Consider the following 57,671-nt stretch of genomic DNA (forward strand, 5'->3'; position numbering starts at 1 on the left):
ATATTGCTGCTGTTCTTTCAATTCGGGTTCCAATATCTTTTCCCATGCAATGATACTGTCTACCGGAACTTCTGTGCTGAATGGCGTATTGTGGTCGAATAGTGACTGTAATAAAGACAAGCGTTCAGTATTGGTGTGCGCCGCATATAAGGTTGTCGATATTAATGTCGTTACAACTATTGCAATAATGATATGGTATTTGTGTGTATTCAATTAATTTTTAGCTGTTTGTTTGTACGTTCGTTTGCAAAAGAAATAAAAAGAGCGAAGATTACAAAACAATCTTCGCTCTTTTTATCTTTTTATTTTCTTTTCAGAATCTCACGAGCTCCGGGACCTTCGTGATTTGGATAGCCGGGAGTGTGGTTTCTGCACCGCGGGTCAGCGTCTACTTTCAGGCTACGATAATCGTCTTTTGTCCGGTTGATGTAGTCGTCGAGCATTGCACGGTGTTCTGCGAGAACCTTGGAATATTTGGGGTTTTTGGCAAGATTCTTACGTTCTCCCGGGTCTTTCTTCATGTCGTAGAGTTCTTCTCCGTTACCTTCCAGGTAGTGGGTATATTTGTATCTTGGACCACGCACCATACGTCCTGGGGTCGTTATGTATTCATATTCACTATGCCATTCGGAAACGGCATATGGGTGGGTTTTCGTTTGTTTCTCTCCTTTTAATGTAGGGGCAAGGCTGATTCCTTCTTTCTCTGCCGGAACAGCAATGCCTGCCAGGTCGCAAAGAGTAGGCAAAAGGTCTAGCGTGGGTTGTGTGAGCAGATGATCTACCGGCTTTTTCTGTTGTTTGATGCCGGGGCCTGCAAAGATAAACGGAACGTTCGTCATTTCATCGTAGAAGCTGATATGCTTGGTTACCATGCGGTGTGAAGCCATTCCGTCACCGTGGTCGGCTAAGATGACTACGATGGTATTTTTTCCGGCGGGTGTGGAGTAGAGTGCTTTCAATACGCTGTCCACTTGTTTGGATACCATTTTAGTATAGTGTTGGAAGGCGGCAATGTAGTGGCGGTAGTTTTCCTCGCTCCAATGGGAAGCCTGTGTCATGCGGCGGTGGCTGCAACAGATATACTGTACGGGAGTAGGGATACTGCTCCAGTCTTCCACGTCGAAGTTAGCAGGTAATTCGGGAAGAGTACCGCTGATCGGGCGGTCTGTATGTACACCTTCGTTTGCTCCTACGAATCCGCAGATGTTATGCGGGTTTTGAAAATCGGCAATACAGATGAAAGGCTCCTCTGGCGGATTGCTCAGATAGGCTACTGCGTCTTCGCAAGTTCCTACGTCCAGGAAACTGTCATTGTTGACAGGAAATTCAGGGTCGGTAAATGGTTTGGCTACCGGTTCTTTATGTTTGAATCCTCTTAACGATCCCATGTCATGAGTCTTTCCGAAGTGTACGGCTTCGTAACCGTTCTCGGAGAAAAGGCTTCCTAATGTCGGAACGTTTTCCGGTATACTTGTGTTGATGGGTTCACTGGAATTGGAACGTACATTGGTTTGATGAGGCATCATGCCGCTCCATAAAGCTGCACGTGAAGGTTGGCTGAGGGGACAGCCTACATAAGCGTTGGAGAAGATAACTCCCCTTGAAGCGACTTCGTCCATAGGAAGGGTGCAACCTTGTGTATGTCCGTAAGCACCTACGACACGTTGCGTTAAATGGTCGCATTGGATAATCAGGAAATTCGGCTTTTCTTGTGCCTGGGCTGCTATGCCGCATAGGGCTAAACCCATGAAAGGATAAATCGTTTTCATTCTTGGTTAGAATTTAAGTAATTTGATTTTGGAAACAAAAATAGGAAAAAAGGAAATGTAAAGAAGGGCAGGGGAGTAGTTTTGGACGCAATTGACAGTAATTTGTACAAAAATGAAATGTTGAAAAAGAGAATGGTGGTCAAACTGCGATTATCTCACAGTGTGACCACCATTCATTATTGATTGTTTTCCGTTAATTAGCTGTTCATGCTCATCAGGAATTCGTCGTTATCTCTGGTTTTCTCCAAACGGTCTTTTACGAAATCCATTGCTTCAATCGGATTCATATCGGCAAGGTATTTGCGTAATATCCACATGCGGTCGAGAGTTGTCTTGTCAAGCAGCAGGTCGTCGCGACGAGTGCTGGATGCAGTGATGTTGACTGCCGGGAAGATACGCTTGTTGGACAGGTTGCGGTCGAGCTGCAACTCCATGTTACCCGTACCCTTGAATTCTTCGAAGATAACTTCATCCATCTTGGAGCCGGTATCAATCAGGGCGGTAGCGATGATAGTCAGTGAACCGCCATTCTCGATGTTACGTGCGGCACCGAAGAAGCGTTTGGGCTTATGCAGTGCGTTAGCGTCGACACCACCGGAAAGTACTTTACCGGATGCCGGAGAAACAGTATTGTATGCACGTGCCAGGCGAGTGATAGAATCCAGGAAGATAACCACGTCGTGACCACATTCTACCAGGCGTTTTGCTTTTTCTAATACGATACCTGCGATTTTCACGTGGCGTTCTGCCGGTTCGTCAAAAGTAGAAGCGATAACTTCTGCATTGACGCTGCGCGCCATGTCGGTTACTTCTTCAGGACGTTCGTCGATCAGCAACATAATCATATACACTTCCGGGTGATTGGCTGCAATAGCGTTTGCAATATCTTTCATCAAGATAGTTTTACCGGTCTTTGGCTGGGCAACGATCAGTGCACGTTGTCCTTTACCAATCGGAGCGAAAAGGTCTACAACACGGGCAGACATAGAGTCTGAATAGCCGCCTTTGCAAAGTTTGAACTTTTCATCCGGAAAGAGAGGGGTCAGATGCTCGAAAGGAACGCGGTCGCGAACGAAAGCGGCGTCACGTCCATTGATTTTCGATACCTTAACCAGTGGGAAATATTTTTCGCCTTCCTTTGGAGGACGGATAACACCTTCTACTACGTCACCGGTTTTCAGACCGAACAGTTTGATTTGTGACTGTGATACGTAGATATCGTCCGGAGAAGAAAGATAATTGTAATCGGAAGAACGGAGAAATCCGTATCCATCCTGCATGATTTCCAAAACACCTACTCCGTTGAGAATATCGTCAAATTCGTAAGGCTTTTCGCGCTCGATAACTTTGCGCTCCTGTGGTTGCTGTGCCGGAAGATTTTCATTAGCATTATTCTGCTGATTGGCACGCGGCATAGGCAGGCGCTGTTGGTTCTGATTTTGGTTTTGAGCCTGATTTTGGTTATTGTTGCGCTGGAAATTATTATTGTTGTTATTATTGTTACCAGCGTTATTATTGTTGTTGTTACCAGCGTTGTTGTTATTGTTATTATTGTCACGTGGACGAACAATGCGCGGACGTTGCTGTTGCGCTTGCTGCTGTTGTTGAGATTGTTGTTGCTGTGGGTGAGAGGCTTGTTCAGGTGCCGTTTGCGCCGGTTCTGCTTTTGTAGCCTCGAACTTACCGAACAGTTCGGTAGGAAGCTCTATCTTTTCAGAAGGCAGGTCTTCGATTGGGATGAAATCATCATCGTCGGCATTGGACAGGATATTGCTTTCTTCATCAATAACAGGTGCAGACTTTTTTTGTGGCTTTGCTATTACTTTCTTTTCAGCAGCAGGTTTGTTGGCTTCTGCGGCAGGCTTGTTTGCTTCCGCAACAGGTCTGTTTGTTTCAGTAGCAGGTTTATTCTCTTTTTCTTTCTTTTCGGCAGGTTGTTGCACCGGAGCGGCTTTCTTTGCAGTTTCAGCAGGCTTTTCTGCTACAACTGCCGGTTTTGCTTCCGCTTCTTTGGTAGCTACCGGTTTTGCATTTTCTACTTCTTTTTTCTCAGCAGCATCAGCACCCTTGCGTGGACGGCCTACTTTACGTTTAGGAGCAGCAGTGTTTTCTGCTTTGACTTCAACGGCAGGAGTTTCTTTTTCTTTGTTTGCACTTGCCTCTTTGGAAGGTTGTTGTGTTTTGGCAGGAGCAGCTTCTTTGTTTTTTGCAACTTCTCCACTCTTTGTTGCGGAAACTACCTTGCCTTCTTTCTTGGCAGGAGTTACGCGTGAACGCTTGTTCTTTTCTTCTTTGCGTTCTTCTTTTAGTTTGTCTGCGGCAACCTTCTTAGTAGCTCCTACAATAGCTTGTTCATCGAGTATTTTATAAACAAGGTCTTCTTTTTTGAATGAGTCTGCTTTTTTTATGCCTAACTCTTTGGCAATAATTTGAAGCTCCGACAGATCTTTGTCGTTTAATTGGATAATGTTATACATATAGTATGGTAAGTTATTAATATTTCTTTTAGCTGAATTATGGACAGCATTACTACAGCTTATAGCCACAGATATGCAAGCATACGTTTTGTTTTTTATTATGAATTAGGGATGTATGTGTTGAATCGTAGAATGTTTCAACGGGGCAAAGATAATAATTTTTTTTGGTTTCATGAACAATCAAACATTTTTTTCCACGTAAAAGTGTATCTTTGCTACATAAAAGAAAATAGTATGACAGTAAATGAAGCTTATTTAATTTATTTTTCGCCTACACACACATCAAAACAAATAGCGGAGGCGATTGTTCACGGAACGGGCATAAAAAATATTCTTCCTATAAATGTCACTCAACAGAGTGCTGAGGAAATTGTAATTCCCACATCCGCATTGGCTGTTGTTGTAGTTCCTGTATATGGAGGACATGTTGCTCCTTTGGCAATGGAACGTTTGCAGAGTATTCGCGGCCTGGATACTCCTACTGTTTTAGTTGTGGTTTATGGAAACCGCGCTTATGAAAAAGCTTTAATGGAGTTGGACGCTTTTGCTATTCCTCACGGATTGAAAGTGATTGCCGGGGCAACTTTTATTGGAGAGCACTCGTACAGTACCGAAAAACATCCGGTTGCTGCCGGACGTCCTAATGACACCGACTTGGCTTTCGCCAGGGACTTTGGAGAAAAAATAATAAAAAAAATACAGACAGCCGATACTATGGATACTCTTTATCCGGTAGATGTACGTGCTATCAAACGTCCGAGCCAACCTTTCTTCCCTTTATTTCGTTTTTTGAGAAAGGTAATAAAGCTGCGCAAGAGTGGCACGCCACTTCCCCGTACTCCTTGGGTGGAGGATGAAAGTGTATGTACTCATTGCGGATTGTGTGTGGTGCATTGTCCGGTAGGAGCCATTACGAAAGGGAATGAATTGCATACGGATGAAACCAAATGTATCAAATGTTGTGCCTGCGTGAAAGTCTGCGCTAAAAAGGCAAGAGTATATGATACTCCTTTTGCTGCGTTACTGTCTGATTGCTTCAAGAAACAGAAACTACCTCAAACTATTGTATAGATAACGACACGTTTGGTTGTTTCATCAATACGAAAGCGGTTGTCTGTCCGTTCGCCTATCAACCACGCAATGCGTTCTCCGCAACAGAGTACCCACTGACGTTCTTTTTGGCTGATAGAAAATTTGCGGTCGATCAGATAATCGCTTACTTTTTTCTTTCCTTTCATTCCGAAAGGGATAAACGTATCGCCAGTCCGCCATTTCCGATAAGAGATTGCTCCGTCCAGCTTGTCTGCGTCGAAACAGGCAATTCCCTTTTCTCGTGGAATCTGAAATTCTGAAGTATATTCTTTTTCTTCTTTGATGATTTGAAAAGGAAGTTCTTCTTTATCTTCTGACTGAATATTTTCTAATAAAAGAAACTCCCTGTCTTTAATCACTCTCCATTCTTTACTGCTGAACTGCTTTCCCGGTTGACCGTGAAGTGAATTGGCTATATCCTTGATTTGCGTGGAGTTGAAGCCTAAAGGATGCAGTATCTCAAATAAAAGAGCTTCGGGTGCCGGTTCCTTTACTAATTCGCAGATTCGGATACCTTCTGCCGTGACTATTCTTTCTTTGACTTCTTTCGTGTACTTATTATATATAGTAGCTACATCACTCAGATAATTGCTGGTTTCTATCAGACTGTTTTTTACAGATGGATTAATGGTCTGCATAAGCGGAAGAATGTTGAGCCGGATTTTATTACGGGTGTATTCGTCTTCCAAATTTGTGCTGTCTGTCACATAATCTTGTCCGATGCTTTGCAGATAGCGTATGATTTCTTCCCTGTTGATACAAAGTAACGGGCGTACGATGCCTTCATTGCGGGGGCGGATTCCCAATAATCCGGTGATACCTGTTCCACGGATTAGATTCAGTAATATTGTCTCTACGCTATCATCCTGATGATGGGCAACTGCTACAACATCGGCCTGACATTGATTTCTTATTTCTTCAAACCAGTTGTATCTTAGTTCCCGGGCTGCCATTTCAATGGAAATATGTTTTTCGGCGGCATATCGGGTAGTATCAAAATCAATTGTATGCAGGCGGATTCCATATCTTTTGCATAGCTGGCGGACAAATTGCTCGTCGCGGTTTGATTCTTCGCCGCGCAGATGGAAATTGCAATGCGCAGCTTCGCAGTGATAGCCTGCTGCATGCAGGATGCATAACAGTGCCACTGAGTCGGCTCCACCGCTCAATGCGACTAGGATTTTACTGTCGGAAGAAAATAAATCCTCTTTTTCTATATACTGTGTAATCCGTTGTTGTATCATATTCTGCAAAGATAATAGTTTATTAAAGTATCTCAAGTGAATGACCGTTGTTTTTAGTTGCAGGCAGTGTTTTGGAATACGAAAAAGCTTGTTATTTAAAAACAATCTAAATAATTTGCATGCTCCGAAGTTATGAATTATCTTTGCCAAAAATTTTGAGAGTTATGCGTTTGTCCGAATTAAAAACAGGCGAAAAAGGTGTCATCGTTAAGGTATTGGGGCACGGTGGTTTTCGTAAACGTATTGTGGAGATGGGTTTTATCAAAGGTAAAACCGTTGAAGTGCTATTGAACGCTCCACTGAAAGATCCCATTAAATATAAAGTCCTGGGTTATGAAATATCACTTCGTCGTCAGGAAGCAGAGATGATTGAAGTGGTCAGTGAAGAAGAAGCTAAAAAACTGGCTGAAGAGGCTATTTATCATGAAGGACTGCCTGAAGATATATCTGTAAAAGAAGAAGAAATGAAACGGTTGGCGTTAGGTAAACGTCGCACCATCAATGTTGCCTTGGTCGGAAACCCGAACAGTGGCAAAACTTCTTTGTTTAACTTGGCTTCCGGTGCTCACGAGCATGTCGGGAATTATAGCGGTGTGACCGTAGATGCCAAAGAAGGTTATTTTGACTTCGAAGGTTATCATTTCCGTATTGTCGATTTGCCGGGAACATATTCTTTGTCCGCATATACGCCGGAAGAAATTTATGTCCGCCGTCATATTATCGACGAAACTCCGGATGTGATTATAAATGTGGTTGACTCCTCGAATTTGGAACGGAATTTATATCTGACTACTCAATTAATTGATATGAATGTCCGTATGGTAGTGGCTCTGAATATTTATGATGAGTTGGAATCCAGCGGAAATACATTGGATTATCATTTGTTGAGCAAGCTTTTCGGAGTTCCGATGGTGCCTACCGTGAGTAAGAAGAACCGTGGATTGGATACCTTGTTTCATGTTGTCATCAATCTTTATGAAGGAGTAGACTTCTTTGATAAAAAAGGAAATATGAATCCGGAAGTGCTCAGGGACTTGGCCGAATGGCATGATTCTTTGGAAGACCGGAAAAACCATGAAGAAGAGCACTTGGAAGATTATGTACGGGATCATAAGAAAAGCGGGCGTGTATTCCGCCATATTCACATCAATCATGGACCTGATTTGGAGAGAGCCATTGAAGCGATAAAAGAGGAAGTTTCCAAGAACGAATTTATCCGCCATAAATACTCTACTCGTTTCCTGTCTATTAAATTGTTGGAGAACGATCCGGATATAGAGAGCTTTGTGCGCACTTTACCGAATGCCGAAACTGTTTTTAGTATCCGTGATAAAATGGCTAAACGTATTCAGAATACGTTGAATGAAGATTGTGAATCTGCTATTACGGATGCAAAGTATGGCTTTATCAGTGGTGCTTTGAAAGAAACGTTTACTGATAACCACTTGGAACAAGCACAGACTACAAAAGTGCTGGATGCTATCGTCACTCATCGTATTTGGGGATATCCTATCTTTTTCCTTTTCATGTATCTGATGTTCGAAGGTACGTTTGTGCTTGGAGAATATCCGATGATGGGAATTGAGTGGCTGGTAGAACAGCTTGGTAATTTGATTCGCAATAATATGTCCGAAGGACCGCTGAAAGATATGTTGGTTGACGGTATTGTCGGTGGAGTAGGAGGAGTAATTGTTTTCTTACCTAATATCCTTATTCTGTATTTCTGCATTTCGTTGATGGAAGATTCAGGATATATGGCACGGGCTGCATTTATTATGGATAAGATTATGCACAAGATGGGATTGCACGGAAAGTCGTTTATTCCATTGATTATGGGATTCGGATGTAATGTGCCTGCTATTATGGCTTCCCGCACGATTGAGAATCGGAAAAGTCGTCTTATTACCATGTTGGTTAATCCATTGATGTCTTGCAGTGCACGTCTGCCTATCTATTTATTGCTGGTAGGAGCTTTCTTTCCGAACAATGCCAGTTTGGTGTTGTTAAGTATTTATGCGATTGGAATATTCCTGGCTGTGTTATTGGCCCGTTTGTTTAGTAAGTTCCTGGTGAAAGGTGACGATACTCCGTTTGTAATGGAACTTCCGCCTTACCGGATGCCGACAGCAAAATCAATCTTCCGCCATACATGGGAGAAAGGTGCGCAGTACTTGAAGAAGATGGGAGGAATTATCATGATTGCTTCTATTATCATTTGGTTCCTGGGTTATTATCCGAATCATGATGCCTATGAAACAGTAGCTGAGCAACAGGAAAATTCATATATAGGTCAACTTGGCCGTGCAATAGAACCGGTGATAGCACCTATGGGATTTGACTGGAAATTAGGTATTGGCTTGATTTCGGGGGTAGGAGCGAAAGAATTAGTTGTAAGTACTTTGGGAGTTTTATATGTGGATGATCCGGACGCCGATGAAGCTAGTTTGGCAGAGCGAATCCCGATAACTCCATTGGCTGCTTTCTGTTATATGTTGTTTGTGCTGATTTACTTCCCTTGTATTGCAGCATTGGCAGCTATCAAACAGGAGTCTGGTAGTTGGAAATGGGCGCTCTTCGCTGCCTGTTATACAACGGGATTAGCTTGGCTTGTTTCATTCGCGGTTTATCAGATTGGAGGACTATTTGTATGAATAATTGGCAAGAATGGGTAGTCGGAGTACTGATTGTACTCTGCATTGCCCGAGTCATATATGGAATTTATGTTTTTTTTCGTCGTACGCGAGAAAGCGCTAATCCTTGCGATAGCTGTGTAAGTGGCTGTGAACTAAAGGATATGATGGAGAAGAAACAAAGAGAATGCGGTGTAAAGAAAAAAAGTACAAAGAAAAATTGCTGTGGATAGTTGGTAGTTTCAAAATTTGTACTACCTTTGCAACCGCAAACGAGAAATAATGGTTCCTTGGATGAGTGGCTTAGTCAGCGGTCTGCAAAACCGTGTACGGCGGTTCGAATCCGCCAGGAACCTCAAAGAAACCTCTGAAACTGCTTATAATAAGGCGTTTCGGAGGTTTTTCTTTTTTGGAGGGGCGGAAATAGGGGCGGAATTCCAAGAAAACCATAAATATTAGACCATCAGATAATTGATTATATATATCATTATTTAAAGTAGTCTATCAATACTTCGCTATTACTATATTTCAACGATGCTAAAAACTGATAGACAATCATGCGAAGGAAGGCGAGTTGTTAGTAGCGATAATGCGGAATCCTGAAAATGAAACAGCATACCCCCAAAAACTAAGAACGAGCTTTTTATTTGAAGGATAATCCGCCTTCCTTGTAATAAGTGTGTCAGTTGTTTAGAATGTAATACGCTCTAAATAATATTCTTTAATATATCTCAAAGTAGCATTTATGCTTGACTGGCTATAACGTGTCATTGCGTAATAATAATCGGATAGAATATCACGAATGAAATAATCGGTTTTTTCACTTATACCAAATAGTGCGCCCCAACTCAAAGGCTTCAAATCATCCAGATAATCATCTGGTAACACAAAGTATTTATTTAAAGGATTATCCAAGATAAAATCGTCTAATATAGATTCTATATCTGGTATAGTACTATACTTTACATATAATTCTTCTTGCCTACAAGCAAAATCATAAATCATACGAAAAATTTCACTTTGGAGTCCTTCTTCTGATTTTTCATTAAAATCAGGAAAGGCTTTTCCTATATATTGTAAGAGTTCTATTTTATCTCTAGTGGATGAAATGTCATGCAAAGCATATGATTCTACATTTTCTGCCGACAATATCACTTCTTCTTTTTTCTTTTCGGGTTTCTCCCACTTTTTTATATCCTCAGTCCAACCTTCTATGATGCTACGCCATTCACTCCAATTTTTAACTTCTTTGGTTTTGGGAATAACTTCGACATCCAAATCATTCGTAATTTGTATTTCTGTCCAGCCATACTCTTTTAATGCTTCAACATAATTATTCATGATCATAGCTCCCTTTTTGTCGTCCCAATAGCTAAACCGATTACGAGCAATCCCTTTTATATATGCTATCTTCTGTTTTATAGGAGGCATATTTTTCACAACAATAATACCTGAAACTTTGCTTAAAAACAATTCTACACTATCTTTTTGCAAATTCTCCTCATCATATTTTAAATATGTTCTGGCAGACTCTTCGATTGCATCAAGAATCTCATTAATTGAAAAGTCTTTTATCCATTTTTCCACACTTTTTCTACCTGATTTATTCAGTGTATAAGGCGATATTTTATTTTCAACATAATTTACAATGAGATTAATAGTATCGTCAGTCAAATTGGATAATGATTTTTTCCATTCAATCATCAATATCATTTGTTCTCGTTGTTCTTGTAATAGCTCTAATTGCAGTCTTTGCTTCTCGATAACAGAACTATCATCAAGTTCTTTATCACTTTTGCCATTATTGCAATCAGTACAACTTGTTATTAGATTTAACAACTCATCTCCTCCGCCCTTTGGAATAGGGTTAATATGGCAAACATTAAGGACTACATCAGGAGCTTTCCTGCCACAATATTGACAAGTGAATTTATCTCGTTTAAAAACTTCAAATCGAAGTTCATTGGATACTGTTTTTCTTTTTGCCATTCCAAATTAATTAATTTATTTATTTCAAAAATAGGATTATAGATGTTTAACCGCCGAGAGGTTAAGTTCTCTTATTTGAATTTTATTCTCGATCTCCAGCACTTTTGTCCAGAAAAGGAAGCCGAGTAACTCTCAATAGATAAAAGTCGAAATTCGGGCACGAAAACGATTGGCGGAAAAACTCCAATCTTCACTTCGTAACCCTCTTCTAAGGCTTCGTTTCACTCAGCCTTAGAATTACTGCGTTTCCCATGATATAGCATGACTGGTGATAATACACACCTATATACATTCGTTTGCGTATATGCACCAGCCAATATTATAATTGCACTTCTCTATTATTCTTTGCGCTTCTATTGTACATTACTACTGATACACCCAATACGTAATACCACCCAATTATATAGTGGTTGTTCTGTACATTCTCGTTTATGCTTCGTTTGTATATACGCAAAGAGGGTTTGTTATTTCAAGCTCCCAATATACAACGGTTCTATATTACGCAACATATATTTCTCCAATTACAACACTCTCATACCCTCAATCCCTTAGTATAGGGGCTTTCTTATGTACAGAGTAACTATTCCTACTTGTTAGAGTAACTATTCCTACTTGTTATTACTATTCGTAATTCCGCAGACGCTTTTTACCAAAGTCGGAAAATGAGCGGAATCATCTTTTATACTTTGCCGCAACAACGCCAATATTATATCTCCCCGCAATACTTTTTTATTATACTCTTCAGAAGAAGGGTATTTATCAAAAGTCGCAATAAACTCACGATAAGCTTTGCTTCTTGCCGTTTTTAATGCACCGTCACTACCCCCTTTGCAGTACGCCAGATAGGAACCAAGGAATCTTTTATATTTCTCTGCAAACAACTCAAATTCGTCCACGTCCTCAAATGATTCTATTTGGTCAAATCCAATTAAAGAAGTCAAGAATAGATATTCTTTGGGAGTCATAGATTTATTTTCTTCCAAAGCATTCATAATAACAATATCGTTTATATTCTTTGCCCAAAACTCATATAGGTTAGAGTAGTTTATATGCAAATCGCCAATAGTTCTTATAAATCCCATATGACTTTGAGTGAACGCCTTTTTGTTATCAAGAGTGAATTCAATCCGTAAGATATGATTGCCTTTGGCTTGCATAACACCAATGGGTTCTCTTAATTCTTTATTTTTTGCTGCAACTTCGGTAGTTTTATCATATATTTTCAGATGCTTACAACTACCATTAAAATAAACGGTTTCATCCAAAACATTATCCCTATCGTACAAGTGATAATCAACTATTTTAGGAATAATTTCTTTGCATGACGTTTTTATTTTTACATTCAATCCTATTTCACATTGAGTAAATTTCGTTTTACCCAATTCGGAGGGTTGTATATGCAGAGCGTCCGCAAGTTTAAGTATCACCATTTCAAAATCATAAGCGGTTAAATCTCTGAAAGTGGATTTACCATAAAGCCAGTTCCTAAGACTTCCCGAAACGACAACCTTCTTTTTATCTTCTTTATTAACGCCAACAAACAAAGAGTGGTCTCCTTTTCTGGAGGAACGAGGAAGTCTATATTTGTCCCAATCGGATTCTTTCTTGATTAATTCTCTTTGAGGTCTGCAATTATCAAGGCTTCCTGAAAAGTTACTGAATCGAATGACTATCTTATCAATCATAGTCTTTGCTTTTTAAGATTTTCCATATACTCGTCAATATCTTGCTTCCTAAACATTACGCTCTTTCGCCCCTCTATCTTTACGGAAGGAAAATTATCATACGTTCTCATACGATACAGGGTAGATGCCGATATTTCAAGCATACTGCAAACGTCTTTTGAGGAAAGCAAATCGGATGGTGCTCTTTCTCTCTTCTTCTCCTTTTTTAGCTCTTTGATTGTCAGCTCTGCTATTTGGGTTTGAATCTCAAATAGCTTTTCTGTCATTACTAAAATCCCCTTCATATAAGCTTTTTGCCTACGAAGTAACTTCTGAATATCTATGACCTCTTCCATAACTTGAGTATTCTGCTTTATTTATCGGTCAAATATAGTCAATTTGGTTGATATAAACAAAAAAAGACTGCCTAAAAAGCAGTCTTTGAAACTATAAGCTAAAAGTTTAACAATTGAATCAATTGGGGGCTTGATAAACACGATCCATAAAGTTCTTCTTATTGCAACTAAACTCAAAAGAAAAATTCATTGATGTTTCTTCTTGCAACTTATTTTCTACATAATATTCTAAACTGTTCTCTACTATCACCGCCTTTATAAGATATTTTCCTTTCTCAAATGATTCAAGATAGGGATTGTAATATAGACTTCCTTCAATATCATAGTACATTGATTCAGCATTATCTCTATCAATATTATTTAATTTGCGTTTTAGTTCATCGGGATTAGCTATATTCCACTTTTTTGTCTTTTTGTCTTTGGAAGCATTAAATTCAATGATCGTCCTGTATCTTGTCGATTTCTGAGTTATGCGTAAATTAGCTTTTGCCGAGACAATCAATGTAGTATCTAATTGGTTAAATTGTATAGTGGCGTGATTTTGAACAATAGCATTACTTTTTATATACTCCCATAGTACTTTTTGAGTTGAAGTAAATGCGATAGAATCTTCGGGTATAAGTTCCAATGTTTTGTCTTTGGAAATAATACAATTAAAAGTGTAATCAATATTTTCATCCCAAGCAATACGTTTGTCGTTGCGAAAACCATCTACACATCGAGCCATATCTGCCATATCAAGAGTGATTTCTGGTTTATTACTCAAAGCGTGAAAGCTGAACGCTCCGCCATTTATTGCTAAGTCAAAGGTACCTTGCTCTTTGACTAAGTCAGCTTTCATTTTCTCTTGTTGTCTCTTTTTCTCTATTTGCTTCTGTTTTTCTTGCGCTTTTTTCCAAATAGCATCTGCTGTATCGTGTTCTTGAATCGTAAATCCAGCATTTTTGAGAGCAAAGTACGCCATTTCCGTACCATAGTTGTAGTACAAATCTAAGATGAAATTTTCTGCATAATCGAGATGATTATCCAATTTTGCGAGGATTCTATCAGCAACATCTCTGCGATTTTGAACAACCTCTGCATTTGCACTCGCAAATAATGATAGCATTCTCGGATTATTCCGACAACACAAACCTATTTTCTTTGCCATTGTAGGGGTAACTTTCGGACTTTTTGTTTTAGTTTGACAGAATGCTACTATTCCTAAAGTTATGAATAGGAAAACACAAATGAATCTTCTGAAATCTATATTTTTCATATTGCTCGTTTGAGCCTTTCGCAACCTACAAAGGCATTATACAAAAAAAGAAGCGGGCTGCCGTCCACTTCTCGTAAGGTATCGCCAAACACCTGCACACAAATAGACGAACAACCCGCCCTATGGCGAGCTATTCGTACCAAAGTGTGCTCTTTATTGTTCAAATTGGCGATTTTTACGAGAAAGGCACTTCTTATTTTCCACAAAAACATTCCGAAGAACATTGCAAAGGTAATAATACTTTTTGTCTTTGTATGCTATCTTTTTATAAATCTACGCTTTACCCAAAGGTTTTTATTTCTTTTGCCGATTCGACTGCGATAGATAAATCATATTTCAAATAACGCATTGTCATATCAATACTTTTATGTCCCAAATATTTTGAAATGGTGAATATATCTACCTTATCCTGAACCAAATGGGTTGCAAAAGTATGTCTTGAGGAATGATAGGTTATATGTTTCTCTATTCCAGCCATTTCAGTGAGTTTAACAAGGGTCTTGTTCACGGTTGGTTCAGCAAATCCGTAAAATACATTTTTTGAACTGCCGAACAAACTTTTTCCTTCCGAAAGCTCAAGAACTACTGCACGAGCCATTGTAAACAAAGGAGTTATTACTTCTGACTTGGTTTTTATCATCTTCTTTTTGATAATTTTATTTTCAAAGTCGATATGCTTCCACTTCAAATCTATCACATCTGAAAAACGCAACCCACAATAACAAGCAAATAGATACATTTGCAGGACTTGGTACATTGTCGAAGAATGCGAGAACTGGGAACGAAGTTTTCTCATAGCATCCAGTTCCTCATGGTCAAGATATATCTCTTTTGTATTGGCTTGCGGAATTTTAAACCAATTGTAGGGATTCTTGATTTGAATATCATGCTTTAGCATATCCAAAATAACAGTTCGCATGTTTTTATGCTTTGGATTCCTACCGCCTGACGAGTTGCCATTTACTTCTTTCATATGGTCATCAAACTCCTCTATGAAAGAAAGAGAAATATCTGAAAGCAAAAAATCTTCTCGAAACTCTTTCAATACATTGTAAGTAGTCATATACACTCGGATAGTTTCAGGGTTCAATCCTTCTTTTCGTTTTCGTTCTACAAAATCAAGATAGTAGGTATAAAAGGATTGACTTTCAGGTTTTACTTTTCTTTTTCCTGAATAGAACTCTTTAACCAAATCCATGGTTAATTCCTGCCCGTCTGCCAATGCTCGGTTAATATGAAGGTCTAAGTCCTCACGCTTCTTATTAAGCTGGATTAGCAATGCCTTATCTTTTGGCTCCTTCTTTTTATCATCCCAACGCTCTTTTTGAATGTCAATCCCTGTCGGAACTTTTGTCTCTTTGTCCCTTACTCGGATTCTTAAGTATATCGGATATTTACCGTTCCGCTTCATTGGTTTATCCGTTCTTATCCAATTTATAATAGAATATTCTGCCATGATATACGATTTAATTTACAATTTCCATGTACTAAGGTAGTTACTTTGTCAATACGGGCAAAATTTCTGCCAAAAAATAGTATAAAAGTCGAATAAAATATTTTTCTTTGTAGATACTGTTAATTTTAAACTTTATGAATATGACTGAAGAACAAAAAGAAAATAACATATTTATAAATGAGAATGCCTACTTTTTCCACAATAAGGATAGGGTTAGGATTTCAAGAAACATGATCGAACGAGTGTTTAGGGAAACATCTTCAATAAAAACAGGGAACTATTTATTGAAAATCGTCAGAAAAGACATTGTAATTGATACTAAGATAATAGTATATTCTTTATGTGTTTTCAAATATGATTCAAAGCCTACTTTTATAGAAGAAGATACTGATGGCTGGATTGAAACAAAATTGGCATATTTACTGATTGTCGAGATTGATAATTACATTGTGATAAGCAAGAAGAATATATCTAATATTCAAGATTTTTTAAAGCAATTCTCCCCCTTAGACTATACGATTCTTTCTACTCTATTTGTTGATGATAACACGTCATTTGAAAAGTTTAGTTTGAAAAATCTCAATGTGTCAGATAAAGCAATTAGAGGTAAAAGTTTGGAAGCTTTAGATTTGAAGGAGAATTTTTCAACATTGGGTGCAAATAATTACATGGTTAATTCTCTTAGGGTAAAAAACGATGAGGAAAAAATTTCTTTGATGCTGAATTCTTCCCGAATAAATAAATTCGGGAAAAAGACAGGGATTAAGCTTTTTGTTAATTGGGCTCTTTCACTTGTCGAAAAAATAAAAGATTTTTCAATGCAAGAAACTTTTCTTTCTATCTTTGCTGAACCTCAAGACTATGAAAGCATTAAAGATTCTTTGACTCCAATTTCTATACTGTTCGTTTTTAGTCGGCTTTATGATGATTTTGAAAATGGACAAATTGCCGGTTCGTTTATTCGAAATACCAGATTACATAAAGAAAGGTGTATTGATTTGATTAAATATTTGGCAAATTTTGAAAGATTGTTGAATATAGAACTTACAGAAGAAGGGGCATATCGAGTTAAAACTCCTATTGTAAATGATTTAGAACTAAAATTGAATAGTAAATCAATTACATTACAATCTTTGAAACTCAAAAGCATTCTTCTCCGAAAGGACGATGGGAGTGATATTTCATTTATTGATTATATAAATAAACACTGTGCGTTTATTATTAATTTTGATAATATAGATTTGGTCTATTCTAATAGAAAATTGTTTAGGGATAGTAAACTTCTTGGTAATATTGATTATTTTATGAAGGTTTTTATTCCCTATGAAAGAATCAGTGATATTACGAGTGAAAAAGGAACTTTCTCACCTACTCAAACTTCGTTTACATCAGAGTCTTTATTTAATTTTGTAGAAGCTGAATTTCTTACTACTTCTAACTTTTTTGTTTGTGATGATTTGGGACGTGAATGGGCTGATCACATTGGAGTGACAGAGGAAAAAGTAATGTTTTATCTTTCGAAGTATAAAGATTCCACTTTTTCTGCAACTTCGTTTCAGGATATTGTTGGTCAAGCACAAAAAAATCTTGGGAATTTAACTGCACAAGATTATCAACTTGCGTCCAAGAGGGATTTTTGGAATGGTATATACCCTAATTCGGAGATAAAGCGATTACGTAAAGGAGGTGATATAGATGATTTCATCAATCAATTTAAGGCTGCAATAAAGAATCCATATTTAAAAAGGGAAATGTATTTGGTTATTAATTTTATTTCAAGGTCAGAATTGCAAGAAAATTTGAATAAACTTAAATCAGGAATTACATTTGGACAGAAAAACGAAACAATTCAAATTTTATGGTTTATTTCTTCTTTAGTTTCAAGTTGTAAAGAGGTGAATGTTGATCCTTATATTTGTTGCAAGCCTTAAATTATATATAAAAGAAGGGGCGTATATAGGGGCGTAAAATATGCAATAATATGACTTCCTTTGAGTTTTGATTTGAAATAGGTGTTTTGTATTTTGGTAATATTGAAATTTATATCAATCAAATAAAGTCACAAGAAGTCAAAGTGAGCTTCGCCAGGAACCTCACGAAGCCCTTTCAGATGAATTCTGAAGGGGCTTTTCTTTATTTTTAATTGAAAATATTTCCACTTTCCCTATTCTTACATTTCACAAACGATATAATCAATAGGTTTTTCCCTATTAACGATTATAGAATCCACCGATTAATTATGATTTTCCTGTGTTACTTTTGTAGTAAACCAAAAGAAAACATTATGAAAAAGATTTTATTCATTCTATTTGCTGCACAGTTTGTTTTAGCTCCTTATATGACAAAGAGCTATGCTGCAAGGGCTATCGAGGAGAATTACGAATATTCGATGGGTGATCAGGGAAAGAGAACAGTCAAGAAAGACATTTTCGGGAATACCATTATTGAAGACGATAAAGGTAATAAGGAGACGATTAAAAAGGATATTTTGGGAAATATTATCATTGAGGATGATAGAGGTAATAGGAAGACTATCAAGAAAGACATCTTGGGAAATCTTACTATTGAGGATGATAAAGGTAACCGAAAGACTGTGAGAGAAGATATTTTAGGGAATATCACAATCGAAGATAATAAAGGTAATAGAAAAACTATTCGGGAAGATATTTTGGGAAATACCATTATTGAAGATAATGAGGGTAACCGCAAGACTGTAAAAGAAGATATCTTTGGGAATACCATAATCGAGGACAATAATGGTAATAGAAAAACTGTTCGGGAAGATATCTTTGGGAATACCATAATCGAGGATAATAAGGGTAATAGGACAACTATTAAGAAAGATATTTTTGGTAACCAAATAATAGAAGATAGCAAGGGAAACAGGAAGATCATTAAGAAAGATATCTTTGGAAATACAATTATTGAAAAGTATTAAAGTATGTGCCTGGGGATGTCTGATTCTTTCGCTATCTTTGTATCGAAATATATCGGAAATTAGTTGAATGTATCCATGAATCGTATAAAAGGCATACTTTATGCGGCAGTATCCTCCTCCACTTTTGGGCTTGCTCCGTTCTTTTCTATCACTCTGTTGTTGGCTGGTTTTTCAGCATTTGAGGTGCTTTCCTATCGTTGGGGAGTGGCGTCGGTTGTGCTGACGGCATTTGGTTTATTTTCAGGGTGTAGTTTCCGGTTGTCAAAGAAAGACTTTGGGGTTGTCTTTTTATTAAGTTTGTTGCGGGCGGTAACCTCATTCAGTTTGATTATTGCCTATCAGAATATTGCCAGTGGTGTGGCGTCCACGATTCATTTTATGTATCCGTTGGCAGTTGCTTTGGCAATGATGTTTTTCTTTCAAGAAAAGAAGTCGCTTTGGGTAATGTTTGCTGTTCTGATGTCTTTGTTGGGAGCAGCTTTGCTTTCATTGGGAGAGTTGGATGCAAAAAACGGTAATACGATGATTGGCTTAGTGGCAGCTTGCGTCTCTGTTTTTTCATACGCAGGATATATCATTGGGGTACGGACAACACGAGCCGTGCAAATCAATTCAACCGTGCTGACCTGTTACGTTATGGGATTGGGAACTCTTTTTTATCTCATAGGTGCTTTTAGTACTTCCGGACTGCAATGGGTGACAGATGGATATACCTGGTTGATAATTCTGGGACTTGCTTTGCCGGCAACCGCTATTTCTAATATTACTCTAGTACAGGCCATCAAGTATGCAGGGCCTACGCTGACTTCTATTTTAGGTGCGATGGAACCGCTGACAGCCGTTGTGATTGGAGCTCTTGTGTTCAAAGAGCTTTTTACGGTGAATAGTGCCATTGGTATTCTTTTGATTCTGATGGCTGTCAGTATAGTCGTATTTCGCAGGCAAAAGTCTTGAACAGAAGACCTTCAAAGTAAATGCTGTTTATCTGATGATAAACAGCATTTACTTTGAAGAGCCTCTTGTCGGATTCGAACCAACGACCCCGAGATTACAAATCACGTGCTCTGGCCAACTGAGCTAAAGAGGCGTTATTTTCTTTTGCGGGTGCAAAGGTATGAAATTCTTTTAAAAATGCAAATACGTCCCATACTTTTTTTATATTTGTAGTCTCACTAATGATTAATAAGAAGATGAAAAAGAAAATTATGAATGTATGTGGCATGGCGTTTCTAGCCATAAGTATATTGGCCTGTTCCGGTCAGAAGAAAGGAATGGCGAGTGCTGAGGCTACAACAGACAGTGTGGAAGTAGCTTCGGAAGCATTGACGGTCGAAGCGGATAGTACAGGATATATCGTTCGGGTAGGAGAGATGGCTCCTGATTTCACGATTACGCTGACTGATGGCAAACAAGTAGGCTTATCTTCACTTCGGGGCAAAGTCGTAATGTTACAGTTTACGGCAAGCTGGTGTGGTGTGTGTCGTAAAGAAATGCCGTTTATTGAAAAAGATATTTGGCTGAAACATAAGGACAATACAAACTTCGCATTGATTGGTATCGACCGTGACGAACCACTTGATAAAGTACTTGCCTTTGCCAAATCTACGGGCGTTACCTATCCGTTGGGATTAGATCCGGGAGCTGATATTTTTGCGAAGTATGCATTGCGTGAATCCGGCATAACGAGAAATGTATTGATAGATAAAGAAGGGAAAATTGTAAAGTTGACTCGTTTGTATAATGAAGAAGAGTTTGCTTCCCTTGTGCAGATGATTAATGAAATGCTGAAGTAAGATACAGCTATTCTTTAGCGAATTATGCCATATAGAAATAGTGACGCTATCTCATCGGGATGGCGTCACTATTTCTGTTATATAGCGACACTATCCTGACTGCATACCGTCACTATTTCCTCATGGACTATTCAGGCGAGACTTAGCTTTGCCAAATAATCGTAATGTTTTCCTTCTTTTACCAATTCAGCTTTAAAACCACATTCGGAAGCATATAGGCTAAGTGTTTGAAAATCTACATATAACCAGTCGAATGGTTCTCCTTTCACATCCTTGTATTGCATCTGAAAATCAATTTCCCCATAATAATCTCCGGCCAAATCAATCACTATACTTCCATCCTCTTCCTCGAAAAGATAACGCAGGTCGCTGGAATCCATCCATATACATCCACCGGGACGAAGGATACATTTCATTCGCCGGAAGAATTCGGGCATATTACTTAGTTTTCCGATAATTCCCGAACCATTCATCAGCATCAGAACAGAATCAAACGTTTCAGTAAATGTCTCGTCAAAAAGGTTGGTTAGACGAACATTATTGACTCCCCGCTGTTTCATTACTTCGACAGATAGCGGAGAAATATCAATGGCACATACCTCTTGCCCCATTTCCTGAAGTGCCAATGCGTGGCAGCCGCTTCCTGCACCAACATCCAATATCCGTCCTGTAGCCATTTGCAGAGCAGTGCGTTCCAGTACAGGCATGGACTGGATATTGCGGAATAATTCCTTGACGGGAATCACATCCTCTTCAAATTGAGAGGAAAAAACTCGCAAGCGGTCGGCTCTGTGATGGTTGAAATAATCAGAAATAGCGGCTCCCATCGGATCCCTTTCTGCGGAAAGAATTGTTGTTGCCATTGGAGGTTACATATTGTTTTAGTCGACAAAGATAAATAAATCCGTAGAAAAGGATTATCTTTGCCGCTGTAAATGTGAATATTAATAATGTATATTATATGAGTATTGAAGAAGCAATCATGGGTGGAATCGTCTTTAAAGGTAAGAAAGATAAGCCCAAAGAAGAGGAAAAAGTGAAAACAAAGGCGAAGAAAGCAACCTATATCCGCGGACAACATGGTTCGGGAGCTGCCAAGATGAAAGCAGATATCCGGAAGAAAAGAGCAAATCGACACAAAAAATAAACATCGTGATAATCAATATTTTTGTTTGTATAGCGGCAATTGTACTATTTTTAAGAGGTATTTTCATTTTGGTAAAAGCAAAAATTGTCTGGATGATATATGTAGACATCATGAGAAATTACACTCTGAAGACACATGGAAAAGTGGTGGAGATAGAGGTTAAACCCAAGGTTTGCAGTCAGGATGATGATGATATTGTTATGCTGAATTATCCGATAGTGGAGTATAAACCGGATGAAGAGAAAGAAGTGAACCGTCAATCAGCCTTTTATGATTTATTTGTGAAGGTGAGTGATGATATCCATATATTATATCCTCAAAAGGCGCTTCACGTAGGCGATGAAGTGACAGTCAGATGTGACCCTAATGATTCGGATAAGGTTTTTGCATGTCCCAATATGCCTTTTACAAGATTATTTTGTAAGATGTTTATTCCCGGAATCATCTATCTGATGGCAAGCCTTTCAGGCGTTTGTTATGTGTTTTTTTAATAACTATTATTATAAAAAAGAGAGGGGCGGAATAATTATTCCGTCCCTCTCTTTTTTATAGAATTATTTCTGTGGAAGTATCTCGATCCAGTAGTCATCCGGGTCATTGATGAAATAGAGCCCCATGGCAGTATTTTCAAAACATACACAGTTCATTTCTTTGTGATAAGCTCTGACCGCATCATAATCACCGGCCACACGGAAACAAAGATGGCTTTCATTCTCGCCCAGTTCGTAAGGAGCGGTATGGTCTTTCAGCCATGTCAGTTCCAGAAGAAAACCTGTCTCGTTATCAGTCAGGTAGACTAATGTGAACGAACCGTCGGAAGCTTCCTTCCGGTGATGTTCTTTCAGGCCGAGCGCTTTCTCATAAAAAGTGATGCTCCGCTCCAGGTTTGTGACATTGATATTAAAATGGTCAAATTTACTTTTTATTTCCATATGTTGCAATCTTCCTTATTTTTTCATTAAGAGTTTCACAATCTCTCCGACATATGTGCGCGGCTGTCCGGCTTGTGGAGCAGTTTGGGAAGGCAGTTTCTTACATTCGATAACAGCCGAAGGAGCAGTTTGGTTCGGAGCATAGAGTTTCAGTACATAGCTGTCCGCTTTTTCGATAGCGTCATAAGACTGGTCGGGTGAAAGCGTGCAGTAAGCAACAGCCTTACCTGACTGATAACCCAGTGCGCCACCGGCATTTGCAGTCATATTTGTCATGTTGAACTCATCCTTTCCGATACTGATAACCAACTTCCCGCTTCCCATCAACGCATATACTTCACCCGGAATCTGCTTCAGATTGACCTCAGTATAGCCCGGCATATCTGTTGAAGCCTTGCCTACCGGAGTGGCAGGAGTGAGTGTTGCGGCAGGAGTAACTGTCTGAGCAGGTTCAACAGTCGTAACCTTGACATCTGTTTTGGCATCTGCGCCACCAATGACAATCGGACCTGCGGCTGCAATGATGGACGGAGTTTGTTGCTCTTCTTCCTTTTTCTTCTTTTCAGCTTTCGGACGAGTATCCGGTGCTCCGAAAGCAACAGCTACATCCATAAACATATCATCTGCGAAATCTACCGTTTTTCTGCGCCATTTAGCCAGTCCGCGTACTAATTTAGTCTTTGCTTTGTTAAGCGCATATTTGTCGGTAATCCATTCTTCCGCCTTGTATTTTTCAGTTTCGCGGTAAGTGAAACGTATCTTTTCCAGTTCTACCAGGCAGCTTCCCGGTTTGCAGGTAACTGTAATCTGATAATTGATTAACGTACGGTCTAAAGACAGAGCGCTTGAACTGAAAACAATCCATTCCTCTCCGACACCCGCAATCGTTCCTTTTGCTTCGTCGGAATAAACGACGCGGCTATCAACATTCTTATTTTCTTTCAGACGTTCGTTCATCCACTTGGTTATTGTGTCGAAAATTTGTGCCTGACTCATTCCGGGAATTTGAAATTCCTTGGAGAATACTACTTTACCATCCACTTCAGGAACAGCGCCTACAAGATACCTGGTATCGTCTTTTTTGTCTTTTGCAGAGTCTGCCTTCATTGCCATCGGCAACATAAGGAACAGGGTAAGAAACAGAATCGTAAATTTATTCATAATTATAATGTGTTTATTTGGTAATTTCAAAACTTTCGCCCCGGTGGGTGATGCTGATAAAACGGCATCCTGCATCTTCGGCAAAACTTTGAAGTGCGTTGCCGCCTTCATAATCTTCACTGAAGTGCATGGGCACAAATATAGTAGTTTTTATTTGTTCAATGAACTGTTTTGCCCCTTTCATGTAATCTTTTCCCATTCTCCGATCTACCGGAAATAGGACTAAATCAATGATTGGCGCTTTTTCTTTTAAATATTTAACTTCTGCAAGGAAATCACCGTTGGCTTTTCGTATCTCCGCTTCGGTAGATTCTTCACTCCAGTGCCAGTTGTTCAAGTCTCCGGCATGGAAGATATTCCAACCCTGAAGATGAATCAGAAATGAACTGCCGACATCCGTCGAACCGAACGCGTCGATGCGGATGGTATCATCCTCGTATGTCTCTCCTTTTTTTATATAGACGGCATCTTCGGCTTTGGCGCGGTGTGATTTCAGAATATCTTTAGAAAAAATATATTGAATGTCGGGACGCTGCTCTTTCCACGTCAATATGTCACGGTTGAAGTGATCCGGATGGAAATGAGTAGCCAATACGTACAACTTACCCGGCCTTTGCAGCAGATAATCATGTACGATTCCCCGGTTATGTTCGGTTTCGGATGAATCCTTGTAGTAATCAATGATAACGGTCACGCCTTCCGCTTCGATAGCGAAACCGCTGTGATAGATATAATCCAGTGTCATAAGCTGAATGTTTTATAGTTGCAATATTACGTATTCTAGTCGAGGTTGCCAAGAAAAATCGACGAAATCAAGGAGCAAGGCGACTGATTTTCCATTCTCCATCCGGTTGCAGTGTATATAGGAAGCGGTCGTGCAGACGATTCGGACGTCCCTGCCAAAACTCCATTCTCGTAGGGGTAACGGCATATCCACCCCAGTTGGCGGGTCTTTCTACATTTTTTCCTATCCATCGGGCTGCTTCCTTGACAAAAGCCCGCATCAACTGCATCCTGCTTTTGATAGGCTGGCTTTGCGGAGAGATTCGTGCACCGATTCTGCTTTTATAAGGGCGCACACGAAAATATTCATCCGACTCTTCCGGCGGGACTTTGACAGCCGTTCCTTCTATATGCACTTGCCTTTCGAGCGCATGCCACACAAAAGAAAGGGAGATATATGGATTTTGTGCCAACTGCCTACCTTTGCGGCTTTCGTAATTCGTGTAAAAGACAAACTTTCCGTCATGAAGTCCTTTCAGCAACACAGTGCGTGTGGATGGTCTTCCCTCGGGAGATACAGTGCCCACGATGACAGCGGTCGGCTCGTCCACCTCCGCGTCAATCGCTTCTTGCAGCCAACGGCTGAAAAGCGAAAGCGGGTCGCCGGGAAGTTCATTTTCCCGCAACCCGCTTTTGGTATATTCCTGTCGAATATCAGCTAGATTTGTTTTCATCTATAAACTGTAACTTCTGATTAATAATCCATCACATGGGTACTTCTATTAATAGAATATGTGAGTCTTTCAATGTTTCCAGTTCAAAACTGTTGGTTTCATAAATACCAATTCCGTCGCGGCGTTTCATAACTTCGCCTTCCACTACGATTTCTCCTTCGATAAGAAATACATATACACCTGCATGGCTCTGATGCATATGGTATCCTAATTTCTTCCCGGCTTCCACTTTGCCGATAGAAAACCAGGCGTCTTGCAGGAGAGAAGCGGGCGTACTGCCATCGGGCGAAACGATAACCGCCAACTCGTTCGGACGTTCCAGTTCACTGATATTAAAATCCTGGTAGACAGGGCGTGTGTTCCGTTCTCTCGGCATCACCCATATTTGCAGAAGTTCCACCGGTTCTACGGGACTTGCATTCATTTCACTATGAAAAATACCGGTTCCGGCACTCATCGTCTGAATTTCACCGACAGTGATAATCCGGCTGTTTTTCTTGCTGTCTCCATGTTGCAGATGTCCTTTCAGGGGAATCGTAACTATTTCCATATTCTTATGCGGGTGGGTTTGGAATCCCTCTCCCGGTCCGATTTTGTCATCGTTCAGCACGCGGAGCGCACCGAAGTTGATACGGTCAGAATCGAAATATTCATCGAAGCTGAAGGTGTGATAACTATCCAGCCATTCATTTTGAGAATGTCCTCTTGTATTGGCTTTATGTATTACTTTTTTCATAATTTACTCCTTTTTTCTTGTTGTTTATATATCATGTAAACAAAGCAAGGGGTTAAAAGTTTTATCTCTTCACTTCATTTAGCAGAGGCTTGTGATTGATAAAATCTTTTATATTTTGTAAAGTTGTCAGGGCAATGTTCGCCATCGCTTCGTGTGTGAAGAAAGCCTGATGGGAGGTGACAATTACATTATTGAACGAGAGTAGACGGGCAAGTACATCGTCGTCGATAATCCGGTCGGATTGATCTTCGTAGAAGTATTCACTTTCTTCCTCATATACGTCCAGACCCGCAGAACCGATTTTCTTGTTTTTTAACCCTTCAATCAGCGCATTGGTATGAATCAACTGTCCACGACCGGTATTGATAATCATTACTCCATCTTTCATCTTGCTGATAGAGTAGTCATTGATAAGATATTTCGTTTCCTCGGTGAGCGGACAATGCAAGGAGATTATATCCGAACTATGATATAATTCGTTCAGTGAAGTATATACAATCTGTTCTTCCCGTGCGAAGTTGTAATCCGGGTAAAGGTCATACGCCAACACATTCATGCCGAAACCTCTCAGAATATGAATCAGGATTTTCGCTATTTTTCCTGTACCGATAATACCTGCGGTCTTTCCATGCATATCAAATCCCATCAAACCATGAAGGGAGAAATTGCCGTCTTTTGTACGCCAGGACGCACGGGGAATTTTACGGTTCAACGATAACATGAGGGCTACTGTGTATTCGGCAACCGCGTATGGTGAGTAAGCAGGAACACGTACTACGGTGATTCCGGCGGCAGCGGCCGCATTCAAATCCACATTGTTGAATCCGGCGCATCGCAATGCCAACAGTTTCACTCCGTTCGCAGCCATAACGCTTATTACTTCTGCGTCGGCAACATCGTTTACAAAGATACATACAGCATCTACGCCTTGCGTCAGTAGTACATTATTCTTATTCAGATGTCCTTTGTAATAGCGTATCTCAAATCCGAACTCTTTGTTTTTATCATTGAAAGAAGACTCGTCATAAGGCTTTGTGCCGAAAAATGCAATAGTATAGGCCATAATATTATTCTATAAATTTATTATACTATAAAAACGTAAAAACAGGTAGTTTTGTTTGCTCGCCACTAGATGATAAACATAGATTGTTTCATTAGAAACAGTTTGCTTTTTCAATTAAAATAGGCGTATAAATGAAAATAAGTGCACAAACATATGTCTCATGTGCAATAATATTGTATCTTTGCGCCCGAAATAATTTAAAAAAGATTTAGATGAGAAAAATTTCCTTGATTGGATTTGTGATGTTAATCGTTTCAATTCCAACTTTTGCCGGAGGTCTTCTGACAAATACTAATCAACATGTGGCTTTTTTGAGAATGTTGGCACGTGGTGCTTCCATTGATATTGACGGTGTTTATTCTAATCCTGCCGGTTTGGCTTTTTTGCCGGGTGATGGTCTTTATCTTTCTTTGAATGGGCAAAGTGCCTATCAAACGCGTAACATAGATATGACATTCCCGTTGTTTCCAGAAGATGGGCATAGACGTTATTATAAAGGTAAAGCTTCTGCTCCTTTTGTTCCTAGTTTTCAAGGTGCATATAAAAAAGGTGACTGGACTATTTCAGGTAGCTTCGCTGTTGTAGGTGGTGGCGGAAAAGCATCTTTCGATGATGGCTTAGGTATGTTCGATTCAATGGTAATGGGACAAATCAGCCAAGCTACTGGAGGAGTTGTTAAACCTTCTATGTACTCTATTAATAGCGCAATGGATGGAAGCCAATTTATTTATGGTGTTCAATTAGGTTTGTCGTATAAGATAAAAGATTGGTTGTCTGTTTTTGCTGGTGGACGTATGAACTATTTTAGTGGTGGATATGAAGGATTTTTAACAGCAAAAGTGAATAATGATCTGCCGGGTATGCCAGCAGGTACAGAACTGGCTGGTATAGAACTGGATTGCGATCAGACGGGTTGGGGAATTACACCGATTCTTGGTGCTGATGTAAAATTAGGTAAATGGAATATCGGTTTGAAATATGAATTCATGACAAATTTGAATCTTGAAAATAAAACCAAAAAGGCAGAAGTACGTCAGAATGGAGATGTAATGGGAGAAGAAGGAAATCCATTGGCTGATTATAAGGACGGTGTAAACACCCCGAGTGATATTCCTGCTTTATTGACTGCTGCTGTTGGTTATGAAATCCTTCCTACACTTCGTGCGTCTGTGGAATACCACCATTTCTTTGATAAAGCCGCAGGTATGGCTAATAATAAACAGAAAGCATTGAAACATGGTACACACGAAATTTTAGTCGGTGCAGAATGGGATGTAACGAAACAGTTAACTATCAGTGGTGGTTATCAAAATACAGATTATGGTTTGGCTAATGATTTCCAAAGTGATATTAGCTTCTCTTGTGATTCTTACTCACTTGGTTTTGGTGCTGCAATCAAGATGACAAAGCATTTGACAATGAATGTTGCTTATTTTTGGACAAACTATAAAGACTATAACAAAGTGACTGAAAGTGCGCTTGGAGCAGTATCAACTACTTATAGTCGTACTAATAAGGTGTTCGGTCTTGGAGTAGATTATAAGTTTTAGATTTCATAATCCCACTTTTATATATAAAGAATCCGTCTCAAACATTGTTTTGGGACGGATTCTCTGTTTTTATGTCAATTATGCGAATTAGAAAGAATACTGTACCAGCATATTCAACCGATTAGCATGACGAGTTGAAGAACTGAAATCACTGCGCCATCCTCTCAAATACTCGACACCCACTTGCAGATTACTGCTTACATTCCAAAAAGCATTCGCTACAAGATACTGCCCTTTGCGATAAGATTCCGGATTTTCGCTTGGATATCCGTTTTCAGAATAAAGTCTGGACAAACTATATGTTCCGGATACAAAGAAACTTGGGCAAAAATTATATTGCAATCCGGCATACCATCCCAGCATTGGGAGAACCTGCATTTTTCCTTCCTTGTCAGGATCGGGAACAATGTCCACATTGAGATTACTTAAATCATTCAGATAGGAACCGATCCCCTTACCGTAGTTGACCTGTCCGTAAGCCTGCAACTTCTTTGTGATATTGAATGTGGTAGACGCTTGCAAACCGAATCCGGTAGTAGAATATGCCTTATCATGCACATTGCTTGAATAAGTCATACTACGTACAATAGCGCCAAGTTTGATATGGCTGCTACTATTCCAGTTATATTGTGCAGAAGCGGCAAAGTCCGGCATCCGCTGAGTGTTGATAGAAACATCGCTGTTCGTAGTGCCGTCTACTGAAGGCATTTCCATGGCAACACCGAATTTCCAGTTTTTCAACTTATCGCACATGTAGCTTAATTGCGTAGTACGATAAAACGCCGAACCATTAGGGCCGGCAAAGTCGATAGTAGGCGGAAGTGCGGAAAGATCCATGAACGAACCATAACTATATCCGATGGTAAAACCGAGGAATTGCGCATACGCATTCTGCAATTCAAAAGTCTTTCCGTCTCCGCGGAAGTTACCGGCGGTGTAAACCACGAAGTCGCCGAGATGTTTCGTACGTCCTACCAATTTAAGGAATAGGGTAGAAGTGGTGATGTCCATCTGGAATTGATTCCTGGCAAAATTTCCTTTTCCCGGTTGGGGAATCAATGCCGGATAGAAATCGACGTCGTCAACGATGCCATTAAAGTCATACTCTGCCGTTGCACGAACATAACCGCCGATACCCAGGGCAAACTTACCCTTTTGGTCAGTCAGCAGAAAGCGGGGAGCGTTCGGGTCATGGAAACGCATCTGTGAACGGTCGTTCATGATTCGGATAATTTCATCTCCTGCCTTATCACGGGAGACAAACATGATAGAATTAGGTTCTTCATCTTCGATGACTACCTTCTTTTGTGCGTGGGCACAGAGGGGGAAGATTCCCATCCCCAGTAGCATAGCTACCATTTTAAAACTTGTTTTCATTATCAGTTAAGTTTTAGGTGAATGCCCAATGAACAACTAAAAAAAGAAATGGTTGAGAGGGGCAAAGGAAAAATTGCCAAACTAATCGGAAGAATTGCTATTTATAATCGTTCTAAAAAGCCGGATCTTTGTACCGTACTAATTAGATAAAAGAAATACGACGATGGGAAAAGTAGAATTTACTCAAGGAATATTAGACATACAGCCGGATTTGCATCGCTTCGCATATAAGCTCACTGCAGACCGTGATTCAGCTAATGATTTGGTTCAGGACTGTGTGTTGCAAGCATTGGACAATCATGAGAAGTTTACATATAGTAAGAATCTGAAAGGATGGATGTACACTCTTATGCGTAACATCTTTGTCAATAACTATCGCCGCACCGTCCGCGAAATGAATATCATAGATGATACATACTCTGTCAATCAGCAACATATGGTTGAAGATGAAGATGCCGTGAGATTTGAATTTACGTATGATATGAAGCATTTGTATCGCGTGATAAATTCGATACCGGAAGAGATGAAAGTACCCTTCCAGATGTTTGTAGCCGGATTTAAGTATAGAGAAATTGCAGATAAATTAGGGTTGCCGATGGGGACGGTGAAGAGCCGCTTGTTTTTCATCCGTAAACGGTTGAAAGAAGAATTGAAAGATTTCTCCTGATACAATTCTTTCTGATTGGGTGATGTGTTTTAAGGGCAAAGTGATAAGCCTTCCTGCCATAGACGGAGGAACCGCACTTCTATGTGTGTCTGCCTTTATAGGAATTACTGTCACAAAATGAGACCGCAACAATTGTCGTGCCACTGTCGCGACAATTTGCTTGTCGTTTCTTTAAATTACGTTCATAGTTTCTCGGTTTACATTTGCTCGAATAATTGTTTCATCCGTTCTTGTAATATCTTTTTGTCGGGGAGGTGCAATTGATATTCTGCAACCATTGTAGGTGACATAGATCGACTTAGAGCATATTCTACCACTTCGTCATCTTTACTTTTGCACAACAACACACCAATACTTGGATTTTCTTTTGGCTTTTTCACATCTCTGTCAAGAGCTTCTAAATAGAAATTCAATTGCCCTAAATATTCAGGCTTAAAGGCATCTGTTTTGAGCTCAAATGCTACCAGACATTGGAGTTCGCGATGATAAAACAGTAAATCTATGCGGAAATCACTCATTCCTACTTGCAACCTATACTCTTCATCCATATAAATAAAATCTTTACCCAGTTCAAGGATAAAATTCTTCATTTTATGTATCAACGCAAGGCGAAAAGTATTTTCTGGCTTAGCTTCTTTTCCTGTGATAAATTCCATGACATATTGGTCGCGGAATAAGTTTTCTGCATCAGGTATGAAATCTCGCAACATTGGTGCGAGTTTTGCTTGTCCCAGCATGCTTCGTTCAAATATACAACTATTTATCTGGCGATTAAGTTCTCGATTAGACAACCTCTCTTTTAAAGCTAAACGTAAATAGAATTCACGCTCTTCTGCTGATTTGGCTCTACTTAAAATAAGTAAATTATTACTCCAACTAATTTCTCGCAACAGTGTTGCGAGTTTTGTGTCAGTCGTGTAGGTTTCATAAAATTGCTTCATGCGCCATAGATTGGAAGCGGAGAAGCCTTTTGTTTCAGGAGATGTTTTCTCTATATAATCAGCTAACTCTTTCACAACGCCTTTCCCCCAATGTTCAGCTTCAACACGTTTTGAAATATATTCACCAATAGTCCAATATAAATCGATGAGAGCTTTGTTTGCTACACGCGAAACAGTCTGATGCGTATTACGGATTAATGTTGTTATTTGCTCAAATTGAACAGACATTTGGTCGTTGTTTATGATGTTGTTCTCCATTGTTTTTTTGCAAAGTTATGTCTTTTCGGTGAAAAGGTATGTCAATCACCGAATTTCTTTTGCTTTTTCATAGTTTTTCCTATACCTTTGCAGCCCGAAAGATAAAAAATAAAGTATGATGCCGTGAATAGCGGTCGTGTATTCTAGAACACCACGTAAAAAACAGGAATTATGAAAGAGAAAGTATCTGTACCTTTTATGCTGCTTGGCATTCTTTTTAATGTATGTCTTATTGCGGCGAATCTTCTTGAAACGAAAGTAATCCAAATCGGTAGCTTGACCGTAACCGCCGGATTATTGGTTTTTCCTATTTCTTATATTATCAATGATTGCATCGCCGAAGTTTGGGGATTCAAGAAAGCGCGTCTTATTATTTGGAGCGGTTTTGCCATGAACTTCTTTGTTGTAGCCCTTGGGCTGATAGCGGTTGCCATTCCGGCTGCTCCTTTTTGGGAAGGCGAAGAGCATTTTGATTTTGTATTCGGCATGGCGCCCCGTATCGTAGCTGCCAGTCTGATGGCTTTTCTAGTAGGTTCGTTCCTCAATGCGTATGTGATGAGTAAGATGAAGATAGCCAGTCAGGGCAAGAATTTTTCTGCCCGTGCCATTTGGTCGACTGTTGTTGGTGAGACTGCCGATTCGTTGATTTTCTTCCCGGTAGCTTTTGGAGGTATCATTGTCTGGAGAGAATTGCTCATTATGATGGGAATCCAAATCGTACTGAAATCCATGTACGAAGTTATGATTCTTCCGGTAACTATCCGTGTGGTGAAAGCAATTAAGAAAATAGACGGTAGCGATGTTTACGATACCGATATTTCCTACAACGTACTGAAAATCAAAGATATTTAAAATAATATATGAATAGAGAAGCAGCATTAGTTGTGTTCAGTGGTGGACAGGACTCCACCACCTGCCTGTTTTGGGCAAAGCGCAACTTTAAGAAAGTATATGCCCTGAGTTTCCTGTATGGTCAGAAACATCAGAAAGAAGTAGAACTAGCACGGGAAATAGCCCGTAAAGCAGAAGTGGAATTTGATGTAATGGATGTATCCTTCATCGGACAACTAGGACATAACTCATTGACCGACAACACAATGGTGATGGATCAGGAAAAACCGGAAGATAGCGTTCCCAATACATTTGTTCCGGGACGTAACCTGTTTTTTCTAAGTATCGCAGCGGTATATGCCCGCGAACGTGGTATCAATCACTTGGTTACAGGAGTTTCCCAAACAGATTTCAGTGGTTATCCCGATTGCCGTGATGCATTTATCAAGTCTCTCAATGTAACATTGAACCTGGCTATGGATGAACAATTCGTAATCCATACTCCTCTGATGTGGATTGACAAAGCGGAAACATGGGCTTTAGCCGACGAACTGGGAGTGCTGGAACTGATTCGCACCGAGACTTTGACATGCTATAATGGCGTTCAGGGAGATGGTTGCGGACATTGTCCGGCTTGTACGCTGCGTCGGGAAGGATTGGAAAAGTATTTAAAAAGTAAGAATCAATAATATCTCTACATAGAGATTAAAATGCATTTTTTTGCTGTCATCTGTCACATTCTTGTAGCTAACTGCTGGATTATAAATTAAATAAGCGGTGACAGCAAGCGGTGACAGCAACAAAATCTGGCATTCTACTGTCACATTCATTGTCACCGATAAGCGCTAATTAATAATATGCTAATAGCTCCTGTCTGGTAATGTATTGGCTTAGATTAGTTTCAACCGCTTGAAACTAAAGTTTCACCGGTAGGAAACTATAGTTTCCATTGCTTGAAACTATCTGTTCCAAAGCTTGAAACACTTTGTTCCACACCGGGAAACACTTTGTTTCATTACTTGAAACACACCGTAACAAGTAAGATGCGGATAAAGGGAGCGTGGGCATAAGAATTGACGGTGATAGGTGATAGATGCGGTGATAGGTTGTAAAATGAATCTTTCACCACTCAAACATCTATGAATAAGGCTTTTGAGACTATCCGGTGATAGGTGAAAGAGGAAATGCATTTTTTTGTCTATGATAGAGGTTATAGTAAATGAGTACAATGACTGAATTAAAAGAGCAACTTTCCTTATTAGGAAGAAAGACCGAGTATAAACAAGATTATGCTCCTGAAGTACTGGAAGCCTTTGATAATAAGCATCCTGAAAATGATTACTGGGTACGTTTCAACTGCCCGGAGTTCACAAGCCTGTGTCCCATCACCGGACAGCCGGATTTTGCGGAGATACGTATCAGCTACATTCCTGATATTAAAATGGTAGAAAGCAAGAGTCTGAAATTATACCTGTTCAGTTTCCGTAACCATGGGGCATTCCACGAAGACTGTGTAAATATCATGATGAAAGACCTTATCAAATTGATGAATCCCAAATATATCGAAGTGACCGGTATCTTTACTCCCCGTGGTGGCATTTCCATCTATCCATATGCTAACTATGGCCGTCCGGGAACTAAGTTTGAACAGATGGCGGAGCAGCGTTTGATGAATCGGGAATAATTTGATAAATAAGGAGTAATAAGAGTATAATTTATTGAGAATCTAGTTTGTTTTGTAACTTAATGCTTATCTTTGCCCGCTGATACACAAAAAATAATCAAACATAAAAAATAAAGATTAAAACTTCAAAGGGTTATGATGGGAAAAGTTTGCAGTTGGTGCGTTATACTATTATGCTTTTTAGCATCTTGTAGTGAAGAAGAGAAAAGTGGTGAAGTTTTTACTCCTGCCGATTATACAGTAAAAGGAAAAGTGGAAAAAGGACCCTTTATTAAAGGTTCGACAATCACATTGCAACCCTTGGATTCAAAGATGAATTCATTAGGTACTTCCTATCCGGGTATTATTATTGATGATGACGGTTCTTTTGATATGGGCTCTTTGAAACTGGATGCTCCCTATGCATTGCTTACTACTAATGGATATTTTTATAATGAGGTATATGGTGATTTATCTAACGGTACAATCACTTTGCAAGCAATCGTTGATTTGAAAGATAACTCTACGGTCAATGTCAACCTGTTAACTCATTTGACGAAGGAGCGCGTTAAGCGACTGATAGCCAATGGCTCTTCTTTCAGCAATGCCAACAAACAGGCACAAAAAGAACTCCTTACTAACTTTGGATTACAAAAATATGCAGAAAAGGACGTAGCTCAATTTTCTATAACAGCGGGCACGGATGAGGCTGCTGCTTTGCTTGTCGTTTCTGCTGCAATGATAAATACTCGCTCGGAAGCTGAATTAACTGAATATTTGGGTAAACTAAGCCTGGATTTTACGGCTAATGGTAAATTTACGGACGAGCAGAAAGCCGAATACAGGAAGGCTGCTACGGGACTGAACTTTTCTCGTATTGCAGACAATGTAAAAGAGCGTTATGAGAGATTGGGTAAGGAAGTTACAGTAAAAAACTTAGCATATTATGTGGATTATGATGGGAATGGAATAGCCGGCGATGAACTGGGTGACCCGGATGTACCTATGGACTTGGCATTTGAACAGACTGAATTGGAAGTCCCAAAACAAGGAGGAACGTACAAAATTAAGATTCGTGCCAATGTCCCGTATTCATTTACACCTTTGGATGATGAGCATACTGGATCGTGGGAATCTCCGTCAATCTTTAAAATTACTCCTATCGTTTACGAAAAACAACTGAACGAACAAACGAAAGAGTTAACAATAAAAGTAGAAGCGGCAGGAAGTATGTTAATGAAGAGCGAGGTCATCAACTTATATAGTTTGGATGGAAAAATACAATCAACATTAACAATCCGCCAAAAAAGCGACCTTGCCAAAACTGAAGATGTATTGAGCAAGGACGGACTGGAACACTTTAAAAGTGTTTTGCTACAGATGGGAGAGGTTGTAAGCTATCTACATTCGATTGAGGGTTTATATACAAAAACATACCAGTATTCTTCCAGTACTGGAAGTTGGGCGACGTTACAGCAGTCTCCTGTGTCTAGTAGTAATGGAGAGTTAGAAACAACTTGGGGGAAATTTTATACCTTAATCCGTAACGTGTGTACAGTGGATAAAGTACTGAAAGAAATAGATATGGAAGGAGATTTGTCGTTCTTCTTATCTTACACTGCGTCTATTCGGGCTGCTGTGTATTATGAAATGGCTGTACTTTGGGAAAATATGCCTTATGTCGATCGGGTATTGTCTTATGATGATGCGCAAAAGATTACTAATGGTACCCTTTCATCTACTTTTGAAAAGGCGGGAAGTCTGTTAAATGATAGAAGTTTCTTTGCTGATAAAAAGAATGACTTCTCATCTATTTCAAGCATGATATTTGTTTCTAAGGATGTACCTGCGGCATTACAGGCAAAAATGTATTTATATCAGGGTGAATATGCACAAGCTCTTCAATTGTTTGAAGAAGTTATAAATAGCGGGTATTATCAGTTGGATAATTCCCGTTCGGCTGCTTTATCAAAAGGAAGTAAAGAGATGGTATATGGATTGCCGTTAAGTCTACTTGGGGGTACTTCCGGATTTCCTACTCAATCGGTTTTAGGTTTGAATGATGAATTTATGCCTCTTATTACATATACTGAAGTGCTTCTCTCCGCTGCCGAATGTGCAAAGAAGATGAATGATGACTCCAAAGCCAATTTTTATTTAAAAGAAGTGTTGACTAAAAAAGATCTGACACCTTCGGGTGATTTTACCAAGGATTTAAAGAATGTATGGCAAAAGGAGCTAAAAGGAACAGGTACTTATTTTGCTTTTTTAAAGCGCAATGGGATAGCTGAATCCGAGTTAGGACTTAATGGTAAAAGATGTCTTATTTTGCCTATTCCTTATAGGGAATTAGCAACATCTTCCAACTTAGTACAGAATCCGGGATATTGATAATGGAAATAACGGATTCGATTAGTAGTATACCAATCGGACTGTATCTGTGTGTGAATATATACGCCGAAGTATGACTCGCGAATAATACGATTTAATTTAAATAGGATATACCACCGGTCAGGAAAGCCAAAATCATTGGATGAAGGTCAGAAAGGCTTTTGCGGAGCAGTTTGGTAGCTTGTTGTATGCGATAGGCTACAGTTTTGGGTGAAACCCCTAACTTCTCTGCAATTTCCTTGTGGCTCATTTTTGTGAATCGGTGTTGGATAAACGTTTCCCGGTAAGTATCGGGCAATTCGTTAATGGCTTCTTTTATTCTTTTTGATATTTCCATGACTTGATATGCATCTACACTTTGTATCACACTCTCCATTTCTTCATAGAAAATAGTATCAGCAGAATTTTTCAACTGCTTTTGTTTTATACAGTTTAAAGATCTCCGATATACTGATTTTAGTAAATATCTGCTCAATGACGTATCTATCAGGAGTGTCTGTCGATGTTCCCATAACCATAGAATAGCATCACCTGCGATTTCTTTTGCATCCTCATATTCGACAAACCGCCTTCCATATGCACACAGCATGGGGTAGTACTTCTTGAAAATATGGTCAAAGGCAGTTATTTCTCCTCTTTGTAGAGAACTTAGTAATCGTTGTTCATCCATACTTATGTTTTCCATATGTGCAATTATAATATATTATTGGAAAGGAAACTAACAATAAACGATTATTAACTAGATTTGTTTATGATAGTTAAATATAATATTATGATTGGTATTTTTTTTCTGCCGCTTGTCTCTTTAATGAAAAACAGATAAAAAGATGAAAACGGAAGAAATGAATATAGAAGATTTGCTAATCAGATACTATGACGGGCAAACGACGGCAGACGAGATGCAGGAGATAGAAGCATGGCTGAAGATGTCGGACGACAACAAGCAGAAAGCCAAAGAGGTGTATACGCTACTTCTTGCCGCTGATACCAAGAGTGCTGCCGATACGATGGATATGGAGAAAGAACTGGCGAATGTAAAAAAGCGGATGAAAGCAACCGGACGTCCCATTGCCTGGTGGAAATGGATGCAACGTGCTGCGGCAATCCTGTTCATACCGATGGCAGCTACTATTCTTATCTTGCTAAATCAACCCGAATCGGCTTCTTCCGTTTATGTTCAGATGCTTGAAGTGCAGACACAGCCGGGCGTAATCACCTCTTTCAGATTACCTGACAGTACGCTGGTATATTTGAATTCGGCTTCCACTCTGCGCTATCCTTCCGTTTTCACAGGTGATACGCGAGAAATAAACTTGTGTGGCGAAGCCTATTTTGATGTGACGAAAGATCCCGGGCGTAAATTCATCGTTTCGACCCCTCATCATTCTAAAGTAGCGGTTTTGGGTACACGCTTTAATTTGGAAGCATTCGACGATATGGATGAAGTCGTTACAACACTGGTAGAAGGTAAAGTCGAGTTTAAATACCGGAAGGCGGGCGATGAACAAAAGATGGTGATGAAACCGGGGCAGAAAACTATTTATAATAGAAAGAATGAAGAAATCCGGGTAAAGAACACCACTGGAGAATCGGAACTGTCATGGAAGGACAAGAAGGTAATATTTGACCGTACTCCTTTACAAGAGGCATTGCGTATGTTGGGGAAACGCTATAATGTGGAATTTATGCTGAAAACTTCCAAGTATGATAAATATACATTCACCGGCACGTTTACCGATCAATATGTAGATGAAATTCTGGATAACTTCAAAATATCGTCACACATTCGTTGGCGGATCATCAAGACAAAAGATAACGAACAGAAGAAGCGGCTAATAGAGATATATTAAAAAGCCTTTATGTTTAACTAATTAAATTTGATACTATTATGAAACATTATCACCCCCCTTAAACAAAAAAGACATACAGGCATGATGCGCTAACATCCGCCTGTATGTGAAAGTCCTTAAACTGTTTGCATGCAAACAGAATAAATTATTTCTTAACTTTAATCCATGCAAAGATATGAAGAAAAACAACTATGTCCAACAATTATGGGCGGATAATCCCGTGCCTGCTGTTTTGGGGAAAATTCCATTGACTATGAAATTACTTTTTGTATTCTGTTTTTGTACTGTTGGTTTTCTATGTGCCAACGACAGCTATGCCCAGCGCACTATAATTAATTTGAAAGCAAATAACCTGACTGTAAAAGAAGTACTTTCTCAAATTGAATCACAATCTGAATTTAGTTTTTTCTATAATGACAGTCATGTAGATGTGAATCGCCGGGTGTCGATACTAACCGAACATAGTAACATCTTTACGATATTGAACGAACTGTTTAAAAATACGAGCGTAAAATACGTTGTAAATAATAAGAAGATCATCCTATCTACGGAGATACCGGATACAGCTTCCGTCAAACAGGTGGTACGTATCAAAGGAAAGGTGACGGATATGTATGGCGATCCTGTGATTGGAGCTACTGTGATGGAAGATGGCACTAAAAATGGTGTGATAACAGATGTGGATGGATATTTCACTCTGGATGTAGCATCTCCCAACGCAACGCTCACAGTTTCTTATGTAGGTTATATGTCCCAGACCGTGAAGGCGCAAGGTGGCAAAACCTTGTCGATTATCCTGAAAGAAGATACGAAGACGCTGGATGAAATCGTCGTTGTAGGTTTTGGTACGCAGAAGAAAGTGAACCTGACAGGCTCGGTATCTACAGTCAATGCTGATGATTTATTGTCACGCCCGGTTTCCAACATAAGCCAGGCTTTACAAGGACTGGTACCGGGAATGAACTTCTCCTATGCTTCCGACGGTAATGGCGGTGAGATAGGTGCAGACATGAAAGTCAATATTCGTGGAGCCGGTACGATTGGTGATGGCTCTAATGCGTCTCCGTTGATTCTGATCGACGGTATGGAGGGGAATATGAATATGCTGAATCCGAATGATATTGAAAGCATATCTGTATTGAAGGATGCGGCAGCCTCTTCTATCTACGGTTCGCGTGCACCGTTCGGAGTCGTGCTGATAACGACCAAGAAAGGAAAAGCCGGAAAGGTAGCAGTCAATTACAATAATAGTTTTCGTTGGTCGCAGGCTATCAATTTGCCGGACGTGGCAGATGCATATACATACTCCATGTATTTCAACAAGATGCAGTTGAATGACGGTAAAACGGCTGTGCAGTTTGATGATACCCGTCTTCAGGCTATCAAAGATTATGCGTCGGGAGTGATTACTACCACCACCCAACCTAACCGGAATACTCCTACCATTTGGGACTGGATTGGTAATACGAATACGGATTGGTATGATGTAGTATTCGGTGGTACGGCATTCTCGCAGGAACATTCGCTTAGTGTCAGTGGCGGAACGGACAAAATCCAATATTATTTTTCAGGAAATTACATGGGACAGGAAGGTATGATGGCCATCCGTCGAGATAAATTGCAGCGTTACTCGGTGAGCAGCAAGATTAATGCACAGCTTTACCCTTGGCTTAGTATGAATTATAGTATGAAATACATGAGGAAAGACTATTCCAAGCCCACTGCCATGACTGATAATACACTTTATGCGAATATAGCCAAACGTTGGCCGATGGAACCTACGGTAGACCCTAACGGTTATCCGATGGGTAACACCATCATCCGGCCTATTCTCTATGGAGGTGACAATAATTCGCAGACAGACTGGCTATACCAGCAATTCCAAGTGGTGATTGAACCTATCAAAGACTGGAAAATCTTCGGTGAGATTAATTATAAAGTGATTGATACCTTTTCTCATACGGATTACTTAAAAGTGCCGCAGATGAACATAGCCGGTGAACCTTATATGGGTGATACATGGAAAACATCGAAAGTGACCGAAGGTGCCGAACGTACCAATTATTTCAACGCCAATGTTTATAGTGAATACAGCCGGACTTTTGCTGACGCGCATCATGTGAAAGTGATGGCAGGATTTCAGGCCGAAGTAAATAAATGGCGACAGTTGCAGGCTACGAAACTGGATTTGATTTCAGAATCTATCCCCAATATTAATGCTGCTACGGGAGAATCTACGATTGATAAGTCCAAGTTGACTCATTGGGCGACAGCCGGTTTCTTCGGTCGATTGAATTACGATTATAAAGAACGCTATCTGTTTGAAGTGAATCTCCGCTACGACGGAACTTCACGTTTTGCAAAAGATAAACGCTGGAACTTGTTTCCTTCATTCTCTGCCGGATGGAATGTGGCGCGTGAGGCATTTATGGAGCCTTACAATCATGTCATCAACAATCTGAAAGTTCGTGGCTCATGGGGAGAATTAGGCAATCAGAATACGGAGAACCTATATCCGTATATCCAATTAATGAAGTTTGTGGCACAAGACCCCAATTCTCATTGGCTGATTAATGACAGTCGTCCCAACACGGCGAATGCACCGGATTTGATTTCGGCATTGTTAGGCTGGGAAACCATGCGGTCATGGAATATCGGTTTCGACTTGGGATTGCTGAACAACCGGCTGACTGTAAGTTTCGACTGGTTCAACCGGAAAACTATCAATATGGTAGGCCCGGCTCCCGAACTTCCTGTGACTTTGGGAGCGAATGTTCCTAAAATGAACAATGCTGATATGCAGTCTACCGGTTTCGAACTGGATTTAGGCTGGAGAGATCAGATCAAGGATTTTAATTATGGAGTACACCTGCTATTGTCGGACGACCGTCAGAAAATTTTAAAATATCCCAATAAGACAGGCAAAATTAATACTTGGTATGTAGGTAAATATAACGGTGATATATGGGGATTTGAAACAATCGGTATAGCCAAGAGCCAGGAAGAAATGGACGCTCATCTTGCTTCATTGCCGAAAGGCGGACAAGATGCGATAGGCAGCAAATGGGGTGCAGGTGACATCATGTACCGTGATTTGAATGGTGACGGTAAGATTTCCGATGGAGCTACTCTTGATGATCCGGGAGATAAAAGAATTATCGGCAACAGTTCTCCCCGGCTCAGGTTCGGTCTGGACTTGAATGCATCCTGGAAAGGTTTCGACGTACGCCTGTTCTTTCAGGGAGTGGCAAAACGGGATGCATGGCTGAATGATAATATGTTTTGGGGAGCTACCGGCGGTATATGGCAATCGGCGTGCTTTACTTCTCATCTTGATTTCTTCCGCGAAGAAGGCGATGAGTTTTGGAGTGCCAACACGAATGCGTATTTCCCCCGTATCTTGGTTGACAATTATGCTAAAAACCAAAAGACACAGACCGGTTATCTGCAAAATGCCGCTTATGTACGGCTAAAGAATCTGCAGATCGGATATACTATCCCTGCACAGATAACCCGTAAAATAGGTATTTCCAATTTGAGAGTATTCTTCTCAGGAGAAAATTTATTCACTCTTACGGGATTGCCCGAAGGATTTGACCCGGAAACGATTAACACCGGATATGGAGCAAAAGACGGTTCAAATCAATCGGGAAAAACGTATCCGCTGTCCCGTACTTTCTCCACAGGATTTAGTGTTAACTTTTAATTGATGACGTATGAAAAAGATAATTCAATATTTGTTTTTGCTGGCAGGGGGAAGCTTCATTCTTGCTTCTTGCAATGATTTCTTGGATAGGGAACCGCTGGATAGCGTGACTCCGGACAACTTTTTCTTCACTGAAAATGACTTGGCCGCCTATGCCGTTAAACACTACAACTTCACTACGCATAGCGGATGGAATGCAGGTATATGGAAAAATGATAATGCGACTGATAATCAGGTTGCCACTGACTATGACAATAAGTGGATTCCCGGTCAGTGGAAGGTGGCTGAATCTTATAGTAACCCTGCATCGGACGACCCGTGGTATTTTGCGGCTATTCGTGAAGCGAATTATTTCCTCGAAACAGTAGTACCCCGTTTTGAGAAAGGAGAAATAGAAGGTTCGGAAACAAATATCAAACATTATATCGGCGAAATGTATTTTTTACGCGCTAAGAATTATTTGTCGAAACTGGAGACTTTTGGTGATTTTCCTATTATAAAGAATACATTGCCGGATGAGAACGAGTCTTTGACGGCAGCCAGCAAACGGGAGCCCCGCTATAAGGTTGCTCGTTTCATTCTGGAAGATTTGGATAATGCTATCGGTCTGTTGACCAATAATATTTCCGGCGGGAAGAATCGTATTACCAAAAATGCGGCTTTATTGCTGAAATCGAGAGCTGCTTTGTTTGAGGCTTCCTGGCTGACATATCACAGAGGTACGGCTTTAGTTCCGGGTGGTCCGGGATGGCCGGGGAAAGCGGAAGATATAGCAGGTTTCAGTATAGACACAGAAATCACCTTCTTCCTGAAGGAAGCGAAAGCCGCAGCCAAAGAAGTGATTGGTAATGCAGCCCTGGTACAGAATACGGCGAAAGATTGCGTAGATGAAACAGTCAAAACAGATGATGATAAATATAAAATGAGCAACCCCTATTTTGCTCAATTCTCCGCCAATAGTCTGGAAGGATATTCAGAGGTATTATTGTGGCGTGCTTATAACCAATTGGAATATAATGTTGTACATTCAGCTCCTTACTATATTCGGGTAGGAGGTAATACGGGCTATACTCGGCACTATGTGGAAAGTTTCCTTTGCCGTGACGGTAAACCGATTTATGCGACCGGACAGTATAAAGGCGACGAGTCATTACTGGATGTACGCAAAAACAGAGATTTGCGTCTGCAACTTTTCATGATGACGCCGGGTGAAACCCTTAGTCCGATCATAATGAATGGTACTCCCGATGTACTTAAGGAAGCGCCGAGCCTTTTGGAAATAAAGGAAACAAGATGTGTTACGGGTTATCAGGTGCGCAAAGGGCTTTCCGACAATTGGTATCGCGACGGTAATACGGCGATTGAAGGTTGTCCGGTATATCGTGTAGCCGAGGCATATCTTAATTATATCGAAGCCGATTGTATGGAGCATAATGGGACTTCTATCGGTTCGGAAGCGGCCGGATATTGGGGAGATCTTCGCGAGAGGGCAGGATTGCCGAGAGATTATGCCGTGACGGTGGATAATACGGATCTATCCAAAGAAAGTGACTGGGCTGTATATTCGGCAGGAAAACAAGTCTCTCCTTTATTATACGATATACGTCGTGAACGTCGTTGTGAATTGGTGGCGGAAGGTCTGCGCATGCTGGATTTAAAACGCTGGAGAGCACTGGATCAAGTTAAGAATTTCGTGATTCAGGGAGTGAATCTGTGGGAATCAGATTTGAAGGATATGTATATGCAGGACGGGAAGAATCTCCTGGTACAGGAGGGAACACAAGGACAGACATCCAATGTGTCGAGCTATGTCAATAGTGGCAAGTATATCTGTCCTTATCGTGCCGTGAAAACTAATAATCTGATGTATGATGCAGGATATTCGTGGTGTGAAGCGCATTATCTGAGTCCGATTGCTATCACGCATTTCAGAATAACTGCTTCGAATCCTAACGATCTTAGCACTTCTATTATTTACCAGAATCCGGGATGGCCTACCGTTGCTAACGAAGGACCGGTCGGGATAAAATAAGGAATGTTTAAATAAAAAAAACTGCATCTTCGTTCGCAAGATGCAGTTTTTCTCAATAAGAGTAATATATGAAAAAATTGACTTCATTATTATTCCTGTGTTTTGCAGGAAATATAGCTAATGTACAGGCTGAGAAGCGACCTAATATTTTGTTGTTTTTGGTAGACGATATGGGTTGGCAGGATACTTCCGTACCGTTTTGGAATCAGAAAACAGCTAATAATGAGATTTATGAAACTCCTAACATGGAGCGGCTTGCCGGCAAGGGGATGAAGTTTACTCAGGCTTACGCCAACAGTGTCAGTTCTCCCAGCCGTGTCAGCCTGTTTACAGGTATGAATAGTGTCTGCCACAGAGTTACTAACTGGACATTGGAACGTAATGTATCCACTGACGGGCAGAACGATAGTTTGATTTATCCCCGATGGAATGTAAATGGATTCTGCCAACAAGATAAAATAGAGCGTTGCACGTATGCGACGTCATTGGCACAGGTATTAAAAGACAATGGGTATTACACTATACATTGCGGCAAGGCACATTTCGCCGCACGAACTACACCGGGGGAGAATCCTTTGAATCTAGGATTTAATATCAATATAAATGGAGGTGCGGCCGGTGCACCGGGTTCTTATTTGGGAGTTGCAAACTTTGGGAATGCTTGCAACGGACGTCAGTCGAATGTATTTGCTGTTCCCGGATTGGAAGAGTATTATGGAAAGGATATTTTCTTGACGGAAGCATTGACTTTGGAAGCGATAAAAGCTCTTGATAAAGTGAAACAGGAAGATAAGCCGTTTTTCTTGTATATGTCACATTATGCCATTCATGTCCCATTGGAGAAGGATATGAGATTTTACGAAAAGTACAAGAAAAAAGGATTGGTGGACAATGAGGCCGCTTATGCGGCGCTTATCGAGGGGATGGATAAGAGTTTGGGTGATTTGATGAGTTATCTGGAAAGTAATGGATTGATGGATAATACGATTATCCTTTTCATGTCCGACAACGGTGGACTGGCATCGGAGACTTACTGGCGGGCACAGCAATATGTGCAAAATGCTCCGCTTAGCAGTGGGAAAGGTTCGGCACATGAGGGGGGGATTCGTGAGCCGATGATAGTGTACTGGCCGGATGTGACCCATCCCGGTTCCGAGTGTGACAAATATTTGATTATGGAGGATTTCTTCCCTTCTATTCTTGAAATGGCGCAGATCAGACATTATCGTACGGTGCAGCATGTAGATGGAGTCAGTTTTGTTCCTTTATTGAAGGGAAACGGCGATCCATCCAGGAACCGGGCTTTATATTGGAATTTCCCGAATGGTTGGGGACAGCCGGGACCGGGATTCGGAGCCAGTTGTACTATTCGTAAAGGGGACTGGAAGATGATCTATTATTATGGTTCGGGGAAGAAGGAATTATTTAATATTGCAGAAGACATCTCGGAAAAAAATAATCTTGTGGAAGATTTTCCGGATATAGTAAGGAAGTTATCTAAGGAATTAGGCGTATATTTACGGAAAAAGGATGCTCAACGTCCGTTTCTTAAAGCTACGGGAGAAGCAATTCCCTGGCCGGATGAAGTTAAAAATAGGTAGAAAAACAACAAAGTGATTTTGAATAATAATGTGAAAGGAGCAATATGCAAAGACTGATTTATTCTTCTTTATTATTGGGGGTAGCAGGAGTGTCCTGTATAAATGCGCAGAATAATGCGTCTCCGAATATTATTTTGATTTTATGTGATGATATGGGATTCTCCGATATAGGTTGTTATGGGGGTGAAATCCATACACCTAACATTGACGGATTGGCAGAAAAGGGGATCCGTTTCAGTCAGTTTAAGAATACGGGAAGAAGTTGTCCCAGCCGGGCTTCTTTGTTGACCGGGCACTATCAACATGATGTAGGAATGGGGTGGATGACAGCGGTGGATGAACATCGTCCGGGGTATAGAGGTGAAATAACAAAAGAGATTCCTACCATTGCCGAAGTAATGAAGGCCAATGGTTATTCTACTTATATGAGTGGAAAGTGGCATCTTACCCTGGACGATGCTTTTGACGCTCCTAATGGCAGTTATCCTGTTCAGCGCGGGTTTGATAAATATTATGGTTGTTTGAGTGGGGGTGGTAGTTATTATACTCCCACTCCGGTGTATCACAATCTGACAAGAATAACCGGATTTCCTGACGATTATTATTATACGACAGCTATAACCGATTCAGCGGTGAGCTTTATCAGGCAGCATCCTGTTGATAAGCCGATGTTCATGTATGTAGCCCATTATGCTCCGCATTTGCCTTTGCAAGCTCCTGCCGGACGTGTGGAAAAGTGTAAGGAACGTTATAAGGTAGGCTATGACGTATTGCGAAAGCAGCGTTTTGAGCGTTTAAAAGAAATGGGATTTGTACCGGAAGGTATGGAATTGCCTGTTTATCAAAGAGAATTTGAAGGTAAACGTCCTGCTTGGGTAGCACTGACGCAACAACAGCAAGAGCGTTGGATTACTGATATGGCAACCTATGCAGCGATGGTCGAGATTGTGGATGATGGTATAGGTCAACTGGTTGAGACTGTGGAGCAGAAAGGAATGCTGGATAATACTGTATTCATCTTTTTGAGTGACAATGGTGCTACCAATGAAGGGGGATATTTGGGTCAGTTGATGGCAGATTTAAGTAACACTCCCTATAGAAGTTACAAACAATGGTGCTTTCAGGGAGGTACTAGTACGCCTTTCATCCTGACTTATGGTAATCCTGAAAAGAATAAACATAAAGGAGAAATATGCCGACAGCCTGCACATCTTATTGATGTATTGCCTACTTGTATGAATATTGCATCAGCTCACTATCCCAAACAAATTAAAGAAAATTTGCCGGGAATGAGTCTGCTTCCTGTCATAAACGGTAAAAAAATAAAAAGTAGGGAACTATTCTTTGAACATCAAGCTTCATGTGCTATTATTTCTGATCATTGGAAATTGGTACGTGCCGGCAGACATGATGCATGAGAGTTGATAGATTTATCAACAGATCCGTTTGAAACAAAAGATTTATCCGCTCAGCATCCTGCTCTTGTCAGGAAACTGCAAGACAGATGGAATAAGTGGGCTGAACAGAACCATGTTTTTCCGCTTGAAGATAAAAAATGGAAAGAGAGGATTAAGTACTATAACGATTTGTATTCAGGAAAATAGTGACACAGGCTCATTTGTCACCTGCCAATGTTTATATCTCATCTCTATATTTTTCTGTTTCTCATAATTATTGCTTTAATATAATGCTTATATTTGTGCAGATGAATAATAGAAAGAGCGATATAAATAGTAGATGATTAATAATTTACCTCTCAAACTGCGTGAATATATTCAGGACAGGATTATTCCGCAATATGCCAATTTTGATAAGGCGCATCAAATCAATCATGCAGAAAAAGTGATTGATGAAAGTCTGAAACTGGCTTCTTATTATGATGTTGATGTTTCGATGGTTTATGTCATCGCCGCTTATCATGACTTGGGGCTGTGTGAAGGACGTGAATTTCATCATATAGTCTCCGGCAGGATATTACTGGAAGATGAAACCTTGCGGCATTGGTTTACGGATGAACAACTATTGCAGATGAAAGAAGCGATAGAAGATCACCGGGCGTCCAATAAGCAGGCTCCGAGAAGCGTCTACGGAAAAATAGTTGCCGAAGCCGACCGTATTATAGATCCTGAAGTAACGTTACGACGTACCGTTCAGTACGGATTGTCTCATTATCCGGAGATGGATAAAGAGCAGCAATATAAGCGCTTTCGTGAACATCTTACTAATAAATACGAAGAAGGAGGATATTTGAAATTATGGATACCTCAATCGGATAATGCCGGACGGTTGGCAGAACTGCGAAAGTTGATAGCTAATGAGGATGAACTTCAACAAGTCTTTGATAAACTTTATATAGAAGAGAAGAATGGATAAAAATTATATCTATTCTTCTCTTATTCTATAGTGTTGTGTAGGCTTATTCGTGATGATACGGTCCACCATTCAGTATTGTCATCGCCCGATAAATCTGCTCCACAAATATCAGCCGGATCATCTGATGCGAGAAAGTCATTTTCGACATTGAAATCTTTTCGTGAGATGCCTGATAGACTTTTTCGGAGAAGCCGTAAGGGCCACCGATAATGAAGACCAATCGTTTGTTGACCGTATTCATTTTCCGTTTCATATATTCGGCAAATTCAAGAGAACGCATCTCTTTTCCGTGTTCGTCGAGTAACACCACCACATCTCCCGGTTGGAGCGCTTTCAGAATTAATTCACCTTCTTTTTCTTTCTGTACTTCCATCGAAAGACTCTTCGTGTTTTTCAGTTCGGGAATCACTTCCATATCAAAAGTGATATAGCGTTTTGTACGCTGGATATAGTCGTTGATAGCTGTAATATAGTGTTGTTCTACGGTTCGTCCTACGACGAGCAGGGTTGTTTTCATGCCTCTATAATTCTGATTAATGCACAAAAATAGGCATTTTTTATGTTATTCTGCAATTAATGCTTACCTTTGCCTATCATTAGTTGAAAGTTTAAGTCTTTAAACTTCAACTTAAAAGCTTGTATTTATGAAAAAACGAGTGCTCGTAGGAATGGCTGCATTGCTTCTTTCCATCTCGTTGCTAATGGCGCAAGAGATACCGGCAGGAGTGATTACGGCATTTAAAAGAGGAAGCTCGCAAGAGCTAAGTAAGTATATGGGGGACAAGGTAAACTTGGTGCTCCAAGGTCGCTCGACAAACGTTGACAAGCAGAAAGCGACAGCTATGATGCAAGAATTCTTTACGGAGAATAAAGTCAGCGGATTTAACGTGAACCATCAGGGAAAACGGGACGAATCAAGTTTCGTTATCGGAACGTTGGCTACTACGCAGGGGAACTTTCGTGTGAATTGTTTCCTCAAGAAAGTACAGGATAAATGTTTAATACACCAAATAAGAATTGACAAAATCAATGAATAAGGAAAAAGAATTGATCGACAAATTGATCGACCTTGCTTTTGCAGAAGATATAGGTGATGGCGACCATACCACCCTTTCATGTATTCCCGCTACGGCAATGGGAAAATCTAAATTGCTTATCAAAGAAGCCGGCGTACTGGCAGGTATCGAAGTAGCTAAGGAAATCTTCAACCGTTTCGACCCGACTATGAAAGTCGAAGTCTTTATCAACGACGGAACAGAAGTGAAGCCGGGTGATGTAGCGATGGTAGTGGAAGGAAAAGTGCAATCACTGCTTCAGACCGAGCGATTGATGCTGAACGTGATGCAACGCATGAGCGGTATCGCTACAATGACCCGCAAATATGCAAAGAAACTGGAAGGCACAAATACCCGCGTACTGGATACCCGTAAGACGACTCCGGGTATGCGTATCCTTGAAAAGATGGCTGTGAAAATCGGTGGCGGTGTGAACCATCGTATCGGTCTGTTCGACATGATTCTTTTGAAAGATAATCATGTGGACTTTGCCGGAGGAATTGACAAAGCTATCACCCGTGCCAAGGAATATTGCAAAGAAAAGGGGAAAGACCTGAAAATAGAAATAGAAGTCCGCAGCTTCGACGAACTGCAACAAGTTCTTGATCTCGGTGGGGTAGACCGTATCATGTTTGATAACTTCACTCCCGAAATGACGAAAAAGGCAGTAGAGATGGTAGCCGGCAAATACGAAACCGAATCTTCAGGCGGTATCACTTTTGACACTCTTCGTGACTATGCCGAATGTGGCGTAGACTTCATCTCAGTAGGTGCTCTGACTCATTCAGTGAAAGGACTGGACATGAGCTTCAAGGCCTGCTAAATGAAAAAGAGAAGATTGTCATGAAGATTTCTTAAGACGCGCGTAACGCGGATGGCACGGATGGTAAGACTTTGACAAAAAGAATCCGCGTTATCCGCGTTATTTGTATCTGAAGACTGTTCCCCATCTTCCCTGTTTTTGCATATGCTTCAGAAAAAACTTTTGTATTTGTATTCTTTAACATTTTCTGTTGCAGCATTCCTCAAACTCTTGCGTCTAATGGGTAAAACGACGCAGACATACGTTCGATTTTAAAAAGGTAATTGACTTGGAAAACGAGATAGAACTGATAAAGGGCTGTCGGGCAGGAAAGGATTCAGCCCGCAAGGAACTTTACACCCTCTATTCCAAACAGATGCTGGCGGTTTGTTTCCGCTATACGGGCGATATGGATGCGGCGCACGATGTACTGCATGACGGTTTCATCAAGATTTTTACCAACTTCTCCTTCAGGGGCGAATCTTCGCTTTGCACATGGATAACCCGGGTGATGGTCACTCAATCACTCGATTATTTGAGACGGGAGAAACGAGTCAATCAGTTGGTAGTGCATGAAGAGCAACTTCCCGATATCCCCGATATATCGGACTCGGGAGGAGGGGCTGGAATATCCGAAGAGCGATTGATGGCATTCATTGCCGAATTGCCGGATGGTTGCCGAACCGTTTTCAACCTTTATGTGTTTGAAGAAAAGTCGCACAAGGAGATAGCCAAGATGCTTCACATTAAGGAACATTCGTCTACTTCGCAGTTGCACCGGGCCAAGTATTTGTTAGCAAAAAGAATTAAAGAGTATAGGAATCATGAAGAAAGAAAATGATGAAATAACCGATCTGTTTCGCACGCGTCTTGCTGATGCAGGGATGAGTGTCCGGGATGGCTTTTGGGAAGAGCTCTCGCAGGATATTCCTGTGGCTTGCCAACATCGCCGTCGGATTCTGCTCTTCCGCGTGGCGGCTGCGGCATCTGTATTGCTCGTTTTGGCGGCTTCATCGGCTACCTTCCTGTATTTCTCTCCCAAGGAAGAGATGGAAGAAGCATTTACGAAGATAGCCGTGACGAATGGGGGACAGATGGATGGAGACGGAATACGTGTCAATCAACTGCCGTTGCCGGTAGAACCTGTTTTGCCGAAGCCGGCTCCTAAATCATTCGGTATGTTGTCGCAAGTGGAAGAAGAGGATTCACTTTCTATCACATTCTCCATGTCGTTCTCGTTCTCATCGACTACGACTAACGGCAACCGTTACGGCAATCAAGGTAACCATGGTTACTGGCAGGCTGCGAATGGCAATGCAGAATCTTCTGCCGTACAGGAAGAGACTGCGACCTCGCCTGTGAATCAGGAGAAAGTTGCGAAGAAACGTCGTTGGGCGATAAAAGCCCAGGTTGGTACGGCGCTTCCGGCAGAGGACGGTACGTATAAAATGCCGGTTTCCGCAGGGGTGACAATAGAACGAAAACTGAACGATTACCTGGGGATAGAAACTGGACTGCTTTATTCCAATCTCCGTTCGGCAGGACAACATTTGCATTATTTAGGTATCCCTGTCCGGGTAAACGTGACGTTGGTGGATACAAAGAAAATCGACCTTTACGCTACTGTAGGCGGAATAGCGGATAAATGCATAGCCGGTGCGCCGGACAATAGTTTCAAGGAAGAACCTATCCAACTGGCAGTGACTGCCGGCATTGGAATCAATTATAAAATTAATGACCGACTTGCGGTCTTTGCCGAACCCGGTATTTCGCATCATTTCAGCACTGATTCGAAACTGGCTACGGTACGCACGAAACGGCCGACTAATTTTAATTTACTTTGCGGACTTCGCATGACGTATTAATCCTTATGAAAATGAAAAAAACACTTGTAATGCTGTGGATGGCACTTTGCCTGATTGTATCTTTCAGTGGATGCAGCAGCGAAGAAATGGATTATAACAATCCGGATGTTGCTCTTTTTGTGAAGCAATTGAAGTCGGGTACGTATAAGATGAAGAATGATAAAGGAGTGGTGGAAGTTCCTCATTTCATGGAAGAGGATATTCCCGAACTTTTGAAATATGCAGAAGATTTGACAATTATACCTTCTTTCCCGTCGGTTTATAATACGAACAACGGTAAGATTCGGTTGGGTGAATGTATGCTTTGGGTGATTGAGTATATCCGTCAGGGTACACCACCGTCAATGGGTTGCAAAATGGTGTTAGCAAATGCTGAAAATTATGAAGCAATCTATTTCCTGACCGACGAAGAACTGCTCGATGCAGCTGCCTGTTATCGTAGTTGGTGGGAAGAGCGACAATATCCGAAGACCCGTTGGACGATTGATCCGTGCTATGACGAGCCGCTTTGCGGATCGGGCTATCGTTGGTGGTGACACTAAATAAGGAGTTGCGTTCGGAATAAAAAATAGAAAACATTCATGTGGGAACGTTTGTTTGTATCAGTAGTCTTTTTACTGCTGACAGGGGTTTGCTATGCTCAATGGACTGCAGAGGATTCCTTGCGGTTGAAGAATTCGCTGAAGAATGGAGAGGAGCTGAAACTGAATAAGGAAGCCGTCAGGCAGATTGAATTTAATGCAGGCGCAGCAACTCCCCGCATGTCAAAAGAGAAAAGATGGATGCATTTTGATGAATCGCTTCCCCGTGTGATTTCTCCTTCGGCTGTGGTAGAATCGGATTCTTTGTATAGCAGGCGGAGAATAACCGGTGAGAAACTTCCCTTATTGATGTTGGAGACATATAATCCGGCTTATGCTTCGTTGCCGTTGGATACATTGGCGATAACGATGGAGATGAAACTTCCGCCACCCGATGGTATATCATTAGGCAATGGGGTGAGAGTGAACGGAGGGCTGTTCAGCGGACTGGACTTGCTGCAAGTCTTTACGAAAGAATTTTGGCAGTTCAGGAAGAAACGGATGCGTGCAGGCACGCAAGAAGCACTTGGAAAGTATTAGGTAATGAAAGAGTAAAGAGGATGGATAGATTGATGAAACGTTTTTTGGCAACTATGGTGTTGTGTCTGACGACTTTGCTTGCATATTCGCAAGTATGGACGGCGCAAGACTCATTGCATCTGAAGAAGTTGCTGGATAGCGACCAGGAGTTGCATTTGAATATGGATGCTGTGAAGTCGATTGATTTCGGCGGCGCGGTAGGAAGTCCCCGGATGTCGGAGGAGAAGAAGTGGATGCTACCTGACGAATCGCTACCCGAAGCATTGCCTAAACCGAAAGTGGTGTTGAGCCTGATGCCGTATAAGGCAAGTACCCGTTATAATTGGGATCCCGTCTATCAGAAGAAGATTAGGGTGGATAAGAACACCTGGCGGGGAGATCCTTTCTATGAACTGCGCCATCAAAGATCATACTCTAACTGGGCGCGTAATCCGATGGCGAAAGGGGTGCGCAAGTCTTTGGATGAGATACAGGCGAGCGGGGTACGTTTCCGGCAGTTGAGCGAACGTGCCAATGGGATGATGGTGAATTCGGTAGTGATGGATAGTCCCATTCCTTTGTTTGGTGGTAGCGGGGTATATATCAATGGCGGAACTATCGGCGGACTTGATCTGATGGCTGTTTTTACGAAAGAATTTTGGAATAAGACAGGGAGAGATAATCGTGCCCGTACCTTGGAGGTTCTGCGGACTTACGGAGACTCGACGACTGTACTGATAAATAAACCAATCGAACAGATTGCCCGGTAAGGGCGTTATATATATGTACTAATGTTGCGATACAACAATATGCTGACCGAAGAATGTTTGTAATTGAATAATTTATATATTTGTATATTGTTGTATTAGCGCATTAGTGAATGAATCGCTTTCTTATAGGGATATGAAATCATTGGCGCATTGATAAATTGTTAATTATGAACAGAATAACTTCTCTTCTAGGGATTCAGTATCCTATAATTCAAGGTGGAATGGTATGGTGTAGCGGTTGGCGGCTTGCTTCCGCAGTGAGTAATGCAGGTGGATTGGGGCTGCTCGGTGCAGGTTCTATGCATCCTGAAACTTTGCGTGAACATATCCGTAAATGTCATGCGACTACGGAACTTCCTTTTGGCGTGAACATTCCTTTGATGTATCCTCAAATAGAGGAAATTATGAATATCGTGGTAGAAGAGGGAGTGAAGATCGTTTTTACTTCTGCCGGAAACCCGAAAACATGGACAGGATGGTTGAAAGAGCGTGGAATTACAGTTGTTCATGTGGTTTCTTCCTCACGTTTTGCTGTGAAGTGTGAAGAAGCAGGAGTAGATGCCGTAGTGGCTGAAGGATTTGAAGCCGGCGGACATAACGGTCGTGAGGAAACTACGACTTTCTGTCTGATTCCTGCCGTACGTGAAGCTACAACCTTACCGCTTATAGCTGCCGGTGGTATCGGAACGGGAGAAGGCATATTAGCTGCCATGGTTTTGGGAGCTGAAGGAGTGCAGATGGGAACTCGTTTTGCTTTGACTGAAGAGAGTTCGGCAAGTCCGGTATTTAAGGATTATTGTTTGAGCCTTGGCGAGGGGGATACTAAGTTGTTATTGAAGAAACTGGCTCCGACACGTTTGGTAAAGAATGATTTCCGGTATGCAGTGGAAAAGGCGGAAGATAGTGGTGCTTCTCCCGAAGAGTTAAGAATGCTGTTGGGAAAGGGACGTGCCAAAAAAGGTATGTTTGAAGGCGACTTGGAAGAAGGGGAACTGGAAATAGGACAGGTTTCTTCCATTATATCCCGTCGGCAGTCGGTGGCGGAAGTGATGAACGAATTGATGGAGTCATATCGTCAAGCGGTGGGGAAGAAATATTTATTTGAAAGATAAATGAGGGGCGTAGCGCCCCTGCAAGGTTTCCTTGCAGGATATTGGTATTTTAGGCACGGATGACGCGGATTTCACGGTTTTTAGAAAAATATGATTGCATAAAGCAACAGTGTAATCCGTGTAATCCGCGCCTAAAAAGACTAACATTCCGCATGGAAACCTTGCCGGGGCGCTACGCCCCTAAATACCCAATTTATTATAGGTTGATAGAGTCGTATTTTAAACCGAATACATCGGCTATGGCTTTATAGACGATTTTTCCTTCCACTATGTTCAGTCCGAGTGCCAATGCCGGATCATCTTTACATGCTTTCTTCCAACCTTTGTTTGCCAGGGCTATGACATAGGGCAGGGTAGCGTTGGTCAGTGCCAGTGTAGAGGTATAAGGAACAGCTCCCGGAATATTGGCTACCGCATAATGTACGATGCCGTCTACAACATAAGTCGGCGCGCTATGCGTAGTTGGGTGCGACGTTTCAAAACATCCGCCCTGATCGATTGCCACATCTACCAGTACCGTGCCGGGCTGCATCATTGAAAGCATTTCTTTGGTAATCAGATGCGGCGCTTTGTCACCGGGTATCAGTACGGAACCGATAACCAGGTCAACATCCGGTAATTCTTTCCTTATTCTTAATTCAGATGCGTATAATGTTTTTACGTTCTTGGGCAGTGTTTCGCTTAGATAACGTAGTCGAGCCAGGTTTATATCTGCGATGGTTACGTCTGCTCCCATCCCGGCAGCCATTTGTGCAGCATGACTGCCTACGATTCCACCACCTAAAATTAATACTTTGGCAGGTTTCACACCCGGTACGCCGCCTAGAAGGATTCCTTTACCACCTTGCGGCTTCTCAAGGAAACGGGCGCCTTCCTGAATAGACATTCGTCCGGCTACTTCGCTCATGGGAACCAGCAGAGGTAATGACTGATCGGTCTTCTCTACAGTTTCGTAGGCCAGGCAAACGGATTTGTTGGCAAGCATGGCGAGTGTCAGATCTCTGTCGGAAGCAAAGTGGAAATAAGTAAATAGTAATTGTTCTTTTTTGATGAGTTTATATTCGGGAGCGATCGGCTCCTTTACTTTAACAATCATGTCGGCGATAGCATAGACATCTTCTATCGTTGGCAGAATCTGTGCACCGACAGCCTGATATGCTTCATCCGGAAAGCCGCTATTTATTCCTGCTGTATGCTGGATATATACTCGATGCCCTCGCTTCACAACTTCGGCTACTCCGGACGGTGTCATACCTACCCGGTTCTCATTGTTCTTAATTTCTTTGGGTACTCCGATGATCATAATGTTACATGTTTAGGGTTTTAACAGGCTCCAATGTACGAATAATCCCCTTACGTTGTTATTCGTAAGGGGATGTTTTAGAACAGAATGTCGCTTGTTGAGATGAATTGATGCGTAGAGTGGTTGTTTACAGACATTCACTGCCCTGTTTGTTGATTTTCATGCTTTTTCCATAGAGACCCACTCGTGCTATATTGCTATAAAAGGGTTCTGCAATATCATATTTAAAAGGAAGTACTTCCTTATTGTTTTTGTTTATATATCCCCATTTGGACGATTGGCTTTCGATGCAGACGGCAGCCAGTCCTTCTGAGAAAGAGCAGCCGTTGTCATATTCCAGTGGAATGACGACTTCGCCTTTCATGTTGATAAATCCTACCTTATTATGTAGTGAGACGAGGGCTAGTCCTTCCGTAAATTGCTCTATCTGATTGTAAGTCGGCGGAAGAATGTAGTTTCCTTGTCTGTCAATCAGTCCCCATAATCCATCGTTACATACCCGTGCACATTCTTCTTCGAATGAGTGGGCTGCCGAGAATTTTAGAGGAATCTGTATTTGTCCCGTGCAATCAATGTATCCATATTGCGAATTGAGTACTACCATCGCTAATCCTTTTTTGAAAGAAAAGGCTCGTTCATACTTTAAAGGAATGACAATATCATATCCTTTGTTGATGTACCCCCATTGAATTTTACCTTTGGCCGGAGCTAACCCTTCCGAGAAACGACCGATTGCCGAGAAACGCTTTTTCTTATTAGCTATCCCATAAGCTAAAAAAGAAGTCAGGAGCTTTGTAATAGTATTGCTCATTTCTTGATTGTGTGTGGTGGTAAGCGCCCTGATACCACATATATACAAAAGAAGCGTGGACGTCGTCAGTGCATCCTATTCAAGGCTCTGGTAAGCCCAACGGCGAATGACCAACAGAGTCCACGCCCTTGTGTATAACAAAGACGTGAACGCTTAGTTGTCATTATCTCACCGTTGATGAATTTACCAGATTCTGAATAGAGATAATATTCTAAACGCTTCTACGTTATTTATCGTAATAAGTCGCTACAAAGATATTATTTTCCTGGTAAATGACAATGCGTTTGGGGATAAAGATTTAAGAATGAATGGGAGGTGCGGAAGAAAATGCAGGATGAGTGACGGGGGAGAATAATAAAACTCCCCTTGCAAATGAGGATGCAAGGGGAGTTATGGTGATAATAAATGATTAAGAGTGTGATATATGTTCTTAATTTAATAATCCGGGGTT

General features: G+C 40.8%; 51 protein-coding genes, 2 tRNA genes and 1 pseudogene (2 of these 54 running past the window's edge). 30 read left to right on the plus strand and 24 right to left on the minus strand.

The genetic code is table 11. The features are described 5' to 3' along the window. From HC965_RS01210 to rho, 3 genes are all read right to left on the minus strand, one after another. On the minus strand, positions 1–213 hold the start of the coding sequence (locus HC965_RS01210) for an ATP-binding protein (RefSeq protein ID WP_191029715.1). Its footprint begins 1,644 nt before the window's first position; 213 of the gene's 1,857 nt are visible here — the first part of the coding sequence; it begins with the start codon at positions 211–213; its stop codon lies off the left edge, out of view. A gap of 89 nt (positions 214–302) precedes the next feature. Continuing rightward, positions 303–1,769 (minus strand): sulfatase, encoded by a 1,467-nt coding sequence (locus HC965_RS01215; protein ID WP_191029716.1) that lies wholly within the window; start codon positions 1,767–1,769, stop codon positions 303–305. 197 nt (positions 1,770–1,966) lie between these two features. Beyond that, a complete protein-coding gene (gene rho, locus HC965_RS01220; protein WP_191029717.1) occupies positions 1,967–4,246 on the minus strand; it encodes a transcription termination factor Rho in 2,280 nt (759 codons plus the stop codon). 234 nt (positions 4,247–4,480) lie between these two features. On the opposite strand from rho, the gene HC965_RS01225 reads away from it, so the two are divergent. Then, complete coding sequence (locus HC965_RS01225) at positions 4,481–5,317, plus strand: 4Fe-4S binding protein (RefSeq protein WP_223854631.1); 837 nt, start codon at positions 4,481–4,483, stop codon at positions 5,315–5,317. Here the strand turns inward: HC965_RS01225 and tilS are convergent. Further along, on the minus strand, positions 5,302–6,582 hold the full coding sequence (gene tilS, locus HC965_RS01230) for a tRNA lysidine(34) synthetase TilS (RefSeq protein ID WP_191029718.1): 1,281 nt from the start codon (positions 6,580–6,582) through the stop codon (positions 5,302–5,304). The genes HC965_RS01225 and tilS overlap by 16 nt on opposite strands. A 164-nt stretch (positions 6,583–6,746) precedes the next feature. Between tilS and feoB the strand changes: the two genes are divergently transcribed. The 3 genes from feoB (at position 6,747) to HC965_RS01245 (ending at position 9,568) form a co-directional block, all read left to right on the plus strand. Beyond that, the gene (feoB, locus tag HC965_RS01235; RefSeq protein ID WP_191029719.1) at positions 6,747–9,233 is read left to right on the plus strand and encodes a ferrous iron transport protein B; all 2,487 of its coding nucleotides are present in this window, start codon (positions 6,747–6,749) and stop codon (positions 9,231–9,233) included. After that, positions 9,230–9,445 carry a hypothetical protein gene (locus HC965_RS01240; protein ID WP_191029720.1) on the plus strand — a complete coding sequence of 72 codons (216 nt, stop codon included), beginning with the start codon at positions 9,230–9,232 and terminating at the stop codon, positions 9,443–9,445. The genes feoB and HC965_RS01240 overlap by 4 nt, the downstream gene beginning before the upstream one ends. Positions 9,446–9,496: 51 nt before the next feature. Continuing rightward, a tRNA-Cys gene (locus HC965_RS01245) sits at positions 9,497–9,568 on the plus strand. Positions 9,569–9,902: 334 nt separating this feature from the next. Here HC965_RS01245 and HC965_RS01250 read toward each other — a convergent pair. The 5 genes from HC965_RS01250 to HC965_RS01270 all read right to left on the minus strand — a co-directional run bounded on the left by HC965_RS01250 (position 9,903) and on the right by HC965_RS01270 (position 15,935). Beyond that, positions 9,903–11,201, minus strand: coding sequence for an HNH endonuclease (locus HC965_RS01250; protein WP_191029721.1), 1,299 nt, complete (start codon positions 11,199–11,201; stop codon positions 9,903–9,905). A gap of 608 nt (positions 11,202–11,809) precedes the next feature. After that, on the minus strand, positions 11,810–12,886 hold the full coding sequence (locus tag HC965_RS01255; protein ID WP_191029722.1) for a phage/plasmid replication protein: 1,077 nt from the start codon (positions 12,884–12,886) through the stop codon (positions 11,810–11,812). Beyond that, on the minus strand, positions 12,883–13,221 hold the full coding sequence (locus HC965_RS01260) for an AlpA family transcriptional regulator (RefSeq protein ID WP_191029723.1): 339 nt from the start codon (positions 13,219–13,221) through the stop codon (positions 12,883–12,885). The genes HC965_RS01255 and HC965_RS01260 overlap by 4 nt, the downstream gene beginning before the upstream one ends. 118 nt (positions 13,222–13,339) lie before the next feature. After that, positions 13,340–14,371 carry a hypothetical protein gene (locus HC965_RS01265; protein WP_223854633.1) on the minus strand — a complete coding sequence of 344 codons (1,032 nt, stop codon included), beginning with the start codon at positions 14,369–14,371 and terminating at the stop codon, positions 13,340–13,342. A 388-nt stretch (positions 14,372–14,759) separates the two neighbouring features. After that, entirely contained in the window at positions 14,760–15,935 is a 1,176-nt protein-coding gene (locus tag HC965_RS01270; protein WP_191029725.1) for a site-specific integrase, read from the minus strand. A gap of 140 nt (positions 15,936–16,075) precedes the next feature. Between HC965_RS01270 and HC965_RS01275 the strand changes: the two genes are divergently transcribed. The 3 genes from HC965_RS01275 (at position 16,076) to HC965_RS01285 (ending at position 19,827) form a co-directional block, all read left to right on the plus strand. After that, a complete protein-coding gene (locus HC965_RS01275; RefSeq protein ID WP_191029726.1) occupies positions 16,076–17,866 on the plus strand; it encodes a hypothetical protein in 1,791 nt (596 codons plus the stop codon). A 353-nt stretch (positions 17,867–18,219) separates the two neighbouring features. After that, on the plus strand, positions 18,220–18,873 hold the full coding sequence (locus tag HC965_RS01280) for a hypothetical protein (RefSeq protein WP_191029727.1): 654 nt from the start codon (positions 18,220–18,222) through the stop codon (positions 18,871–18,873). Between the two features lie 75 nt (positions 18,874–18,948). Beyond that, positions 18,949–19,827 carry a DMT family transporter gene (locus HC965_RS01285; RefSeq protein ID WP_191029728.1) on the plus strand — a complete coding sequence of 293 codons (879 nt, stop codon included), beginning with the start codon at positions 18,949–18,951 and terminating at the stop codon, positions 19,825–19,827. A 59-nt stretch (positions 19,828–19,886) separates the two neighbouring features. Here the strand turns inward: HC965_RS01285 and HC965_RS01290 are convergent. Next, positions 19,887–19,960, minus strand: a tRNA-Thr gene (locus tag HC965_RS01290). A gap of 103 nt (positions 19,961–20,063) precedes the next feature. Here HC965_RS01290 and HC965_RS01295 point away from each other — a divergent pair. Continuing rightward, entirely contained in the window at positions 20,064–20,666 is a 603-nt protein-coding gene (locus HC965_RS01295; protein WP_191029729.1) for a TlpA disulfide reductase family protein, read from the plus strand. Positions 20,667–20,797: 131 nt separating this feature from the next. Here the strand turns inward: HC965_RS01295 and HC965_RS01300 are convergent, their stop codons facing one another. Continuing rightward, a complete protein-coding gene (locus HC965_RS01300) occupies positions 20,798–21,529 on the minus strand; it encodes a bifunctional 2-polyprenyl-6-hydroxyphenol methylase/3-demethylubiquinol 3-O-methyltransferase UbiG (RefSeq protein WP_191029730.1) in 732 nt (243 codons plus the stop codon). 98 nt (positions 21,530–21,627) lie between these two features. Here HC965_RS01300 and HC965_RS01305 point away from each other — a divergent pair, with 98 nt between their 5' ends. Together HC965_RS01305 and HC965_RS01310 are read left to right on the plus strand one after the other, a co-directional pair. Continuing rightward, positions 21,628–21,813, plus strand: coding sequence for a hypothetical protein (locus HC965_RS01305; protein WP_022136515.1), 186 nt, complete (start codon positions 21,628–21,630; stop codon positions 21,811–21,813). Positions 21,814–21,923: 110 nt separating this feature from the next. Beyond that, positions 21,924–22,304: a hypothetical protein gene (locus HC965_RS01310; RefSeq protein ID WP_191029731.1), complete on the plus strand. Its 381-nt coding sequence runs from the start codon at positions 21,924–21,926 to the stop codon at positions 22,302–22,304. Positions 22,305–22,367: 63 nt separating this feature from the next. Here HC965_RS01310 and HC965_RS01315 read toward each other — a convergent pair whose 3' ends face one another. From HC965_RS01315 to HC965_RS01340, 6 genes are all read right to left on the minus strand, one after another. Beyond that, on the minus strand, positions 22,368–22,745 hold the full coding sequence (locus tag HC965_RS01315; protein WP_191029732.1) for a VOC family protein: 378 nt from the start codon (positions 22,743–22,745) through the stop codon (positions 22,368–22,370). 15 nt (positions 22,746–22,760) lie between these two features. After that, a complete protein-coding gene (locus tag HC965_RS01320) occupies positions 22,761–23,906 on the minus strand; it encodes a DUF4468 domain-containing protein (protein ID WP_191029733.1) in 1,146 nt (381 codons plus the stop codon). A 13-nt stretch (positions 23,907–23,919) separates the two neighbouring features. Beyond that, positions 23,920–24,651: an MBL fold metallo-hydrolase gene (locus tag HC965_RS01325; RefSeq protein WP_191029734.1), complete on the minus strand. Its 732-nt coding sequence runs from the start codon at positions 24,649–24,651 to the stop codon at positions 23,920–23,922. A 67-nt stretch (positions 24,652–24,718) separates the two neighbouring features. After that, positions 24,719–25,363 (minus strand): pyridoxamine 5'-phosphate oxidase, encoded by a 645-nt coding sequence (pdxH, locus tag HC965_RS01330; RefSeq protein WP_191029735.1) that lies wholly within the window; start codon positions 25,361–25,363, stop codon positions 24,719–24,721. 31 nt (positions 25,364–25,394) lie between these two features. Continuing rightward, the gene (locus tag HC965_RS01335) at positions 25,395–26,099 is read right to left on the minus strand and encodes a pirin family protein (protein ID WP_191029736.1); all 705 of its coding nucleotides are present in this window, start codon (positions 26,097–26,099) and stop codon (positions 25,395–25,397) included. 61 nt (positions 26,100–26,160) lie between these two features. Beyond that, the gene (locus HC965_RS01340; RefSeq protein ID WP_191029737.1) at positions 26,161–27,162 is read right to left on the minus strand and encodes a 2-hydroxyacid dehydrogenase; all 1,002 of its coding nucleotides are present in this window, start codon (positions 27,160–27,162) and stop codon (positions 26,161–26,163) included. A 212-nt stretch (positions 27,163–27,374) separates the two neighbouring features. Here HC965_RS01340 and HC965_RS01345 point away from each other — a divergent pair, with 212 nt between their 5' ends. Beyond that, on the plus strand, positions 27,375–28,712 hold the full coding sequence (locus tag HC965_RS01345; protein WP_191029738.1) for an OmpP1/FadL family transporter: 1,338 nt from the start codon (positions 27,375–27,377) through the stop codon (positions 28,710–28,712). Positions 28,713–28,799: 87 nt separating this feature from the next. Here HC965_RS01345 and HC965_RS01350 read toward each other — a convergent pair whose 3' ends face one another. After that, positions 28,800–30,089 (minus strand): porin, encoded by a 1,290-nt coding sequence (locus tag HC965_RS01350; protein ID WP_191029739.1) that lies wholly within the window; start codon positions 30,087–30,089, stop codon positions 28,800–28,802. Positions 30,090–30,252: 163 nt separating this feature from the next. Between HC965_RS01350 and HC965_RS01355 the strand changes: the two genes are divergently transcribed. Next, a complete protein-coding gene (locus HC965_RS01355; RefSeq protein ID WP_191029740.1) occupies positions 30,253–30,756 on the plus strand; it encodes an RNA polymerase sigma factor in 504 nt (167 codons plus the stop codon). Positions 30,757–30,953: 197 nt separating this feature from the next. On the opposite strand, the gene HC965_RS01360 is transcribed toward HC965_RS01355, so the two are convergent. After that, complete coding sequence (locus tag HC965_RS01360) at positions 30,954–31,955, minus strand: YhcG family protein (RefSeq protein ID WP_223854634.1); 1,002 nt, start codon at positions 31,953–31,955, stop codon at positions 30,954–30,956. Between the two features lie 171 nt (positions 31,956–32,126). On the opposite strand from HC965_RS01360, the gene HC965_RS01365 reads away from it, so the two are divergent. The 4 genes from HC965_RS01365 (at position 32,127) to HC965_RS01380 (ending at position 36,840) form a co-directional block, all read left to right on the plus strand. After that, positions 32,127–32,807 carry a queuosine precursor transporter gene (locus tag HC965_RS01365; protein WP_191029741.1) on the plus strand — a complete coding sequence of 227 codons (681 nt, stop codon included), beginning with the start codon at positions 32,127–32,129 and terminating at the stop codon, positions 32,805–32,807. A gap of 8 nt (positions 32,808–32,815) precedes the next feature. Beyond that, a complete protein-coding gene (gene queC / locus HC965_RS01370) occupies positions 32,816–33,475 on the plus strand; it encodes a 7-cyano-7-deazaguanine synthase QueC (protein ID WP_191029742.1) in 660 nt (219 codons plus the stop codon). A gap of 539 nt (positions 33,476–34,014) precedes the next feature. Next, entirely contained in the window at positions 34,015–34,470 is a 456-nt protein-coding gene (queF, locus tag HC965_RS01375; protein WP_191030036.1) for a preQ(1) synthase, read from the plus strand. Between the two features lie 135 nt (positions 34,471–34,605). Next, entirely contained in the window at positions 34,606–36,840 is a 2,235-nt protein-coding gene (locus tag HC965_RS01380; protein WP_191029743.1) for a hypothetical protein, read from the plus strand. 94 nt (positions 36,841–36,934) lie between these two features. Here the strand turns inward: HC965_RS01380 and HC965_RS01385 are convergent, their stop codons facing one another. After that, positions 36,935–37,525 (minus strand): RNA polymerase sigma-70 factor, encoded by a 591-nt coding sequence (locus HC965_RS01385; RefSeq protein ID WP_191029744.1) that lies wholly within the window; start codon positions 37,523–37,525, stop codon positions 36,935–36,937. 142 nt (positions 37,526–37,667) lie between these two features. On the opposite strand from HC965_RS01385, the gene HC965_RS01390 reads away from it, so the two are divergent. The 6 genes and pseudogenes from HC965_RS01390 (at position 37,668) to HC965_RS01415 (ending at position 48,402) form a co-directional block, all read left to right on the plus strand. Then, entirely contained in the window at positions 37,668–38,690 is a 1,023-nt protein-coding gene (locus HC965_RS01390; protein WP_191029745.1) for a FecR family protein, read from the plus strand. Between the two features lie 175 nt (positions 38,691–38,865). Next, the gene (locus tag HC965_RS01395) at positions 38,866–42,396 is read left to right on the plus strand and encodes a TonB-dependent receptor (RefSeq protein WP_191029746.1); all 3,531 of its coding nucleotides are present in this window, start codon (positions 38,866–38,868) and stop codon (positions 42,394–42,396) included. Positions 42,397–42,406: 10 nt separating this feature from the next. Then, a complete protein-coding gene (locus tag HC965_RS01400) occupies positions 42,407–44,428 on the plus strand; it encodes a RagB/SusD family nutrient uptake outer membrane protein (RefSeq protein ID WP_191029747.1) in 2,022 nt (673 codons plus the stop codon). 68 nt (positions 44,429–44,496) lie between these two features. Beyond that, positions 44,497–46,029, plus strand: coding sequence for a sulfatase (locus HC965_RS01405; RefSeq protein ID WP_191029748.1), 1,533 nt, complete (start codon positions 44,497–44,499; stop codon positions 46,027–46,029). A 44-nt stretch (positions 46,030–46,073) separates the two neighbouring features. After that, a pseudogene (locus HC965_RS01410) lies at positions 46,074–47,633 on the plus strand (arylsulfatase). A gap of 133 nt (positions 47,634–47,766) precedes the next feature. Continuing rightward, positions 47,767–48,402 (plus strand): HD domain-containing protein, encoded by a 636-nt coding sequence (locus HC965_RS01415; protein ID WP_191029749.1) that lies wholly within the window; start codon positions 47,767–47,769, stop codon positions 48,400–48,402. 43 nt (positions 48,403–48,445) lie between these two features. Here the strand turns inward: HC965_RS01415 and rlmH are convergent, their stop codons facing one another. After that, positions 48,446–48,919 (minus strand): 23S rRNA (pseudouridine(1915)-N(3))-methyltransferase RlmH, encoded by a 474-nt coding sequence (gene rlmH / locus HC965_RS01420; protein ID WP_191029750.1) that lies wholly within the window; start codon positions 48,917–48,919, stop codon positions 48,446–48,448. Positions 48,920–49,046: 127 nt separating this feature from the next. Here rlmH and HC965_RS01425 point away from each other — a divergent pair, with 127 nt between their 5' ends. From HC965_RS01425 to HC965_RS01460, 8 genes are all read left to right on the plus strand, one after another. Then, positions 49,047–49,439, plus strand: coding sequence for a DUF4783 domain-containing protein (locus tag HC965_RS01425; protein ID WP_191029751.1), 393 nt, complete (start codon positions 49,047–49,049; stop codon positions 49,437–49,439). After that, positions 49,432–50,280 carry a carboxylating nicotinate-nucleotide diphosphorylase gene (gene nadC, locus HC965_RS01430; RefSeq protein WP_044654253.1) on the plus strand — a complete coding sequence of 283 codons (849 nt, stop codon included), beginning with the start codon at positions 49,432–49,434 and terminating at the stop codon, positions 50,278–50,280. The genes HC965_RS01425 and nadC overlap by 8 nt, the downstream gene beginning before the upstream one ends. Before the next feature lie 268 nt (positions 50,281–50,548). Beyond that, entirely contained in the window at positions 50,549–51,100 is a 552-nt protein-coding gene (locus HC965_RS01435) for an RNA polymerase sigma factor (protein WP_191029752.1), read from the plus strand. Beyond that, positions 51,084–52,124: an outer membrane beta-barrel protein gene (locus HC965_RS01440; RefSeq protein WP_191029753.1), complete on the plus strand. Its 1,041-nt coding sequence runs from the start codon at positions 51,084–51,086 to the stop codon at positions 52,122–52,124. The genes HC965_RS01435 and HC965_RS01440 overlap by 17 nt, the downstream gene beginning before the upstream one ends. Before the next feature lie 11 nt (positions 52,125–52,135). Then, positions 52,136–52,660, plus strand: coding sequence for a DUF4943 family protein (locus HC965_RS01445; protein ID WP_191029754.1), 525 nt, complete (start codon positions 52,136–52,138; stop codon positions 52,658–52,660). Positions 52,661–52,705: 45 nt separating this feature from the next. Continuing rightward, on the plus strand, positions 52,706–53,245 hold the full coding sequence (locus tag HC965_RS01450) for a DUF4858 domain-containing protein (RefSeq protein ID WP_191029755.1): 540 nt from the start codon (positions 52,706–52,708) through the stop codon (positions 53,243–53,245). 20 nt (positions 53,246–53,265) lie between these two features. Next, positions 53,266–53,994, plus strand: a complete 729-nt coding sequence (locus HC965_RS01455; protein WP_191029756.1) for a DUF4858 domain-containing protein — start codon at positions 53,266–53,268, stop codon at positions 53,992–53,994. Positions 53,995–54,161: 167 nt separating this feature from the next. Then, a complete protein-coding gene (locus HC965_RS01460; RefSeq protein ID WP_191029757.1) occupies positions 54,162–55,106 on the plus strand; it encodes a nitronate monooxygenase family protein in 945 nt (314 codons plus the stop codon). A gap of 196 nt (positions 55,107–55,302) precedes the next feature. Here HC965_RS01460 and ald read toward each other — a convergent pair whose 3' ends face one another. The 3 genes from ald to HC965_RS01475 form a co-directional block, all read right to left on the minus strand. Next, a complete protein-coding gene (gene ald, locus HC965_RS01465; RefSeq protein WP_191029758.1) occupies positions 55,303–56,409 on the minus strand; it encodes an alanine dehydrogenase in 1,107 nt (368 codons plus the stop codon). Positions 56,410–56,536: 127 nt separating this feature from the next. Then, entirely contained in the window at positions 56,537–57,220 is a 684-nt protein-coding gene (locus HC965_RS01470; RefSeq protein ID WP_191029759.1) for a WG repeat-containing protein, read from the minus strand. 430 nt (positions 57,221–57,650) lie between these two features. Then, positions 57,651–57,671 carry the 3' end of a RagB/SusD family nutrient uptake outer membrane protein gene (locus HC965_RS01475; RefSeq protein ID WP_370539959.1) on the minus strand. Its footprint extends 1,314 nt past the window's final position, so only the last 21 of its 1,335 coding nucleotides appear in the window; the start codon falls outside the window, past its right edge — the gene reads right to left on this strand; it ends in the stop codon at positions 57,651–57,653.

The organism is Bacteroides sp. GM023, from assembly GCF_014750685.1.
Taxonomy (GTDB): Bacteria; Bacteroidota; Bacteroidia; order Bacteroidales; family Bacteroidaceae; genus Bacteroides.

Bases quoted from the DNA above. Each gene is read 5' to 3' on its own strand.
- HC965_RS01460 (WP_191029757.1), top strand. From the start codon at position 54,162: ATGAACAGAATAACTTCTCTTCTAGGGATTCAGTATCCTATAATTCAA.
- feoB (WP_191029719.1), top strand. From the start codon at position 6,747: ATGCGTTTGTCCGAATTAAAAACAGGCGAAAAAGGTGTCATCGTTAAG.
- pdxH (WP_191029735.1), bottom strand. From the start codon at position 25,363: ATGAAAACAAATCTAGCTGATATTCGACAGGAATATACCAAAAGCGGG.
- HC965_RS01280 (WP_191029727.1), top strand. From the start codon at position 18,220: ATGAAAAAGATTTTATTCATTCTATTTGCTGCACAGTTTGTTTTAGCT.
- HC965_RS01250 (WP_191029721.1), bottom strand. From the start codon at position 11,201: ATGGCAAAAAGAAAAACAGTATCCAATGAACTTCGATTTGAAGTTTTT.
- HC965_RS01405 (WP_191029748.1), top strand. From the start codon at position 44,497: ATGAAAAAATTGACTTCATTATTATTCCTGTGTTTTGCAGGAAATATA.
- HC965_RS01320 (WP_191029733.1), bottom strand. From the start codon at position 23,906: ATGAATAAATTTACGATTCTGTTTCTTACCCTGTTCCTTATGTTGCCG.
- HC965_RS01225 (WP_223854631.1), top strand. From the start codon at position 4,481: ATGACAGTAAATGAAGCTTATTTAATTTATTTTTCGCCTACACACACA.
- rho (WP_191029717.1), bottom strand. From the start codon at position 4,246: ATGTATAACATTATCCAATTAAACGACAAAGATCTGTCGGAGCTTCAA.
- HC965_RS01300 (WP_191029730.1), bottom strand. From the start codon at position 21,529: ATGGCAACAACAATTCTTTCCGCAGAAAGGGATCCGATGGGAGCCGCT.
- HC965_RS01400 (WP_191029747.1), top strand. From the start codon at position 42,407: ATGAAAAAGATAATTCAATATTTGTTTTTGCTGGCAGGGGGAAGCTTC.
- HC965_RS01260 (WP_191029723.1), bottom strand. From the start codon at position 13,221: ATGGAAGAGGTCATAGATATTCAGAAGTTACTTCGTAGGCAAAAAGCT.
- HC965_RS01425 (WP_191029751.1), top strand. From the start codon at position 49,047: ATGAAAAAACGAGTGCTCGTAGGAATGGCTGCATTGCTTCTTTCCATC.
- HC965_RS01380 (WP_191029743.1), top strand. From the start codon at position 34,606: ATGATGGGAAAAGTTTGCAGTTGGTGCGTTATACTATTATGCTTTTTA.
- HC965_RS01315 (WP_191029732.1), bottom strand. From the start codon at position 22,745: ATGGAAATAAAAAGTAAATTTGACCATTTTAATATCAATGTCACAAAC.
- queF (WP_191030036.1), top strand. From the start codon at position 34,015: ATGACTGAATTAAAAGAGCAACTTTCCTTATTAGGAAGAAAGACCGAG.
- HC965_RS01295 (WP_191029729.1), top strand. From the start codon at position 20,064: ATGAAAAAGAAAATTATGAATGTATGTGGCATGGCGTTTCTAGCCATA.
- HC965_RS01445 (WP_191029754.1), top strand. From the start codon at position 52,136: ATGAAAAAAACACTTGTAATGCTGTGGATGGCACTTTGCCTGATTGTA.
- queC (WP_191029742.1), top strand. From the start codon at position 32,816: ATGAATAGAGAAGCAGCATTAGTTGTGTTCAGTGGTGGACAGGACTCC.
- HC965_RS01355 (WP_191029740.1), top strand. From the start codon at position 30,253: ATGGGAAAAGTAGAATTTACTCAAGGAATATTAGACATACAGCCGGAT.
- HC965_RS01275 (WP_191029726.1), top strand. From the start codon at position 16,076: ATGACTGAAGAACAAAAAGAAAATAACATATTTATAAATGAGAATGCC.
- HC965_RS01270 (WP_191029725.1), bottom strand. From the start codon at position 15,935: ATGGCAGAATATTCTATTATAAATTGGATAAGAACGGATAAACCAATG.
- HC965_RS01305 (WP_022136515.1), top strand. From the start codon at position 21,628: ATGAGTATTGAAGAAGCAATCATGGGTGGAATCGTCTTTAAAGGTAAG.
- rlmH (WP_191029750.1), bottom strand. From the start codon at position 48,919: ATGAAAACAACCCTGCTCGTCGTAGGACGAACCGTAGAACAACACTAT.
- HC965_RS01390 (WP_191029745.1), top strand. From the start codon at position 37,668: ATGAAAACGGAAGAAATGAATATAGAAGATTTGCTAATCAGATACTAT.
- HC965_RS01470 (WP_191029759.1), bottom strand. From the start codon at position 57,220: ATGAGCAATACTATTACAAAGCTCCTGACTTCTTTTTTAGCTTATGGG.
- HC965_RS01350 (WP_191029739.1), bottom strand. From the start codon at position 30,089: ATGAAAACAAGTTTTAAAATGGTAGCTATGCTACTGGGGATGGGAATC.
- HC965_RS01360 (WP_223854634.1), bottom strand. From the start codon at position 31,955: ATGGAGAACAACATCATAAACAACGACCAAATGTCTGTTCAATTTGAG.
- HC965_RS01255 (WP_191029722.1), bottom strand. From the start codon at position 12,886: ATGATTGATAAGATAGTCATTCGATTCAGTAACTTTTCAGGAAGCCTT.
- HC965_RS01345 (WP_191029738.1), top strand. From the start codon at position 27,375: ATGAGAAAAATTTCCTTGATTGGATTTGTGATGTTAATCGTTTCAATT.
- HC965_RS01365 (WP_191029741.1), top strand. From the start codon at position 32,127: ATGAAAGAGAAAGTATCTGTACCTTTTATGCTGCTTGGCATTCTTTTT.
- HC965_RS01215 (WP_191029716.1), bottom strand. From the start codon at position 1,769: ATGAAAACGATTTATCCTTTCATGGGTTTAGCCCTATGCGGCATAGCA.
- ald (WP_191029758.1), bottom strand. From the start codon at position 56,409: ATGATCATCGGAGTACCCAAAGAAATTAAGAACAATGAGAACCGGGTA.
- nadC (WP_044654253.1), top strand. From the start codon at position 49,432: ATGAATAAGGAAAAAGAATTGATCGACAAATTGATCGACCTTGCTTTT.
- HC965_RS01340 (WP_191029737.1), bottom strand. From the start codon at position 27,162: ATGGCCTATACTATTGCATTTTTCGGCACAAAGCCTTATGACGAGTCT.
- HC965_RS01265 (WP_223854633.1), bottom strand. From the start codon at position 14,371: ATGGCAAAGAAAATAGGTTTGTGTTGTCGGAATAATCCGAGAATGCTA.
- HC965_RS01325 (WP_191029734.1), bottom strand. From the start codon at position 24,651: ATGACACTGGATTATATCTATCACAGCGGTTTCGCTATCGAAGCGGAA.
- HC965_RS01455 (WP_191029756.1), top strand. From the start codon at position 53,266: ATGGATAGATTGATGAAACGTTTTTTGGCAACTATGGTGTTGTGTCTG.
- HC965_RS01285 (WP_191029728.1), top strand. From the start codon at position 18,949: ATGAATCGTATAAAAGGCATACTTTATGCGGCAGTATCCTCCTCCACT.
- HC965_RS01450 (WP_191029755.1), top strand. From the start codon at position 52,706: ATGTGGGAACGTTTGTTTGTATCAGTAGTCTTTTTACTGCTGACAGGG.
- HC965_RS01415 (WP_191029749.1), top strand. From the start codon at position 47,767: ATGATTAATAATTTACCTCTCAAACTGCGTGAATATATTCAGGACAGG.
- HC965_RS01395 (WP_191029746.1), top strand. From the start codon at position 38,866: ATGAAGAAAAACAACTATGTCCAACAATTATGGGCGGATAATCCCGTG.
- HC965_RS01440 (WP_191029753.1), top strand. From the start codon at position 51,084: ATGAAGAAAGAAAATGATGAAATAACCGATCTGTTTCGCACGCGTCTT.
- HC965_RS01385 (WP_191029744.1), bottom strand. From the start codon at position 37,525: ATGGAAAACATAAGTATGGATGAACAACGATTACTAAGTTCTCTACAA.
- HC965_RS01335 (WP_191029736.1), bottom strand. From the start codon at position 26,099: ATGAAAAAAGTAATACATAAAGCCAATACAAGAGGACATTCTCAAAAT.
- HC965_RS01310 (WP_191029731.1), top strand. From the start codon at position 21,924: ATGAGAAATTACACTCTGAAGACACATGGAAAAGTGGTGGAGATAGAG.
- HC965_RS01240 (WP_191029720.1), top strand. From the start codon at position 9,230: ATGAATAATTGGCAAGAATGGGTAGTCGGAGTACTGATTGTACTCTGC.
- tilS (WP_191029718.1), bottom strand. From the start codon at position 6,582: ATGATACAACAACGGATTACACAGTATATAGAAAAAGAGGATTTATTT.